This is a genomic window from Nocardia sp. NPDC005825 (genome assembly GCF_040630175.1).
Taxonomy (GTDB): Bacteria; Actinomycetota; Actinomycetes; order Mycobacteriales; family Mycobacteriaceae; genus Nocardia.
In genome coordinates this window covers 115,344-171,963 of sequence record NZ_JBEXXC010000013.1, presented here as the reverse complement: position 1 = coordinate 171,963, position 56,620 = coordinate 115,344, and the positions used below count along the sequence as shown (strand labels likewise).

Annotated in this window: 54 protein-coding genes (2 of these 54 only partly in view); 30 read left to right on the top strand and 24 right to left on the bottom strand. The window is 69.1% G+C overall.

Translation table 11 applies throughout. The features are described 5' to 3' along the window. Window positions 1-164: the final stretch of an excinuclease ABC subunit UvrA gene (locus tag ABZ382_RS29765; protein ID WP_357095671.1), read on the top strand. Its footprint begins 2,218 nt before the window's first position; only the last 164 of its 2,382 coding nucleotides appear in the window; its start codon lies off the left edge, out of view; its stop codon occupies window positions 162-164. Here ABZ382_RS29765 and trpS read toward each other — a convergent pair. Further along, on the bottom strand, window positions 161-1,213 hold the full coding sequence (gene trpS / locus ABZ382_RS29760; protein ID WP_357095668.1) for a tryptophan--tRNA ligase: 1,053 nt from the start codon (window positions 1,211-1,213) through the stop codon (window positions 161-163). The genes ABZ382_RS29765 and trpS overlap by 4 nt on opposite strands. 172 nt (window positions 1,214-1,385) lie before the next feature. Continuing rightward, the gene (locus tag ABZ382_RS29755) at window positions 1,386-2,297 is read right to left on the bottom strand and encodes an AraC family transcriptional regulator (RefSeq protein ID WP_357095666.1); all 912 of its coding nucleotides are present in this window, start codon (window positions 2,295-2,297) and stop codon (window positions 1,386-1,388) included. Between the two features lie 82 nt (window positions 2,298-2,379). Here ABZ382_RS29755 and ABZ382_RS29750 point away from each other — a divergent pair, with 82 nt between their 5' ends. From ABZ382_RS29750 to ABZ382_RS29740, 3 genes are all read left to right on the top strand, one after another. Then, entirely contained in the window at window positions 2,380-3,078 is a 699-nt protein-coding gene (locus ABZ382_RS29750) for an alpha/beta hydrolase (RefSeq protein ID WP_357095663.1), read from the top strand. A gap of 174 nt (window positions 3,079-3,252) precedes the next feature. Further along, complete coding sequence (car, locus tag ABZ382_RS29745) at window positions 3,253-6,789, top strand: carboxylic acid reductase (protein ID WP_357095660.1); 3,537 nt, start codon at window positions 3,253-3,255, stop codon at window positions 6,787-6,789. A 264-nt stretch (window positions 6,790-7,053) separates the two neighbouring features. Next, window positions 7,054-8,190, top strand: coding sequence for a lipase family protein (locus ABZ382_RS29740; RefSeq protein ID WP_357095657.1), 1,137 nt, complete (start codon window positions 7,054-7,056; stop codon window positions 8,188-8,190). A 64-nt stretch (window positions 8,191-8,254) separates the two neighbouring features. On the opposite strand, the gene ABZ382_RS29735 is transcribed toward ABZ382_RS29740, so the two are convergent. Next, the gene (locus tag ABZ382_RS29735; protein WP_357095654.1) at window positions 8,255-9,037 is read right to left on the bottom strand and encodes a VOC family protein; all 783 of its coding nucleotides are present in this window, start codon (window positions 9,035-9,037) and stop codon (window positions 8,255-8,257) included. 98 nt (window positions 9,038-9,135) lie between these two features. Continuing rightward, entirely contained in the window at window positions 9,136-10,923 is a 1,788-nt protein-coding gene (locus ABZ382_RS29730) for an ABC transporter ATP-binding protein (RefSeq protein WP_357095651.1), read from the bottom strand. An 84-nt stretch (window positions 10,924-11,007) separates the two neighbouring features. On the opposite strand from ABZ382_RS29730, the gene ABZ382_RS29725 reads away from it, so the two are divergent. From ABZ382_RS29725 to thpD, 11 genes are all read left to right on the top strand, one after another. After that, window positions 11,008-11,490 carry a MarR family transcriptional regulator gene (locus ABZ382_RS29725; RefSeq protein ID WP_357095648.1) on the top strand — a complete coding sequence of 161 codons (483 nt, stop codon included), beginning with the start codon at window positions 11,008-11,010 and terminating at the stop codon, window positions 11,488-11,490. 65 nt (window positions 11,491-11,555) lie between these two features. Then, on the top strand, window positions 11,556-12,200 hold the full coding sequence (locus ABZ382_RS29720; RefSeq protein WP_357095646.1) for a pentapeptide repeat-containing protein: 645 nt from the start codon (window positions 11,556-11,558) through the stop codon (window positions 12,198-12,200). A gap of 41 nt (window positions 12,201-12,241) precedes the next feature. Then, a complete protein-coding gene (locus tag ABZ382_RS29715; protein ID WP_357095644.1) occupies window positions 12,242-14,494 on the top strand; it encodes a molybdopterin-dependent oxidoreductase in 2,253 nt (750 codons plus the stop codon). Further along, the gene (locus tag ABZ382_RS29710; RefSeq protein ID WP_357095641.1) at window positions 14,491-14,994 is read left to right on the top strand and encodes a helix-turn-helix domain-containing protein; all 504 of its coding nucleotides are present in this window, start codon (window positions 14,491-14,493) and stop codon (window positions 14,992-14,994) included. The genes ABZ382_RS29715 and ABZ382_RS29710 overlap by 4 nt, the downstream gene beginning before the upstream one ends. 28 nt (window positions 14,995-15,022) lie before the next feature. Beyond that, window positions 15,023-15,565, top strand: a complete 543-nt coding sequence (locus ABZ382_RS29705) for a YaeQ family protein (RefSeq protein WP_357095638.1) — start codon at window positions 15,023-15,025, stop codon at window positions 15,563-15,565. Beyond that, window positions 15,565-16,251, top strand: a complete 687-nt coding sequence (locus ABZ382_RS29700) for a L,D-transpeptidase family protein (protein WP_357095636.1) — start codon at window positions 15,565-15,567, stop codon at window positions 16,249-16,251. The genes ABZ382_RS29705 and ABZ382_RS29700 overlap by 1 nt, the downstream gene beginning before the upstream one ends. Before the next feature lie 251 nt (window positions 16,252-16,502). Then, a complete protein-coding gene (locus tag ABZ382_RS29695) occupies window positions 16,503-17,228 on the top strand; it encodes a response regulator transcription factor (RefSeq protein WP_357095634.1) in 726 nt (241 codons plus the stop codon). A 94-nt stretch (window positions 17,229-17,322) separates the two neighbouring features. After that, on the top strand, window positions 17,323-17,859 hold the full coding sequence (gene ectA, locus ABZ382_RS29690; RefSeq protein ID WP_357095631.1) for a diaminobutyrate acetyltransferase: 537 nt from the start codon (window positions 17,323-17,325) through the stop codon (window positions 17,857-17,859). Further along, window positions 17,856-19,136 (top strand): diaminobutyrate--2-oxoglutarate transaminase, encoded by a 1,281-nt coding sequence (ectB, locus tag ABZ382_RS29685; RefSeq protein WP_357095628.1) that lies wholly within the window; start codon window positions 17,856-17,858, stop codon window positions 19,134-19,136. Before ectA ends, ectB begins: the two co-directional genes overlap by 4 nt. A 1-nt stretch (window position 19,137) precedes the next feature. Continuing rightward, window positions 19,138-19,527, top strand: coding sequence for an ectoine synthase (locus ABZ382_RS29680; protein WP_357095625.1), 390 nt, complete (start codon window positions 19,138-19,140; stop codon window positions 19,525-19,527). Between the two features lie 9 nt (window positions 19,528-19,536). Next, window positions 19,537-20,421, top strand: a complete 885-nt coding sequence (gene thpD / locus ABZ382_RS29675) for an ectoine hydroxylase (RefSeq protein ID WP_357095622.1) — start codon at window positions 19,537-19,539, stop codon at window positions 20,419-20,421. A gap of 6 nt (window positions 20,422-20,427) precedes the next feature. Here the strand turns inward: thpD and ABZ382_RS29670 are convergent, their stop codons facing one another. After that, window positions 20,428-21,372, bottom strand: coding sequence for an oxygenase MpaB family protein (locus ABZ382_RS29670; RefSeq protein ID WP_357095619.1), 945 nt, complete (start codon window positions 21,370-21,372; stop codon window positions 20,428-20,430). 136 nt (window positions 21,373-21,508) lie between these two features. Here ABZ382_RS29670 and ABZ382_RS29665 point away from each other — a divergent pair, with 136 nt between their 5' ends. From ABZ382_RS29665 to ABZ382_RS29640, 6 genes are all read left to right on the top strand, one after another. Then, the gene (locus ABZ382_RS29665; RefSeq protein WP_357095617.1) at window positions 21,509-22,168 is read left to right on the top strand and encodes a TetR/AcrR family transcriptional regulator; all 660 of its coding nucleotides are present in this window, start codon (window positions 21,509-21,511) and stop codon (window positions 22,166-22,168) included. A gap of 113 nt (window positions 22,169-22,281) precedes the next feature. Then, window positions 22,282-23,697: a cytochrome P450 gene (locus ABZ382_RS29660; RefSeq protein WP_357095614.1), complete on the top strand. Its 1,416-nt coding sequence runs from the start codon at window positions 22,282-22,284 to the stop codon at window positions 23,695-23,697. Further along, window positions 23,694-24,596 (top strand): alpha/beta hydrolase, encoded by a 903-nt coding sequence (locus ABZ382_RS29655; protein ID WP_357095612.1) that lies wholly within the window; start codon window positions 23,694-23,696, stop codon window positions 24,594-24,596. The genes ABZ382_RS29660 and ABZ382_RS29655 overlap by 4 nt, the downstream gene beginning before the upstream one ends. Next, on the top strand, window positions 24,580-25,437 hold the full coding sequence (locus tag ABZ382_RS29650) for an SDR family NAD(P)-dependent oxidoreductase (RefSeq protein WP_357095609.1): 858 nt from the start codon (window positions 24,580-24,582) through the stop codon (window positions 25,435-25,437). Before ABZ382_RS29655 ends, ABZ382_RS29650 begins: the two co-directional genes overlap by 17 nt. Further along, window positions 25,434-26,927 (top strand): NAD(P)/FAD-dependent oxidoreductase, encoded by a 1,494-nt coding sequence (locus tag ABZ382_RS29645; RefSeq protein WP_357095606.1) that lies wholly within the window; start codon window positions 25,434-25,436, stop codon window positions 26,925-26,927. The genes ABZ382_RS29650 and ABZ382_RS29645 overlap by 4 nt, the downstream gene beginning before the upstream one ends. A gap of 78 nt (window positions 26,928-27,005) precedes the next feature. After that, window positions 27,006-27,623: a TetR/AcrR family transcriptional regulator gene (locus ABZ382_RS29640; RefSeq protein WP_357095603.1), complete on the top strand. Its 618-nt coding sequence runs from the start codon at window positions 27,006-27,008 to the stop codon at window positions 27,621-27,623. Window positions 27,624-27,642: 19 nt separating this feature from the next. On the opposite strand, the gene ABZ382_RS29635 is transcribed toward ABZ382_RS29640, so the two are convergent. Then, window positions 27,643-28,227, bottom strand: a complete 585-nt coding sequence (locus ABZ382_RS29635; RefSeq protein WP_357095600.1) for an XRE family transcriptional regulator — start codon at window positions 28,225-28,227, stop codon at window positions 27,643-27,645. A gap of 82 nt (window positions 28,228-28,309) precedes the next feature. On the opposite strand from ABZ382_RS29635, the gene ABZ382_RS29630 reads away from it, so the two are divergent. Beyond that, entirely contained in the window at window positions 28,310-29,287 is a 978-nt protein-coding gene (locus tag ABZ382_RS29630; protein WP_357095597.1) for an NAD(P)/FAD-dependent oxidoreductase, read from the top strand. Between the two features lie 2 nt (window positions 29,288-29,289). On the opposite strand, the gene ABZ382_RS29625 is transcribed toward ABZ382_RS29630, so the two are convergent. The 3 genes from ABZ382_RS29625 to ABZ382_RS29615 all read right to left on the bottom strand — a co-directional run bounded on the left by ABZ382_RS29625 (window position 29,290) and on the right by ABZ382_RS29615 (window position 32,541). Then, window positions 29,290-30,138: a ParA family protein gene (locus ABZ382_RS29625; protein ID WP_357095595.1), complete on the bottom strand. Its 849-nt coding sequence runs from the start codon at window positions 30,136-30,138 to the stop codon at window positions 29,290-29,292. 146 nt (window positions 30,139-30,284) lie between these two features. After that, on the bottom strand, window positions 30,285-31,352 hold the full coding sequence (locus ABZ382_RS29620; protein ID WP_357095594.1) for an alcohol dehydrogenase catalytic domain-containing protein: 1,068 nt from the start codon (window positions 31,350-31,352) through the stop codon (window positions 30,285-30,287). A gap of 4 nt (window positions 31,353-31,356) precedes the next feature. Continuing rightward, window positions 31,357-32,541 (bottom strand): LLM class flavin-dependent oxidoreductase, encoded by a 1,185-nt coding sequence (locus ABZ382_RS29615; protein WP_357095591.1) that lies wholly within the window; start codon window positions 32,539-32,541, stop codon window positions 31,357-31,359. Between the two features lie 241 nt (window positions 32,542-32,782). Here ABZ382_RS29615 and ABZ382_RS29610 point away from each other — a divergent pair, with 241 nt between their 5' ends. From ABZ382_RS29610 to ABZ382_RS29600, 3 genes are all read left to right on the top strand, one after another. Beyond that, window positions 32,783-33,430: a TetR/AcrR family transcriptional regulator gene (locus tag ABZ382_RS29610; protein WP_357095589.1), complete on the top strand. Its 648-nt coding sequence runs from the start codon at window positions 32,783-32,785 to the stop codon at window positions 33,428-33,430. Between the two features lie 234 nt (window positions 33,431-33,664). After that, the gene (locus ABZ382_RS29605; RefSeq protein ID WP_357095774.1) at window positions 33,665-34,828 is read left to right on the top strand and encodes a lipase family protein; all 1,164 of its coding nucleotides are present in this window, start codon (window positions 33,665-33,667) and stop codon (window positions 34,826-34,828) included. Between the two features lie 192 nt (window positions 34,829-35,020). After that, entirely contained in the window at window positions 35,021-36,706 is a 1,686-nt protein-coding gene (locus tag ABZ382_RS29600) for an enoyl-CoA hydratase-related protein (RefSeq protein ID WP_357095586.1), read from the top strand. A 1-nt stretch (window position 36,707) separates the two neighbouring features. Here the strand turns inward: ABZ382_RS29600 and ABZ382_RS29595 are convergent, their stop codons facing one another. Together ABZ382_RS29595 and ABZ382_RS29590 are read right to left on the bottom strand one after the other, a co-directional pair. After that, window positions 36,708-37,022: a multidrug efflux SMR transporter gene (locus ABZ382_RS29595; protein WP_357095583.1), complete on the bottom strand. Its 315-nt coding sequence runs from the start codon at window positions 37,020-37,022 to the stop codon at window positions 36,708-36,710. A 47-nt stretch (window positions 37,023-37,069) separates the two neighbouring features. Continuing rightward, on the bottom strand, window positions 37,070-37,405 hold the full coding sequence (locus ABZ382_RS29590) for a multidrug efflux SMR transporter (protein ID WP_357095581.1): 336 nt from the start codon (window positions 37,403-37,405) through the stop codon (window positions 37,070-37,072). Window positions 37,406-37,546: 141 nt separating this feature from the next. Between ABZ382_RS29590 and ABZ382_RS29585 the strand changes: the two genes are divergently transcribed. Then, window positions 37,547-37,996, top strand: coding sequence for a MarR family transcriptional regulator (locus tag ABZ382_RS29585; RefSeq protein WP_357095578.1), 450 nt, complete (start codon window positions 37,547-37,549; stop codon window positions 37,994-37,996). Between the two features lie 31 nt (window positions 37,997-38,027). Here the strand turns inward: ABZ382_RS29585 and ABZ382_RS29580 are convergent, their stop codons facing one another. The 8 genes from ABZ382_RS29580 to ABZ382_RS29545 all read right to left on the bottom strand — a co-directional run bounded on the left by ABZ382_RS29580 (window position 38,028) and on the right by ABZ382_RS29545 (window position 47,658). Then, window positions 38,028-39,200, bottom strand: coding sequence for a thiolase family protein (locus ABZ382_RS29580; RefSeq protein ID WP_357095575.1), 1,173 nt, complete (start codon window positions 39,198-39,200; stop codon window positions 38,028-38,030). Further along, window positions 39,200-40,297 carry a chorismate-binding protein gene (locus ABZ382_RS29575; protein WP_357095573.1) on the bottom strand — a complete coding sequence of 366 codons (1,098 nt, stop codon included), beginning with the start codon at window positions 40,295-40,297 and terminating at the stop codon, window positions 39,200-39,202. The genes ABZ382_RS29580 and ABZ382_RS29575 overlap by 1 nt, the downstream gene beginning before the upstream one ends. Beyond that, a complete protein-coding gene (locus ABZ382_RS29570) occupies window positions 40,290-41,462 on the bottom strand; it encodes an AMP-binding protein (RefSeq protein ID WP_357095571.1) in 1,173 nt (390 codons plus the stop codon). The genes ABZ382_RS29575 and ABZ382_RS29570 overlap by 8 nt, the downstream gene beginning before the upstream one ends. Continuing rightward, window positions 41,462-43,153: a 2-succinyl-5-enolpyruvyl-6-hydroxy-3-cyclohexene-1-carboxylic-acid synthase gene (gene menD / locus ABZ382_RS29565; protein WP_357095568.1), complete on the bottom strand. Its 1,692-nt coding sequence runs from the start codon at window positions 43,151-43,153 to the stop codon at window positions 41,462-41,464. The genes ABZ382_RS29570 and menD overlap by 1 nt, the downstream gene beginning before the upstream one ends. A gap of 328 nt (window positions 43,154-43,481) precedes the next feature. Continuing rightward, window positions 43,482-44,684 (bottom strand): cytochrome P450, encoded by a 1,203-nt coding sequence (locus ABZ382_RS29560; protein ID WP_357095565.1) that lies wholly within the window; start codon window positions 44,682-44,684, stop codon window positions 43,482-43,484. Window positions 44,685-44,757: 73 nt separating this feature from the next. Continuing rightward, window positions 44,758-45,336, bottom strand: coding sequence for a helix-turn-helix domain-containing protein (locus ABZ382_RS29555; RefSeq protein WP_357095563.1), 579 nt, complete (start codon window positions 45,334-45,336; stop codon window positions 44,758-44,760). A 124-nt stretch (window positions 45,337-45,460) separates the two neighbouring features. Then, the gene (locus ABZ382_RS29550) at window positions 45,461-46,570 is read right to left on the bottom strand and encodes an acyl-CoA desaturase (RefSeq protein WP_357095560.1); all 1,110 of its coding nucleotides are present in this window, start codon (window positions 46,568-46,570) and stop codon (window positions 45,461-45,463) included. Window positions 46,571-46,581: 11 nt separating this feature from the next. Next, window positions 46,582-47,658: a ferredoxin reductase gene (locus ABZ382_RS29545; RefSeq protein WP_357095557.1), complete on the bottom strand. Its 1,077-nt coding sequence runs from the start codon at window positions 47,656-47,658 to the stop codon at window positions 46,582-46,584. A 141-nt stretch (window positions 47,659-47,799) separates the two neighbouring features. On the opposite strand from ABZ382_RS29545, the gene ABZ382_RS29540 reads away from it, so the two are divergent. Then, window positions 47,800-48,423: a TetR family transcriptional regulator gene (locus ABZ382_RS29540; protein ID WP_357095554.1), complete on the top strand. Its 624-nt coding sequence runs from the start codon at window positions 47,800-47,802 to the stop codon at window positions 48,421-48,423. Window positions 48,424-48,435: 12 nt separating this feature from the next. Here ABZ382_RS29540 and ABZ382_RS29535 read toward each other — a convergent pair whose 3' ends face one another. Continuing rightward, entirely contained in the window at window positions 48,436-49,629 is a 1,194-nt protein-coding gene (locus ABZ382_RS29535; protein ID WP_357095553.1) for a cytochrome P450, read from the bottom strand. A gap of 152 nt (window positions 49,630-49,781) precedes the next feature. Here ABZ382_RS29535 and ABZ382_RS29530 point away from each other — a divergent pair, with 152 nt between their 5' ends. The 3 genes from ABZ382_RS29530 (at window position 49,782) to ygiD (ending at window position 52,425) form a co-directional block, all read left to right on the top strand. Continuing rightward, window positions 49,782-50,447, top strand: coding sequence for a Pr6Pr family membrane protein (locus tag ABZ382_RS29530; RefSeq protein WP_357095550.1), 666 nt, complete (start codon window positions 49,782-49,784; stop codon window positions 50,445-50,447). A 65-nt stretch (window positions 50,448-50,512) separates the two neighbouring features. Continuing rightward, on the top strand, window positions 50,513-51,556 hold the full coding sequence (locus tag ABZ382_RS29525; protein ID WP_357095548.1) for a hypothetical protein: 1,044 nt from the start codon (window positions 50,513-50,515) through the stop codon (window positions 51,554-51,556). 23 nt (window positions 51,557-51,579) lie between these two features. Further along, a complete protein-coding gene (gene ygiD, locus ABZ382_RS29520) occupies window positions 51,580-52,425 on the top strand; it encodes a 4,5-DOPA dioxygenase extradiol (protein ID WP_357095771.1) in 846 nt (281 codons plus the stop codon). A 42-nt stretch (window positions 52,426-52,467) separates the two neighbouring features. Here the strand turns inward: ygiD and ABZ382_RS29515 are convergent, their stop codons facing one another. The 4 genes from ABZ382_RS29515 to ABZ382_RS29500 form a co-directional block, all read right to left on the bottom strand. Beyond that, window positions 52,468-53,301, bottom strand: a complete 834-nt coding sequence (locus ABZ382_RS29515; RefSeq protein WP_357095546.1) for an IclR family transcriptional regulator — start codon at window positions 53,299-53,301, stop codon at window positions 52,468-52,470. Between the two features lie 90 nt (window positions 53,302-53,391). Next, entirely contained in the window at window positions 53,392-54,585 is a 1,194-nt protein-coding gene (locus tag ABZ382_RS29510; RefSeq protein WP_357095543.1) for an AI-2E family transporter, read from the bottom strand. A gap of 86 nt (window positions 54,586-54,671) precedes the next feature. Then, window positions 54,672-55,538, bottom strand: coding sequence for an alpha/beta hydrolase (locus ABZ382_RS29505; RefSeq protein WP_357095541.1), 867 nt, complete (start codon window positions 55,536-55,538; stop codon window positions 54,672-54,674). 130 nt (window positions 55,539-55,668) lie between these two features. Continuing rightward, window positions 55,669-56,620 carry the end of a peptidase gene (locus ABZ382_RS29500; protein WP_357095539.1) on the bottom strand. Its footprint extends 977 nt past the window's final position, so 952 of the gene's 1,929 nt are visible here — the last part of the coding sequence; its start codon lies beyond the right edge, outside the window; the stop codon is at window positions 55,669-55,671.

The following is a 56,620-nucleotide window of genomic DNA, read 5'->3' as shown; positions in this document are numbered from 1 at the left end:
AGCATCACCAGGCCGTCATGGCGCACGCGGACTGGATCATCGACCTGGGCCCGGGCGCGGGCCACGACGGTGGCCGGATCGTCTTCGAGGGCACGCCCGCGGACCTGGTGGCCGCGCGGTCCACCCTGACCGGCGAGCACCTGGCCGCGTACATCGGCTCCTAGTACACCGTCCCCATCGCCGCGCGCACCTCGTCGAGGGTGCGTTCGGCGATCTCGTTCGCACGCCGATTGCCTTCGCGGACAAGGCCGATCGCGAAGTCCGGGTCGGCGGCCAGTTCCGCGCGGCGGGCGCGGTGGGCGGCGAAGAAGTCGTTGACCGCGTCGGTGGCCAGCTTCTTGAGCGCCGCGCCGCCGCCGTCGCCGAGCTTGTCGGCCAGGGTCACCTCGTCGCTGCCCAGGCACAAGGCCGCGGTGGTGAGCAGCGCGGACACGCCGGGGCGGGCGTCGGGATCGAAGGTGATGCGCCGGTCGGCGTCGGTGGGGGTGCGGCGGATGAGAGCCGCGGTCTCGTCGGCGGTCATGGACAGCGAGATGGCGTTGCCGTAGCTCTTGCTCATCTTGCGCCCGTCCAGGCCAGGGATCTCCGGGGTGGCGGTGAGCAGCGCCTGCGGTTCCGGGAACACCTGCCCGAAGCGTTCGTTGAAGCGCCGCGCGATGACCCGGGTCAGCTCCAGGTGCGGCAGCTGATCCTTGCCGACCGGTACCAGAGTGCCCTTGCAGAACAGGATGTCGGCGGCCTGATGCACCGGGTAGGTGAGCATCAGCCCGCCCAGCGCCCGTCCCGACGCGGCGAGTTCGGTCTTCACCGTCGGATTGCGGTGCAGCTCGGCCTCGGTGACCAGACTCAGGAACGGCAGCATCAGCTGGTTGAGAGCGGGCACCGCGGAATGGGTGAACACCGTGGCCCGGCTGGTGTCGATCCCGGCGGCCGCGTAGTCCAGCACCGCGTTCACCACGTTGTCGCGGACCTGGCCGAGGGTGTCGCGGTCGGTGATGACCTGGTAGTCGGCCAGGATCACCCACAGGTCCACGCCCAGTCCCTGCAAGCGCACCCGTTCCCGGATGGTGCCGAAGTAGTGGCCCAGATGCAGTCTGCCCGTGGGCCGTTCACCGGTGAGGACGCGGAAGCGGCCGGGCTGGGCGGCCACCTCGGCGGCCAGGTCGTCGCTGCGCTCGCGGGTGGCGGCGAAGGAATCCGAAAGGGTGGTCACCGTACAACTCCTGAAAGTTCATGGAGGGCTGCACGAGCAGGGTGTTCCGGTCGGGAAGCACGGGCCGCGTACAGCCCGTGGACATGGTTCAGCGGGCCGCTACTGCGACCAGCGCCATGCCTGCCGGATGTGAATCACCTGTCCACCATAACAAGCGGGCGCGCGGCGCAGGTCAGGGGCGGGGCGGGGTGTCGCCCTTGCGGTAGCGCAGCGGCGGGGTGTCGTAGCGGCGGCGGAACGCGCGGCTGAAGGCGGCCTCGGAGTCGTAGCCGACCTGGTGGGCGACCGCGGCGATGGGAATCGTGGTGGAGCGCAACAGGGTCGCGGCGCGCGCCAGGCGGCGGTCGGCCAGATAGGCGGCGGGCGCGCGGCCCAGCCTGCGGGTGAAGCGGTCGGTGAAGGTGGTGCGCGACATGGACGCCAGCGCCGCCAGATCCGACACCGTCCACGGGGCGGCGGGCGCGCGGTGCACGGCGGTGAGGACGGGGGCGAGTGCCGGGTCGAGGGCGGCGGTCAGCCAGCCGGGGGCGGCGGTGTCGGTGGACCAGGCGCGCAGCGCGTGGATGAACAGCAGGTCCAGGATGCGCGAGATCATGGCGGCCGCGCCCGGCCGCGGATCGGTGACCTCGACCATCAGCAGGTTCAGGCTCAACGGCAGCCAGTCGCGGGCGCGACCGGCGGCGTCGATGTGGATCGCGGAGGCGAGCACGGAAAGCAGTGGGGCGGCCTGGGGTTCGTCGACCAGGAACGAGCCGGTGACCCAGCGGGTGTCGGCCGTCAGCGGCGTCACGGTGTGGCCGTCGCCGCGGGCGAGTACCACCATGTCGCCGGAATGCGCTGTGGTGGGGCCGGATTCGCCGTCCACCCGGATCTCGACGGCGCCCTGCTCGACGATGTGGAGCACCCGCTTGCCGGCCGGAACCCGCACCGGGGCATCGGATTCGGCGGTGTGCCGGGCGACGGTCTCGCCGCGTAGCCGCACCGTCTCCAGAATCTCCGACAGGGCGTCAAGTCCCGCGAGCTCCGCCGGGTCCGGCAACACGGCATCCGGTGATTCGGCAAAGTTTTGCGGTGTTTCCGTCATGGTCTTTGCTCCATCATCCGAATAGCGTAGATCTCGCAACCCGGGAAGCACATGAGATCAGTACTTCGAGAGGAGATACGCCATGGCGGACAAACCTGCGATCGTTCTGGTACACGGATTCTGGGGTGGTGCGGCGCACTGGGCCAAGGTCATCGTGGAATTGCGACGGCGCGGCTACGAGTCGCTGTACGCGGTGGAGAACCCGCTCACCGGGCTGGCCGACGATGCCGCCCGGACCCAGCAGATGGTGCGCCAGATCGCGGGGCCGGTCCTGCTGGTGGGCCATTCGTACGGCGGGGCGGTCATCACCGAGGCCGGTGACCTGCCCAATGTCGAGGGTCTGGTCTATGTCGCGGCCTTCGCGCCGGACGCGGGGGAGAGTCCCGGTCAGATCACCGAGCAGCTGCCCCCGGCGGCGGTCGCGGCCATCGCGCCGGATTCGGACGGCTACCTGTGGATCGCGCAGGACAAGTTCCACGACAGCTTCTGTCAGGACCTGACCGAGGACGAGGCGCTGGTCATGGCCGTCACCCAGAAGGCGCCGGTGGGGTCGGCCTTCGGTGACGCGGTCACCGCCCCGGCCTGGAAGGCCAAGCCGACCTGGTATCAGGTGTCCACCGAGGACCGCATGATCAACCCGGACAACGAGCGGCGGATGGCCGAGCGCATGGGCCCGCGCGGCATCGTGGAGCTGCCCGCGAGCCACGCCTCGCTGGCCTCGCAGCCGGGCGCGATCGCGGATCTGATCGATGCCGCAGTCGCGGATCTGGGCTACCGCTAGCCCTCGACTGACGCGCGGTGCATTCTGTTGTTCGGGGATGCACCGCGGAGTCTTGACTTTCCTGTTCCGCGCCCGCATCGTAGGGATACTTAGCGAGGCTAAGCGATTGGGAGAAATCCCGGCGCCCGAACCGGATTCGGGGCGTGCGGTCACTGGAGATCCAGGGAGGCAGTGATGGTCGAGGACGCCGCGCGTGCGGAGCTGACCCAGCGATTGGCGGATCGGCTCGCCCGCGCCGAGGCCGCCCGGCGCTTCCAGGCGCTGCTGGTCGACGATCAGGTCCGCGCGCTGGCGCCCTCACCCGAGATCGCGGCCGCGGCCCAGCAGCCCGGACTGGCGCAGTCCGAGGTCGTGGCGATCCTCATGGACGGGTACGCGGACCGTCCGGCCATCGCCGAGCGGGCCGCCGAGATCGTCACCGGGCCGGACGGCCGACGCACCCGGCGGCTGCTGCCCGGGTATCGCGCCATCACCTATCGCGAATTGTGGTCGCGCGCGGGCGCACTCGCCGCCGACTGGCACGCGGACACGCGGAATCCCTTGCGCCCCGGCGATTTCCTGTGCTCGCTGGGCCTGGTCAGCGGCGACCTCACCGCGGTCGAGCTGGCGACCGTCCGGCTCGGCCTGGTGAGCGTGCCGTTGCAGGCGAGCGCCCCGGCCGCGCAATGGCATTCGATCATCGCCGAGACCGGCGCACGGGCGCTGGCGGTGAGCCTGGAACTGCTCACCCACGCCCTCGACTGCGTCCTCGACGACACCCCGGTGAAATCGCTGGTGGTCTTCGATTTCGATCCCGGCGACGACCGCCAGGCCGAGACCTACGCCGCCGCACAACGCCGCATCGCCGAGTCGGGCGCCGCGCTGACGCTGGAAACCCTTGCGGCCGTGACCGATCGGGGCCGCGACCTGCCGCCGGTCCCGCCGCACGTGCCCGCCGACCCCGACGAGCCCGCGCTGCTCATCTACACCTCCGGCAGCACCGGCACCCCCAAGGGCGCGATCTACACCCACCGCCTGGTGACCGGAATGTGGCAGGGCCCGGCCCAGATCCCGGTCCCGGTGCTGAACTTCTGCTACATGCCCCTGAGCCACGTCGCCGGACGCATGGTGGTGAACGGCACCTTCTCCCGCGGCGGCACCGTCTACTGCACCGCCTCGGGCGATATGTCGACCCTGTTCGAGGACTTCCGGCTGGCCCGGCCCACCGAGGCGTTCTTCGTGCCGCGCGTGTGCGAGATGGTGTTCCAGCGCTACCAGAGCGAGTCGCAGCGCCGCCGGGCCGCGGGCGCGTCCGCCGAGGAGGCCGCGGCGGCCGCGAAAACCGCGCTGCGACAGGACTTCCTGGGTGAGCGCCTGGCCCGCGTCATGGTCGGCAGCGCGCCCATCTCCGCGGAGATGAAGGAGTTCATGAACTCGGTGCTGGATCAGCCGCTCATCGACGGCTACGGCTCCACCGAGGCGGGCGGCGGCCTGCTCATCGACAACGAGATCCGCCGGCCGCCGGTGCTCGACTACAAGCTGGTCGACGTCCCCGAGCTCGGCTATTTCGCCACCGACAAGCCGTATCCGCGCGGCGAGTTCCTGGTGAAGTCGATCCTGCAGGTCCCCGGCTACTTCAAGCGGCCCGAGCTGACCGCGGAGATGTTCGACGAGGACGGCTTCTACCGCACCGGCGACATCGTCGCCGAGGTCCGCCCCGACCACCTGGTCTACGTCGACCGCCGCAACAATGTGCTCAAGCTGTCGCAGGGCGAGTTCGTGACGGTGGCCACGCTGGAGGCGGTCTACGCCACCAGCCCGCTCATCTCCCAGATCTTCGTGCACGGCTCCAGCGAACGCTCGCATCTGCTGGCCGTCATCGTGCCCACCGACGCGGCCCGCGCGCTCGAACCCGCCGAACGGACCGCCGCGATCGCCGAGTCGCTGCGGCAGCTGGCCAAGGACGCGGAGCTGGAGTCCTACGAGATTCCGCGCGAGTTCCTGCTCGAATCCGAGCCCTTCACCCAGGACAACGGGCTGCTGTCGGGGATCGGAAAACTGTTGCGGCCCAAGCTGCGGGAACGCTACGGCGACCGGCTCGAGGAGCTCTACCGGGCCCAGGCCCGGCGCCAGGAGGACGAGCTGGCCGCGCTGCGCGTCGGGGCCGCCGACCGGCCGGTGCTCGAGACGGTGCGCACGGCGGCGTGCGCGATCCTCGGCGGCGGTGAGCCCGCGGCGGACGAGCACTTCACCGATCTGGGCGGGGATTCGCTGTCGGCGCTGTCGTATTCGACGCTGCTGCGGGAGATCTTCGGCATCGAGGTGCCGGTCGGCGTCATCGTGAGTCCCGCCAACGACTTCACCGGGCTGGCCGCCTACATCGAGGCCGCGCGCGCCGGTGACATCCGCCCGACCGCGGCGACGGTGCACGGCGGCACCGAGATCCGGGCCGCCGACCTCACCCTCGACAAGTTCCTCGACGCGCCGACCCTCGACGCGGCCCCCGAGCTGCCGCTCGCCCCGCAGCCGCCGCGCACGGTGCTGCTCACCGGCGCCAACGGCTACCTGGGCCGGTTCCTGTGCCTGGAATGGCTGGAGCGCCTGGACGATTCGGGCGGCACCCTGATCTGCGTGATCCGCGGCCGCGACGCCGAGTCCGCGCGAGCGCGGCTCGACGAGGTCTTCGACAGCGGCGATCCGGCGCTGCTCGCGCGCTACCGCGAGCTCGCCGACCGCCGCCTGCGCGTGCTCGCCGGCGACATCGCCGACCCGTATTTCGGCCTGGACCACCAGGAATGGCAGGACCTGGCCGCCACCGTCGACCTGATCGTGCACCCCGCCGCCCTGGTCAACCACGTGCTGCCCTACGACCAGCTCTTCGCACCGAACGTGGTCGGCACCGCCGAGGTGATCCGGCTGGCCCTGACCACGGTCCGCAAGCCGGTGACCTATCTGTCCACGGTCGCCGTGGCCGCGCAGATCGATCCCGCGGTCTTCACCGAGGACGGCGACATCCGCGAGATCAGCCCCGTGCGTTCCCTCGACGACGGCTACGCCAACGGCTACGGCAACAGCAAGTGGGCCGGTGAGGTGCTGCTGCGCGAGGCCCACGATCTGTGCGGGCTGCCGGTGGCGGTGTTCCGCTCCGACATGATCCTGGCCCACACCACCTTCGCCGGTCAGCTGAACCTGCCCGACATGTTCACCCGCCTGCTGCTCAGCGTGCTCGCCACCGGTCTGGCCCCGAAGTCGTTCTACGCCTTGGACGCTCGCGGCGAACGGCAGCGCGCCCACTACGACGGCCTGCCCGCCGACTTCACCGCCGCCGCCATCACCGCTCTCGGCGCCCGCGTCACCGATGGTTTCGACAGCTTCGACGTGCTCAACCCGCACGACGACGGGATCTCCCTCGACGAGTTCGTGGACTGGCTCATCGAATCCGGCCACCCCATCGACCGCATCGACGCGCACCGCGACTGGTTCACCCGCTTCGAGACCGCCCTGCGCGCGCTCCCGGAGAAACAACGCTCCTACTCGGTGCTCCCGCTGCTGCACGCCTACCGCCACCCCGCACCCCCGATCCCCGGCGCGGCCCTCCCGGCCAAGCGCTTCCAGGCCGCGGTCCAGCACGCGAAACTCGGCCCGACCGGAGACATCCCGCACCTGACCAGAGGGCTCATCGACAAGTACGCCGCCGACCTGCGCCTGCGCGGCCTGCTCCCGCCGTCCTGACGCCGGCGTTTCGAGCCTTTCGGAGGTTGCGGGAGTGCTGAACTCGCCAAATCTCGGTGAAGCTGCCCACGCTCTCAGGGGCTTCCACCGAGTAGCTGAGCTGGTCCGGAGCCCGGGTCGCGTCGGCGGGCTGATGCGCGCACCGGAGGCGGCGCTGCGCTGACCCGCGGCACGCGAACGGCCGCGGCCCGGCGCCGATCACATAGTCTGACCGGAATGTCGCTCTGCGACACCCGAGCGAGACGAGTACGAGAGGACTCCTCGATGACGCGACGCACCGTGATGACCCTGGTCTCGGCGGCGATGCTGGCCACCGGCCCGCTCACCGCCGCCGCCCTGGCCGACCCGCCCGCGCGGGCCGAGGGCGCGACCCCGGGCGCGGTCGTCGGCGATGACGCGCTGCCGCAACACCTGTGGCTCGACGGGACCGGATCGGCCCGCAAACTCACCTACTGGACCCGCGATTCGTCCGATCAGCCCGCGTTGTCCACCGGGGTCGTGTTCACCCCGGCGGGCGCCCCGCCGCCCGGCGGCTGGCCGGTGCTGTCGTGGGAGCACGGCACGGTCGGCATCGGCGACGACTGCGCGCCGTCGGTGACCGGTCGCTCCGATCGCGACAACGGCTTCCTGGCCACCTGGCTGCGGCAGGGCTACGCCATCGTCGCCACCGACTACATCGGGCTGGGCACCCCCGGCGTGCACGCCTACCTCGACGGCCGCGCCGAGGCGCACGCCGCCATCGACATGGTGCGTGCCGCCCGCGCGGTGGACCGGTCGCTGGCCTCGAAGTGGGTCGCGATCGGTCAGTCGCAGGGCGGCGGGGCCGCGGTGTTCACCGCCTCGCTCGCGACTCGCTATGCGCCCGAACTGGATTACCGCGGCGCGGTCGCCACCGGCCCGGCCTCCAATATCGTCGACGCCGCCACGCTGATCGGTCCGGGCACCGCCGTCGGGTCCCCGCACATCACCGCGTACGCCACCTACGTCCTCGACGGCCTGAAGGCGGCCCGCCCGGACTTCGACCTGGACAGCTACCTCAGCCCGGAGGGCAAGGACCTGGTCGAGGACGCCAAGACGCTGTGCTTCACGCCGCTGGCCGAACGCGCCGACGGGCTGACGCTGGGGCAGCTGCTGTCGCGCCCGCTGGCCCAGGGCGATTTCGTGCCCACCGCGCGCTCGGTCATGGATGTGCCGCTGACCGGCTACGACCGGCCGCTGTTCATCGGCCAGGGCACCAACGACACCGACGTCCCCGCGCCCCTGACCGCCAAACTGGTCGCCGACATGGCGCTGGCGGGCACCTTCCCCGAGGTGCATGTCTACCCGGGCAAGGACCACAGCGGCGCGATGCTGGCCTCGCTGGCCGACAGTGTGCCCTTCGTGGCCCGACTGTTCGCCTGACCATCCGCGAGAAAGCGAAAGGCCGAGTGGCGCAGCGCCACTCGGCCTTCGTCGGCTCCGGATATCAGCCGCTGGTGACGGTGGTGTCGATGAGGCCGAACACCTCACCCTGCGGGCCCGCCACGATGCCCATGCGCCCGAAGGGGCTGTCCGAGGCGCCCATGAGCAGGGTCGCGCCGAGCGAGGTCGCCTTGTCCAGCGCGGCGTCCGCGCCCGCGACCTGGAACCAGGTCAGCCAGTAGTTGGGGCCGCCGCCCGGCTGCCCGGTGCTGTCGGCCATGCCGCCCATCGGCCGTCCGTCCGGACCGGCGAAGGTGGCGTAGGGCATCTGCTCGTTGCCGATCTCGTCGTACGACCAGCCGAACACCGCGTTGTAGAAGTCCTGGGACGGCTTGTAGCCGTTGGTGTGCAGGTCGTTCCAGCAGTACGCGCCCGGCTCGTTGAAGATCCCGGCGCCGGTGTGCGCCTTGGCTTCCCAGACGCCGAACACCGCGCCCGCGGTGTCGCCGGCGATGAACATGCGCCCGACGTCCATGACGTCGAAGGGCGGCATGAAGACCGCGCCGCCGGCCTTGGTCACCGCGCCCGCGATCGCGTCGGCGCTGTCGGCGGCGAAGTAGGTGGTCCACACCGAGGGCATGGGGTCGGGGCCCATCTTGGGTCCGATGCCCGCGGCGGGTTTGCCGTCGAGCATGGCCATCAGATAGCCGCCGGCCTCGGGCGGGCTGTCGAGGACTTCCCAGCCGAGCAGCTGGGAGTAGAAGTCCCGCGCGGCGGCGGGATCGTCGACCGAGCAGTCGACCCAACACGGAGTTCCTTGGGGCCAAACCTTGTCTGTCGTGGGCATCCGGATCCTCCCGGTAACGGTCGGTGGCGGCCGGCCGCTGCGGTCGGCCGGACCCAGAATACCGATTGGTCCGCCGTGATCGGTGCGATCCGTCCAGGTCAGACGTCCAACGCCCCGACCACGTCGTCGAAGGTGTCGCGGGCCAGCAGCTCCGCGTAGAACCCATTGCGTTCGACCAGTTCCCGATGCGTCCCGCGCTCCACCACCCGGCCGCGGTCGAGGACCACGATCTGATCGGCGTCGCGGATGGTCGACAATCGGTGCGCGATCGTGATGGTGGTCCGATTCGCCGACAGCGTGTCGATGGCGGCCTGCACCTCCCGCTCGGTGCGGGTGTCCAGCGCGCTGGTCGCCTCGTCGAGCACCATGATCGGCGGATTGCGCAGGATCGCCCGCGCCACCGCCAGCCGCTGCTTCTCGCCGCCGGAGAACCGGTAGCCGCGCTCGCCGACCAGGGTGCCGTAGCCGTCGGGCAGGCTCATGATGTGGTCGTGGATCTGCGCCGCGCGTGCCGCGGCGTGCAGTTCGGCCTCGGTGGCATCGGGTTTGGCGAAGCGCAGGTTGTCGGCGACCGAGGAGTGGAACAGGTAGGTCTCCTGCGACACCACGCCCACCGCCGCGGACAGCTCGGCGAACGACAGGTCCCGCACATCGACCCCGTCGACGGTGACCCGTCCGGAGCTCACGTCGTAGAGCCGCGCCACCAGATAGCCGAGAGTCGTCTTGCCCGAACCGGTTTCGCCGACGATGGCCAGGCTGGTCCCGGCGGGCACCTCGATGTCGATGTCGCTGAGCACGTCCCGGTCCGCGTCGTAGGCGAAGCCGACCCGGTCGAACCGCACCGCGCCGGTCACTCGCTCGGGCAGCGGGGTGGGGTGCTCGGGCTCCTCGATATCGGGTCGCAGATCCAGGTATTCGAAGATCCGCCCGAACAGCGCCAGCGAGCTCTGGATGTCCACGCCGGTCGACAGCAGCATCACCGACGGCCGCAGCAAACCGCTCTGCAGCGTGGTGAACGCGACCAGGGTGCCGATCGACACCAGCGGATGCCCCGAGGCCACGGTCATGCCCGCCGCCCAGTAGACTACCGCGGGCATGGCCGCCATCACGATGGAGATGGTGGACTGCCGCCACCGCCCGGCCATGCTGGCGCGGATCTCGAGATCCACCAGCCCGCGCGATTCCCGGGTGAAGTCCTCGACCAGGGCGGGGGAGCGGCCCATGGTGCGCGCCAACAGGATTCCGCTCACCGACAGCGATTCCTCCACGATCGCCGACATGCCCGCCAGCTTGCGCTGCTTCTCCCCGGTGATGCGCCGGCGCTCGGAGCCGACCCGGCGGCTGATCCACACGAACAGCGGCAGCATGGCCAGCGAGACCAGGGTGAGCCGCCAGTCGAGCGCGAACATGGCGATGACCGCCGCGACGACGGAGGTGAAGTTGGAGACCAGGGAGGTGAGGGTCGAGGTGACGGTGGACTGCATGCCGCCGATGTCGTTGGCGATGCGCGACTGCACCTCGCCGGTGCGGGTGGCGGTGAAGAACGACAGCGGCATGGATTGCAGCCGCGCGTAGACCGCCGAGCGCAGATCGTGCATGACGTCCTGGCCGACGCCGGTGGAGATGTAGGTCTGCAGCACGCCGAACACGCTGTTCAGCGCAGCCACGGCGATCATGCCCGCGGCCAGCAGGGTGAGCAGGCCGGTGCGGCCGCCGGGCAGGGCGTCGTCGATGATGCCGCGCAGCAGGAACGGGGAGGCCAGACCGGCCAGCGAGGCCAGGCCGACCAGGGCCGCGACCAGGGTCAGGCGTCCCCGATAGGGCTGGAAGAGCCGGACGATCCGGCGAAGTTCCGTTTCCGGAGTCTGTGTGTCTTTCGAAGCCATAGCGCCTCCTTTCGCAGGGAGTCACACGCTGTAACTGAGTCTGACTCATTATTGTTCCGAGGACAATGAGTTATGCTCTGAATCATGTCGAGCACGCCCGCGGACCAGCCGCGCGCCACCGGGGAACCCCGCGAGGACGACCTCGCCGAACTGTTCCTGCGCGCGACCAAACGCCTGCACCGCACCCAGTCGGCGCGACTGTCCCCGCTCGGCCTGACCCCCGCCCAGGCCCGCGCGCTGCGCATCATCGGCCGCGCCGCCGAGCACGCGGACGAACCACTGCGCATGTCCGCGCTCGCCGAGCACCTGGGCATCGTGCCGCGCTCGGCCACCACCGTGGTCGACGCGCTGGTCGCCGCGGGTCTGGTTGCCCGCGAAGCGGATCCGGCCAATCGCCGCGCCACCCTGGTCACCTTGACCGCGGCCGGTCACGACGCGCTCGCCCGCATGTTCGCGGCCCGGCGCGACGCCGCCGAGGAGATGTTCGCCGCCCTCACTCCGGAACAGCGCTATACCCTGCGCGATCTGCTCGCCGCACTGACCTCCGGCGAATCCGCGCCGCGCTGACGGGCATACAGTCGGGCGTGTTCGCCGATCCGAGCTCGTCATCGTCATCAGCAAGGAGCCCGATAATGCCGCGTGAGCTGGCCGACCTGCCCTTCGCCCGTTTCCTGGAGCCGCAGGACGCGCTGCGTGACGAAGGCGCGTACGACTGCGCGCATTTCGACGGCCTGTCCCTGGACGACCCGCAGCTGCGCGGGGTCACCTTCACCGAGTGCGCCATCTCGGCCACCACGGTGAACGGCGGCTTCTTCCGGTATTCGCGCTTCAACGACGTCTGGCTCAACAGCACCCGCTGGATCCGCACCGATCTGTCCGAAACCAATTGGATGGACGTGGAATTCGTGATGGCCGCGCTGTCGGGGGTGGAGGCGTTCGGTTCGGTGCTGCGCCGGGTGAGCTTTCACAACTGCAAGTTCGATTCGGTGAATCTGCGCGGCGCGACGCTCACCGACGTCTCGTTCGTGGACTGCGTGCTGCGCGATGTGGACATCAGCGAGGCCAAGGCGACCTCGGTGAGCTTTCCGGGCTCGGAGATCTCCGGGCTGTCGCTGCGCAACGCGAAGCTGAAGCAGGTGGATCTGCGCCAGGCCCGGTCGATCGGCGTCTCCAGTGGTGTCGAATCGTTGTCCGGCGCGCTGGTCACCAACCATCAGCTGCTCGAGCTGGCCCCGGTGTTCGCGCACGCGTTCGGGATCGTGGTCAAGGATCTCTGAGTTAGTAGCGCTAGTGAACTGACTCGAGTTACGCTGCTCACATGACGGAGTGGCGGCCCACGGCCTGCATCCTGTGCGAGTGCAACTGCGGCATCCAGGTGCTGCTCGGCCCGGACGGCCGGTCCTTCGAGAAGATCCGCGGCGACAAGCTGCATCCCGCCTCGGAGGGGTACACCTGCAACAAGGCCCTGCAGCTGGACCGCTACCAGAACGGGCGCACCGGCCGCCTGACCGCGCCGCTGCGCCGCCGCGCCGACGGCAGCTTCGAGGAAATCGATTGGGACACCGCGATTTCCGAGATCTCCGCGCGGCTGCTCGAGATCGGCCACCACTTCGGCGGGGAGTCGATCTTCTACTACGGCGGCGGCGGACAGGGCAATCACCTGGGCGGCGCGTACGCCCCGGCGACCATGGCCGCCTACGGCATGAAGTACCGCTCCAGCGCGCTGGCCCAGGAGAAGACCGGCGATTTCTGGGTGGGCGCGCGTATGACGGGCTACCCGATGCGCGCCGATGTCGAGCACGCCGAGGTGGCGTTCTTCATCGGCAAGAATCCCTATCAGTCGCACGGCTTCCCACGGGCGCGCACGGTGCTCAAGGAGATCGCCAAGGATCCCGCCCGATCCATGATCGTGCTGGATCCGGTCCGCACCGAGACCGCGGAACTGGCCGACTTCCATCTGCAGCTGAAGCCCGGCACCGACGTGTACCTGCTCACGGCCATGGCCGCGATCCTGGTGCGCGACAACCTCCTCGACGAGGAGTGGCTGGCAGCCCACACCACCGGCCTCGACGCCGTCCTCGCGGTGCTGCGGGCGGTGCCGATCGAGAAGTACTGCGCCATCGCCGATGTCGATCCGGACCTGGTGACCGCGGCGACGCACCGGCTGGCGGCGGCCGAGTCGGTGGCGGCGCTCGAGGATCTCGGCGTGCAGATGAACCGGTACTCGACCGTGGTCAGCTACGTCGAGAAGCTGGTGTGGCTGCTCACCGGCAATGTCGGAAAGCCCGGCACCCAATACGCTTTCACCGGCCTGAGCAATCTCGGCCACGACCGCGGACACCCCGCCGGGGAGGGCCCCAAGAGCCCGGTGGCGGGCGCGCAGATCGTGAGCGGGCTGGTGCCGTGCAATGTGATCAGTGAGGAGATCCTCACCGACCACCCCGCGCGCTATCGGGCCATGTTCGTCGAGAGCGCCAATCCCGCGCACTCCCTGGCCGATTCGGCCCGTATGCGCGAGGCGCTGCGGGCGCTGGAACTGGTGGTCGTCATCGACGTCGCCATGACCGAGACCGCCCGCGAGGCCGACTACGTGCTGCCCGCGCCCACCCAGTTCGAGAAGTTCGAGGCCACCTTCTTCAACTTCGACTTCCCGCGCAATATCTTCCATCTGCGCCACCCGGTGCTGCCCGCCCCCGAGGGCGTACTGCCCGAACCCGAGATCCACGCCCGCCTGGTCGAGGCCGCGGGTGTGCTGGGCGAGGCCGACTACGCGCCGCTGCGGGCCGCGCTGGCTCAGGGCCGGGAGGCGTTCGCCATGGCCTTCCTGGGCATTCTGGGCGATCCGGCCCGCTCGAAACTGGCTCCCGTGCTGCTGTACCGGACGCTGGGGGAGACCCTGCCCGACGGCGCGGCATCGGCGGCGCTGCTGTGGGCGGCCGCCTACAACATGGTCCGCAAGTTCCCGGCCAGTGTCGAACGCGCCGGGTACGGCAGCGGATTGGAAGCCGGGGAGCGGCTGTTCGAGGCCATCCTGACTGGCAAGCACGGCATCGTGATCTCCGAGGACGACTACGAGGAGACCTGGAACCGGGTGCGTGACAAGGTGATCCGGCTGGAGGTGCCCGAGCTGCTGGAGGTGGTCGCCACCCTGCCCGAGCCCGCCGCCGAGGACCGCGCGGCCTGGCCGTTCGTCCTGTCCGCCGGGGAGCGGCGGGCCTTCACCGCCAACACCATCTTCCGGGACCCGGCCTGGCGCAAGCGCGACGCGGCCGGAACCCTGCGCATCAGCACCGGCGACGCCGAACGGCTCGGGCTCACCGCCGGGGACCTGGTGCAGGTCACCACCCGCCGCGGCACCGCGCGCGTGCCCGTCGAACCCACCGACCGGATGCGCTCGGGCCACCTGTCGCTGCCCAACGGTTTCGGCCTCTCGGTCGCCGGCGCCGACGGCGCCCCGGTCACCACCGGAACCGCGCCCAACGAGCTGACCTCGGTCGAGGACCGTGACGAATGGGTCGGCACCCCCTGGCACAAGTACGTTCCCGCTCGCCTGGATACCGTGACCACATGAAACGTACGAGTTTCGCGAACTGGCCGTGCACCGTCGCCCGCACCGTCGACCTGCTGGGCGACTGGTGGACGCCGCTGATCCTGCGCGAAGCTTTCTACGGCGCCAAGCGTTTCGACGATTTCGAGTCCACCCTCGGGCTCAGCCGCAATGTCCTCACCCAGCGACTGACCCGGCTGGTGGAGGCGGGCCTGCTCGACAAGGTTCCCTACCAGGACCGCCCGGTGCGCCACGAATACCGGCTCACCACCCAGGGCCGCGACTTCTTCCCGGTGATCGCGGCCATGATGGCCTGGGGCGACCGCTATCTGGCCCCCGAATCCGGGGAGCCGGTGCTGCTCCACCACACCGCCTGCGACCACGACACCCACGCCGAGGTGGTGTGCGCGCACTGCCGGGAACCGCTGCGCCACGAGGACATCTCCGCCCGGCTCGGCCCGGGCTTCCCGGCGCGGCTGCGCGACGCGGCGCTGGCGACGGGCCGGTTCGCCGACGAGCCCTGAACCAGGGGTGTTCTAAGCTGCAAGCACTATGGCCCTGAACGCGACTCTCCACACCTTCGCCGTGCAACTGTCCGATATCGATCGGGGGGTGTACGAGGAGCTGGATCTGCGGGTCGCCCAGCATCCTTCGGAGACGGCCGAATACATGCTGACCCGGGTGCTGGCCTACTGCCTCGAGTACGAGGAGGGCATCGCGTTCAGCGTCGGCGGGGTCTCCTCGACCGATGAGCCGCCGGTGATGATCCGCGACCTCACCACCCGCATGACCGCCTGGATCGATGTGGGCGCGCCCGAGGCCGCCCGCATCCACCGGGGCAGCAAACTGGCCGACCGCGTGGTCATCTACACCCACCGGGATCCGGTCAAGGTGCTGGCGCAGCTCCCGGCGAAGCGGATTCACCACGCCTCGGAGATCCGCGTCTATTCGTTCGACCCCACTTTCATCGAGGACGCGACCCCGTTCCTGCAGCGCCGCAACGCGCTCACGCTCTCGATCACCGACCGGCACCTGTATCTGGAGTTGAACGGCAACACGCTCTCGACCGATATCGAAGAGCACCGCCTGTCCTGATGGCCGCCTCCCGTCGACGCCTGCTCAGCGCGGCCGCGGTCACCGCGGCCCTGCTGACCGTGACGGTGGGCTGCGGCAGGCGGCACTCCGAGACCGACGATCGACCCGATTACAGCGGCCCGGCCGGGCAGGTCATCACCGTGATCTCCGATTCGGCCGACGCGACCACCGCCACTCTCAGCGCATGGGATCGGGTTGGGGCGCAGTGGGTTCGGGCGATCGGACCGTTGCGCGCCGATGTCGGCGCGCAGGGCATCGGCCCCGCCAGCGAATCGGCGACCCGTTCGCCCGCCGGAGTCTGGTCGCTGACAGAGGCTTTCGGCATCGCCGCCGACAACGGCACCCGGCTGCCGTACCGGCGGGTGACGACCTCGGACTGGTGGGTGTCGGACACCGCGTCGCGCTACTACAACACGCATTACAGTTGCGCGCCCGGTCATTGCCCGTTCGACGAATCCGCCGGTGAGGATCTCGGCAGCGCGGGCCCGGCCTACGATCACGCCGTCGTCATCGACTACAACCGCGCTCCCGTCGTCGCGGGGGCCGGATCGGCCTATTTCCTGCACGTCGGCGACGGCCACCCGACCGCGGGCTGCGTCGCGGTTCCCGCCGCCGACCTGGACCGGCTCATGCGCTGGCTGGATCCGGCACGCGGGCCGGTCATCGATATCGCCGTCCGGGAATAGGCCCCGAAAACCGCGATTTCGCATTCGAAACACCTTGTGCCTGTTCTCACAATGTCGCACATGCGACCTGCGGGTTATCGGACCGGGTGAATAGCCGCGGCATCCTCCGGCGTCGCGCGAAAAGCACGTTTGACGTGTGGCAATTCCAACAATTCGCACTGGCTATCGCGTGCACACCGCAAAAGCCAGCATGTTTCGGGCAACTAAGGTTCGGGTATTCGACTTTGTCGAACGCGAAAAGGAATTGAAACATGGGTGCGAGCCTGATGATCGTGGGGGACGACTACGGGGTCCGCGGCTCCTTGCGGGCGGCGATGGAAGAGGAAGGATACGAGGTCGCCGAGGCCGGCGCGGGTGAGGCCGCGCTGGAACAACTGCGGGTGAACGGCGCGCCGGACGTGATGGTCGTGGACCTCTTGTCCGGCGAAATGGACGCCTTCACCTGTATCCGTGAGGTCCGCCGCGCGCACGAGGTGCCGATCATGGTGGTCAGCGCCAGCAACGACACCCATGACGTGGTCGCCGCCCTGGAAGCGGGTGCCGACGACTTCGTCACCAAGCCGTTCGAGATCAAGGAGATCAGCGCGCGCATGCGGGCGCTGCGACGGCGCCCGCACCTGGGCGGGCTGCCCGACGAATCGGTGACCGAACCGCTCACCGAGATCGTGCTCGACCCCGACGACGCTGCGCCGCTGGTGCTTTCGCCCGAGGGTGGCGCGGTGCGCCGGGGTGAGGAGCAGATTCCGTTGACCATCACCGAATTCCGGCTGCTGTGCGAGCTGGCCGCGAATCCGGGCCGCGTGCTCACCCGCACCCTGCTGCTCGAAAGAGCCTGGGACGAAGGCTTCTTCGGCGACGAACGACTCGTCGACGTCCATGTGCGCCGCTTGCGCACGAAGATCGAGGCCGACCCCTCCGACCCCCGCATCGTGGTGACGGTGCGCGGGCTCGGCTACCGCCTCGACATGCCCCGCTGAGGCTCGCGTCCCGGGCGGAGTCATCGGATCGTCATGAGATCGCAATGAGTTCGCATGGAAGACCTCAACGTTGCTTGGTCAGGCTGAGATGGTCATGCAGATCCCAATCAGCAAATTTGACGCGATATCCCAGCAAACCATCCAGATCCGGGAACCCGAGCTCGCCGACGGCGCGCACATGTGGCAGATCGCCGAGAACTCCCGGGTACTCGACACCAACTCCAGCTACGCCTATCTGCTGTGGTGCCGCGATTTCCCGGCCACGTCGATGGTCGCCGAGATCGACGGCGAGGTAGCCGGTTTCGTCATCGGTTACACCCGGCCGGCGTGGCCCACTGTCCTGTTCGTCTGGCAGGTGGCCGTGGACCAGCCGCACCGCGGGCACGGACTCGGTGTGGACATGCTCGACGCACTGCTGGAACGCACCACCGCGCACGGCATCACCCAGCTCGAAACCACCATCTCGCCGGACAATCCGGCGTCGGTGGCCATGTTCGCCGCCCTGGCCCGCCGCCGGGGCGCGGCGCTGACCCGCACGACCTTGTTCTCGGCGGATCAATTCCCCGGCGGGCATCAGCCGGAGGATCTCTACCGCATCGCACCGGTGACCACTCAGGAGGAACCGCGATGATCACCACCACCCCCGACCTGTCCGTGTTCGCGGATCTGGAATCGAATGTGCGCGGCTACTGCCGCTCCTGGCCGACGGTGTTCGACACCGCCTCGGGAGCCTGGCTGCGCGACGAGACCGGCCGCGAATACCTGGACTTCTTCGCCGGCGCGGGCGCGCTCAACTACGGCCACAACAATCCGGTGCTCAAGCAGTCGCTGCTCGACTACATCGCGGGCGACGGCCTGACCCACGGCCTGGACATGTCCACCGTCGCCAAACGCGAACTGCTGGAATCGCTGCGCGAGCGCATCCTGCGGCCGCGCGGGCTGGACTACAAGGTGCAGTTCCCCGGACCCACCGGCGCGAACGCGGTGGAGGCGGCGCTGAAGCTGGCCCGCAAGGTCACCGGCCGCACCGAGATCCTCAACTTCACCAACGCTTTCCACGGCATGACGCTGGGCGCGCTGTCGGTCACCGGCAATGCCGCCAAGCGGGCGGGCGCGGGCGTGCCGTTGCAGCACGCCACCTCGATGCCCTTCGACGGCTACCTGTCCGGCGCCGAGGGCGACTCCTTCGAGTGGATGGAGCGGGTCCTCGACGACGCCTCCTCCGGCCTGGACAGCCCGGCCGCGGTCATCGTCGAGACCGTGCAGGGCGAGGGCGGGGTCAATATCGCCAGCGTGGAATGGCTGCGCAAGCTGGCCGGATTGTGCTCCGCGCGCGAGATTCTGCTGATCGTGGACGATGTGCAGATGGGCTGTGGCCGCACCGGCCCGTTCTTCTCCTTCGAGAACGCCGGCATCACACCGGATATCGTCACCCTGTCCAAGTCGATCGGCGGCTACGGCCTGCCGATGGCGCTGGTGTTGTTCAAACCCGAACTGGACCAGTGGAAGCCGGGCGAGCACAACGGCACCTTCCGCGGCAACAACCCGGCCTTCGTGACCGCCCGCACCGCCATCGAGCACTACTGGTCCGACGACGGCCTGGAGTCGGCCACCCGGGCCAAGGGCGCGCGCATCGATCGCGCCCTGACCGGCATGGCCGCCGCCTTCGACGGCGTGAGCGCCCGCGGGCGCGGGCTGGTGCACGGCCTGGTCTTCGACGACGCCTCCCAGGCGGAGAAGGTGTGCGCCGCCGCCTTCCAGCGCGGACTGCTGGTCGAGACCTCCGGTCCCGAGGACGAGGTGGTGAAACTGCTTCCGCCGCTGACCATTTCCGAGTACGAGCTCGATCACGGTCTGGAACTGCTGGCTTCCTCGCTGGACGTCGTCGGCAGCGGGCGGGGGCGCTGACATGATCGTGCGCAGCACCGCCGAGATCACCGGCACCGACCGCGATGTCGCGGGACCGGGCTGGCGCAGCAAGCGCATCGTGCTGGGCGGCGACCGGGTCGGGTTCTCGTTCCACGAGACCACCATCGACGCCGAGTCCGTCCACGAGTTCCACTACCAGAATCACGTCGAGGCCGTCTGGCTGGTCGAGGGCGACGGCACCCTGGTCGATCTCGACCACGGCGTCACCTACGAGCTGGGCCCCGGCTCGATGTATCTGCTCGACGGCCACGAACGCCACCGCCTGTTCGCCCGCACCCGGATGCGCATGCTGTGCGTGTTCAATCCGCCGGTGACCGGGCAGGAGGTCCACGACGAGAACGGTGTCTACCCGCTGGTCGCCGTCGACTAGGAGATTCGCATGACCCTGTCCGACTACGGATTGATCGACCGCTACCGCACCCGCACGGTCGCCGGGACGCCGCCGATCGAGCGCGACGACCCGACGGTCTGGGGCCCGATCGACTCCCACGGCCTGGCCGAGTTCGACGACAACGGCTACGCGGTGCTGGACATGCTGCTCGACCCGGACGAGGTGCGGGCGGTGGCGACCGAGATGCAGCACCTGACCAGCGATCCCGAGTTGCTGCTCGACGAGCGCGTGATCATCGAGCGGGCCTCGCATCGAGTGCGCTCGGTCTTCGACGTGCACCGGTTCAGCCCGATGATCGGGGAGCTGGTGCGCCAGGACCGGATCGGGGGTCTGGCCCGCCAGATCCTCGGCTCGGATGTCTACCTGCACCAGGCCCGGGTGAACTACATGCCCGGATTCACCGGCGCCGGGTTCTACTGGCATTCGGACTTCGAGACCTGGCACGCCGAGGACGGCATGCCCGCCCCGCGCGCGGTGAGCCTGTCGATCGCCCTGACCGACAACTACCCGTTCAACGGCAGCCTGATGGTCATGCCCGGCTCACACCGCACGTTCGTGCCGTGTCAGGGCGAGACGCCCACCGACCACCACCGGGTGTCGTTGCGGGAGCAGCAGATCGGCGTGCCCTCCCAGGAGGCGCTCACCGATCTGGCAGGCAAGCACGGCATCACCCAGTTCACCGGTCCGGCGGGCTCGGCGCTGCTGTTCGACTCGAACCTGATGCACGGGTCCTCGGGCAACATCACGCCGTTCCCGCGCTCGAATCTGTTCCTGGTGTTCAACAGCGTCGACAACACCCTGCGCGACCCGTACTCCGCGCCGGGTCCGCGGCCGGAGTACCTGGCCAGCCGCGACTTCACACCGCTGATCTGACTCGGATCAGCTTGCGGCGGTGACGGTCCGATGCCCGCGAGTCCCGTAGCGGCGGCGGGCATCGGCCGGGGTCACCGTCTCCAGCCGCGCGGGCAGGTCACTCTTGATGTGCTGTTCGAGGATCTGCCCGGCCATCGGCGCGATGATCGGCGCGGCCATGATCAGGCCCTTCTTGTCGAAAAGGGTGAACAGCCACACCAGGATCCGGCCCGCCGGGCGCACCAGGAGATCCACGAAGCCGGGCCGGTCGAACTGGCCCAGCTTGCGCTGCCACTTCGGCAGGGTCGCGATCGACGCGAACGACAGCAGCCGCGCGCCCAGCGCGTAGGTCCAGCCCGCGCCGTTCTTGGGCGAGGTGAACAGCAGCTGCCGCATCCCGTCCTGGGCGGCCTCCGAAGTGCACAGGCGCGCACGGACATCGGCGTAGTACTGGCGCACGCCCTCGCGGGTGATCGGCACGTCCTCGGGCTTACAGGTCTGCAGCTCGGCGGCGATGCGGCATTCCCGCCAGTACTGGGCTTCCTCCTCGGGAGTCAGTCCGGGCCCGAACATCTCGTAGGCCTTGAGCACCGACTGCCAGCCGGTGATGTGGATCCACAGCTGGGTCTCGGGGGAGTTGGCGCTGTAGCGCTGGCCGCTGATCGGCTCGATGCCGGTGTTCTTCGCGTGCACCGTCATCAGATGCTCCGAGGCCTGGATGGCGGTGCGGGAATCGCCGATGGCCACGATCAGGAAGTACGCGAAGGTGGCGTCGAGGCGGTCGCGCGGCTCGGAGTAGATCTTGCCCGTGTCGGCGACGGCCGCGGTCAGGAACGGATCGAAGTGCTCGAGGGTGACCGCGCGCTGGAATCCGATGACGGCGGTGGGGGAGGTCCACACCTTCCAGCTCGGGGAATCCGGGCCGAAGAAGCCGTAGTCGTCGCGGCGGAGAGTGGTCGGATCGAAGGTCACTGGGGGCTCCTCTACAGGTTCGATCCCATGGAATACAACGCCACCGTAGCAATTGCCCGGAATGAATACAACGGTGGCGTAGCTTTACCCTGGACGGGCGTGTGACCTCGCGATCCGGAATGACAGAATGGGGCCGATGAAGGTGGAGGCAGGGGATGAGGGCATGACGGCGGACCGCCCGCGCCGGCGCTACGCGCCCCGGCTGCCACCCGAGGAACGCCGCGCGCAATTGCTCGACGCCGCCTTCGCGGTCCTGGAGAAGGCCGAACTCCACGAACTCGGCATGGAGGCCGTCGCCGTCGAGGCCGGCGTGGGAAAACCCGTGCTGTACACCGTCTTCAAGACCCGAGCCGAACTGGTCGCCGCTCTGCTGGAACGCGAACGCGAACGCGCCCTGGACCAGGTCGCCGACACCCTGCCCACCGATCTGCTCGGCGCGGATCCGGTGGTCGCCGCCTCCGCCTCGGTCCGGGCGTTCGTCGATGTGGCCCTGGACAATCCGACCCGGTGGCGACTGCTGCTCTCGGGCCCCGGCAATGCCCCCGACGAATACCGCGAGGCCATCCGCAGCTCCCGCGCGGGCATCTTCGACCAGGCCGAGGCCCTGGTCCGCATGGGCCTGATCACCGATTCCCGCTGGGCCGGAATCGATTCCGGCCTGCTCACCGATTCCCTGCTCACCATCGCCGAGATGCTGGGCCGGATGGCGGTCAGCGAACCGGATGTATACCCCCGTGAACGCATCGAGGGATTCGTCCAGGCCATCGTCGCGCTGCTCGTCGGCACCGGCCAGTAAGCGGAAAAGCCACCCCCTCGCCTCCGGCGTCGCGAAAGTGACCCTTGCCACACCGTGGTACACGGGCGTACCGTCGCGCTGGTACGCAGAGGTACCACGCTGGGAGATGGCGCATGACCACAGTGACACTGCCCGACGGACCGACGACGCCGGGCTTCGTGCAGGGCATCGAGATTCTGGCCGGGCGCACCCGCGCCTGGCGGCGGCTGCATCAGCGCTACGGGTCGGCGTTCGTGGTGTCGATGCCGCGTTTCGGGCCCACCGTCGTGCTGTCCGACCCCGCCGAGGTGAAGGCGCTGTTCACCACCCACACCGATCTGGTCGACAATCTCGACATCAACCTCGGCCAATTCCTGGGCCCCGGTTCGCTGTTCGCGCGGCGCGGCGAGGAACACCGCAAGGAGCGCAAACTGCTCACCCCGCCCTTCCACGGGCGGCGGCTGGCGGTCTACGAATCGCTGATCGAGGAGGAGGCCGTCCGCGAGATGGCTACCTGGCCGTCGGGGCGCGAATTCGCGACCATGGATTCGATGATGCGCATCACGCTCAATGTGATCCTGCGCGCCGTATTCGGTGCGGAGGGAGCGGAATTCGAGCAATTGCGCGAGGTGATCCCGAAACTGGTGCTGGTCGCCTCCGCGCTCGCGGCGCTGCCGGTGCCGCAGGGGCTGTTCGGGCGCTTCGGGCCGTGGGCGCGGTTCCAGGCCCACCGCGCGAGCTACGACGAGATCGTCGGACGGCTCATCCGCCGCGCGGCCGCCGACCCGAACCTGGCCGACCGCGACGATGTCCTGGCCATGCTGCTGCAGGCCCGCTACGACGACGGCTCGGCCATGACACAGAGCGAGATCGCCGACGAGCTGCTCACCCTGCTCACCGCGGGCCACGAGACCACCGCCACCTCGCTGGCCTGGACCGTCGAACGGCTGCGCCGGCACCCGCACATCCTGGCGCGCCTGGTCGAGGAGACCGACGCGGGCGGCTCCGCGCTGCGTGAGGCGACGCTGCTCGAGGTCCAGCGGGTGCGCCCGGTCATCGACGCCACCGCGCGCAAGGTGCGGGTGGACGATTTCCGGCTGGGCCGCTGGACGCTGCCGCGCGGCCAGCACGTGCTGGTCAGTATCCGGCTCATGCACGACAATCCGGAATTGTTCACCAACCCACGCGATTTCGACCCGGACCGGTTCCTCGAGGCGCGGCCGGGGACGTTCAACTGGATTCCGTTCGGCGGCGGCGCGCGCCGGTGCATCGGGGCGGCGTTCGCGACCATGGAGATGAACGTGGTGCTGCGGGTGCTGCTGCGCGATTTCACCCTCGCGCCCACCGACGCGCCCGACGAGCGCACCCATTTCCGCGGGGTCGCGCTGGCTCCCGCGAAGAAGGGGCGTGCGGTCGTGTACCGCAGGACGCCGCGGTCGACCGCCGCCGGCGAATCCGTCGAGACCGGCGCGGTGCCGGTCGAATCCAGCGCTGTCACAAACGAATCCGCCGACTCCCGGAACGCGCGCGGCGAGCAGGTGACCGCATGAGCGAGCGGGTCGCCGAGGTGGGGCGGGGCATCACCCTCACCTACGAGCGGCAGGGCTCGGGTGTGCCGCTGCTGCTCATCGCCGGGCTCGGGCAGCAGAAGCACGAATGGCACGACGGTCTGGTCGCACAGCTGGTGGTCCGCGGCTACGACGTGGTGCGGTTCGACAATCGCGACGTCGGCACCTCCACCCACGCCGGATTCCGGCCGCCGGGCGGTCTCGCCATGGCCCGGAAGCGCTGGGACGCACAGCAATACGATCTCGGGGACATGGCCGCCGACACCGCCGGACTGCTCGACATCCTCGGCTGGCGGTCGGCGCATCTGGTCGGCATGTCGATGGGCGGAATGATCGCCCAGACCGTCGCCGCCCGCTATCCCGATCGGGTGTCCTCGCTGACGTCGATCTTCTCCACCACGGGCGCGCCGCGCGTCGGGCGGCCCGCGCCGTCCACCTGGATGCGCATGTTCGCCAAACCCGCTCGCACACGAGAGGAGCACATCGAGGGCTCGGTGCGCATGTACCGGCACATCGGGTCGGCCGGATATCCCCTCGACGAACCGCGGATCCGGGCGACGGCGGGCCTGACCTGGGATCGCGATCCGCGCCCGGCGGCGGGCGTGGGGCGACAGCTCGCCGGAATCCTCAAGTCCGGGGACCGGACTCGCGAGGTGCGGACCATCACCGCGCCCACCCTGGTGGTGCACGGCGACCGCGACCGGATGGTGAACCCCACCGGCGGCGCGGTGACCGCCACCGCGATCGCGGGCGCGCGCCTGCACACCGTGCCGGGCATGGGCCACGATCTGCCGGTCGCGCTCTGGCCCACCTTCGCCGACCTCATCGACACCCACATCCGCACCGCCGAATCCAGGAGTTCCGATGCCCCGAACCTCTAGGCCGCTGTCCGGCCACCCGGTCATGATCACCGGCGCGGCCTCGGGAATCGGGCGGGGGCTGGCCCAATTGCTGTCCCACCGTGGATCGCCGGTGGCCATCGCCGACATCGACGCCGACGGATTGAAGCAGACCGCGGCCGGACTGAACGGGCCGGTGCTGACCCGGGTGCTGGACGTGCGCGACGCCGCCGACCAGCTGGCCTTCGCCGAAGAGGTGAAGGCGTGGCTGACCGCACCCCTGGCCGCGGTCTTCAACAATGCCGGTGTGGCCGTGTCCTCCTCGGTGCTCGACACCGTGCCCGAGGACGACGAATGGCTGCGGCAGATCAACTTCGACGGCGTCGTGAACGGGACGCGGGCCTTCCTGCCGATCCTGGTCGACCAGGGCAGCGGCGCGATCGTCAACACCTCCAGCGTGTTCGGGCTGGCGGGCATGCCGTACCAGAGCGCCTACTGCGCGGCGAAATTCGCGGTGCGCGGATTCACCGACGCGCTGCGGCAGGAACTGCGGGGGACCGGCGTCTCGGCGGTGACCGTGCACCCCGGCGGCATCCGCACCAATATCGCCCGCAACGGCCGCGTCCGGCAGGACCCGGAGGGCCGGGGTCGCAGCCACGAGCAGATGGCCGCCGAATTCGAGGCCATGACCATGACCAGCCCGGAGAAAGCGGCCGAGATCATCTGCCGCGGAGTCGAACGCGGCAAGGCGCGCATCCTCGTCGGACCCGACGCGTATCTGTTCGACACCCTCACCCGGGTGACCCCGACGCACTACTTCGACGTGCTGTCGGCCGTGATGGGCCTGGTGCGGAGCCGGGCCGCGAAGGGAGCGGGACGATGACCGAACACGTGGACGTGCTGATCGTCGGGGCCGGACTGTCGGGCATCGGGGCGGCGCATCATCTGCAGGACGCGTTTCCGGACCGCGGCTACGCCATCCTCGAGGCCCGCGAGGCCATGGGCGGGACCTGGGATCTGTTCCGGTATCCGGGCGTGCGGTCGGACTCCGACATGCACACCCTCGGGTACCGGTTCCGGCCGTGGGTGGCGGCCGAGGCCATCGCCGACGGGCCCGCCATCCTGTCCTACATTCGCGAGACCGCCGCCGACGCGGGCATCGACCGGCGAATCCGCTACGGGCACAGCGTGACCGGAGCCTCGTGGGACTCGGAGGAAGCGCGCTGGACCGTCGGATACGAGCACGACGGCAGGGCCTCGACCATCACCTGCGACTTCCTCTACCTGTGCAGCGGCTACTACCGCTACGACGAGGGGTACGTCCCGGAGTTCGCCGGGCTCGACGAGTTCCGCGGGCAGGTCGTGCATCCGCAGCACTGGCCCGCCGCACTCGACTTCGCCGGAAAGCGGGTCGTGGTGATCGGCAGCGGCGCGACCGCGGTGACGCTGGTGCCCGCCATGGCCGAGACCGCCGCGCACGTCACCATGCTGCAGCGCTCACCCACCTACATCATGTCCGCGCCGAGCGTCGACGCCGTCGCCACCAAGCTGCGGCAATGGCTGGGCGAGCGGCGCGCCTACGCCGTCACCCGCTGGAAGAACGTGGCCATCGGCACCGTCATCTACCAGCTCAGCCAGCGGCGACCCGCCATGATGCGCAAGTTCTTTCGTAACCTCACCATCAAGCAGCTGCCCGACGGCTACGACGTCGACACGCATTTCAATCCCAGCTACAACCCGTGGGATCAGCGGCTGTGCCTGGTGCCCGACGGGGATCTGTTCCGCGCCATCAGCGCCGGACGCGCCTCGGTGGCCACCGACCGCATCGAACGGTTCACCGCGGACGGCATCCGGCTCGAATCCGGCACCGAACTGCCCGCCGACATCGTGGTGACCGCGACCGGACTGGACCTGCTGGCGCTGGGCGGCATCGCGCTCACCGTCGACGGCCGCGAGATCGCCGCCTCCGACACCATGGCCTACAAGGGCATGATGCTCAGTGGCGTCCCGAATCTCGCCTTCACCATCGGCTACACCAACGCCTCCTGGACGCTCAAGGCCGACCTGGTCGCGGAATTCGTCTGCCGGCTGCTGCGGCACCTCGACGAGCACGGGTACAGCCAGGCCACGCCGTGGCCGGACCCGGCGGTGACCAGCACGCCGCTGCTCGACTTCCAGGCGGGCTACGTGCTGCGGTCGATGGACCGCTTCCCCAAGGCCGGATCGCGCCCGCCGTGGCGGCTGGGCATGAACTACGCGCAGGACGTGATCACCTTGCGGCACGGGCGAATCGAGGACGGCACCATCCGCTTCGGCCGCCGCTCGGTGCGTGCCGCCAGCGTCGATCGCGGACCCGAATCGGTGACCGCCTGACCTCGGTGACCAGCGCCGCGGCGAACACACCGGCCGTCGCGGCGCCCACCGAGATCCGGGCAAACTACGCTGATGCTCGTGACCCGCGCCGACCCCGCCACCAGCGCCGACACCGCCGCCGAGTCCGGCTTCCGGCGTCGGCTGCTCGATGCCATGGCCGACGCGATCCGCGAACGCGGCTATCGCGACACCACGGTCGCCGATATCGTGCGCCTGGCCAAGACCTCGCGCCGCACCTTCTACGAGCATTTCGACGACAAGCAGGACTGCTTCGTCGCGCTGCTGACCGAACGCAACAACGACACCATCGCGCAGATCTACGCCGCCGTGGACGTGTCCGCGCCGTGGGACACCCAGATCCATCAGGCGATCGAGGCGTGGATCGGGGCCTCGCGTGAGGACACCCCCGTCACGCTGGCCTGGATCCGCGATATCCCGGCGCTGGGGGAGCGGGCCCGGGAACTGCAGCACGACGCCGCGGACGCGTTCATCACCCTGATCCAAAACCTGACCGGCACAATGGAATTCCAGGGCGCGGGGCTGCATCCGCCGACGCGTCAGATGGCGACCATCCTCTACGGCGGCTTCCGCGAACTCATCGCCTCCACGGTGGAGGACGGGCGCGATGTCACCGAGATCATCGATGTGGCGGTGGAAACCGCCCTGGCGCTGATCGGACCGCGCTACCCGGCCTGATCAGTCCTTCGGGGTGCGGTCAGTCCTTGCGGGGCCGGGCGCGAAAGTGGGCGCGCTCGCCCTGTTTGCCGAACAGGCTGAGGAATTCGACCGGCCGATCGTCGGCCGCACCGAACCAGTGCGGTTCGCGGGTGTCGAATTCGGCGGCCTCGCCCGGCTCCAACACCAGGTCGTGCGCGCCGAGGATCATCCGCAATCGGCCGTTGAGGACGTAGAGCCACTCGTAGCCCTCGTGGGTCTGCGGATTCGGTTCGGTGCGACCGGATCTCGGATCCATGATGATCTTGAACGCTTGAATGCCGCCCGCCCGCCGGGTCAACGGCAGCATCTGCATCCCGCCGCGCGTGATCGGGCGCATGTGGACCCGCGGATCCCCGGTGTCGGGCGCGTTCACCAGTTCGTCGAGGGTGACGCCGTGGGCGCGCGCCAACGGCAGCAGCTGCTCGAGGGTGGGCCGCCGCGCACCGGATTCCAGCCGCGACAGCGTGCTCACCGAGATTCCCGTCTCCGTGGACAGCTCGGCCAATGTGGTTTCCCGTTGTTTACGCAGCTCACGGAGTCGTAGGCCCACCCCTTCCAGGGCTGCGTCGATATCCTCGGTCATGACTCCAGTTTGCCACATCGGCAAAGAAGGTTGCCGATATGCCCGCGCGGTCCGCATGGTCGTAGGCAGGAGGTGGTCATCAATGACCGATCAGCTGAACGACAGCTACGACGTGGTGGTGGTGGGCGGCGGACCCGCGGGCCTGAACGGAGCCCTCATGCTCGCCCGGGCCCGCCGTACGGTGGCGGTGATCGACGCGGGCGCCCCGCGCAACGCCCCCGCCGACCGGGTGCACGGCCTGTTCGCCCGCGAGGGCGTCCCGCCCGCCGAACTGCTGACCCGCGGCCGCGAGGAGGTCCGCGATTACGGCGGCCACATCGTCTCCGGTGAGGTGACCGGAATCCGCAGGGACGGTGACGATTTCGTCGTCACTCTCGCCGACGCCCGCACCGTCCGGGCCCGCCGCCTGCTCGTCACCACCGGCCTGGTCGACGAACTTCCCGCCATTCCGGGTCTGCGCGACCGCTGGGGCCACGACGTCATCCACTGCCCGTACTGCCACGGCTGGGAGGTCCGCGACCGCCCGATCGGCGTGCTGGGCCTGGGCCCCATGGCCATCCACCTGTCCCTGCTCTTCCGTCAGTGGAGCGACGACATCGTCTATTTCGCCCACACCAACACCCCGCCCACCGAGGAGGAATCGGAACAACTGGCCGCCAGGGGAATCCGAGTCGTCCCCGGCGAGATCGCCTCGGTCGAGGTCACCGCCGACCACCTGTCCGGCGTCCGCCTCACCGACGGCACCGTCATCCCCCGGGAAATCCTCGCCGCCCCCACCCACATGAAGGCCCGAGCGTCTTTCCTCACCGACCTGGGTCTCACCCCCACACCCCACCCCTCGGGCACAGGCGACTACATCCCCGCCGACCCCACCGGCCGTACCGAAGCCCCCGGCGTCTGGGCCGCCGGAAACGTCGCCGACCTCTCCGCCCAGGTCGGCAATTCCGCCGCCGCCGGCGCCATGGCAGGCGCCCACATCAACGCCGACCTGGTCACCGAGGAAACCCGCCAGGCCGTCGAAACCCACCGCGCCGCACTGGCGTCGGAGGTCGCGCGGTAGATCTACTGCGTGAAGGACAGGGAGCCCTGGGCCTCGTCTCGGCCGGAGCGCTTGAGGAATTCGCGGGCCAGTTCCCGGTATTGTTCGGCGCCTTTGGATTTGGGGTCCAGGGTGGTGAGGGGTTCGCCGGCGATGGTGGAGTCGGGGAAGCGGACGGTGCGCGAGATCATGGTGTCGTAGAGGCGTTCGCCGAAGGTGTCGGCGACGCGGTCGAGGACCTGGCGCGAGTGCAGCAGCCGGGAGTCGAACATGGTGACCACGATTCCCGACAGTTCGAGGCGCGGGTTGAGGCGTTCGCGCACCTTTTCCATGGTGTCGTTGAGCAGGGCCAGGCCGCGCAGCGAGAAGAACTCGCACTCCATGGGGATGATGACGCCGTCGGCGCAGGCCAGGGCGTTCACGGTGAGCAGGCTCAGCGACGGCTGGCAGTCGATGAGGATGTAGTCGTAGCGGTCGCGGATGGGGTCCAGCACCCGGCTGACGGAGTGTTCGCGGCCGACTTCGTTGACGAGCTGGATCTCCGCGGCGGAGAGGTCGATATTGCTGGGCAGCAGATGCAGATTGGTGACGGCGGTCTTGATCACGACATCGTCGATGGGCGGAGCGTTGGGGCTCAGTAGGTCGTAGACGGTCAATTCCAGGTTGTGGTGGGCCACGCCGAGCGCCGCCGAGAGCGCGCCCTGCGGGTCGAGATCGACCAGCAGCACCCGCAGTCCGCACTCGGCAAGCGCGGCACCTAAATTGACCGTCGAGGTGGTTTTTCCGACGCCGCCCTTCTGATTGCACAGGGCAATCACCTGGGCCTCGCCCGTGGTCGCCACGTCCTCCCCAACAGCATTGTTTGCCGACATTTCGCCAGAATAACCTGTCACGTGGAGGAACTGGCGGACCCGCTCCGGGGCGCTTTGTCTCGAAATCGCTAGACGTTAGCCAAACCCGGTGTGGAGGGCCCCAACCCATGTCGCCCTCCACCCCCGGATCGGGCGGAACCGGCAGCTCAGCGCCCCGGCAGCACCAGGATCTTCACGTGCTCCTCCGGGTCCCGCAGCGCGGTGAACGCCTCGGCCACGCCGTCGAGCCCGACCCGGCCGGTGATGATCGCCTCGGCGTCGATCTGCCCCGACGCCAATCGCTCCAGGGTGATCTCGTAGGCGTTCTCGTAGGGCCCGTGCCCGAAATTGATGGCGATCCGCCGGAACTGGCCCACCACCGGAATGATCGGCTCGTCCGCGAACGGCGCGGCCACCACCTGGATGCGCGAATTGAACGGCATGGTCCGCATGAGCGTGCCGAGGATTCCGGCGCGCCCGCTGCATTCGAAGGCGATGAGAATGCCGGCGCCGGACTGGCCCACGACCGAATCCTGCTGTGCGACCGCGGCCATCCAAGCCGCGATCGGATCCTGTTCGTTCGGATCGACCACGATGTCCGCGCCGACCGCCCGCGCCAGCTCGCGGCGCTTGGGGGAAGGTTCGGAGGCGACCACCAGCCGCGCCCCGCGCGCCTTGGCCGCGATGATGGCCCCGAGTCCGATTGTCCCGCAGCCGATCACCAGCGCCGAGTCCTCGGGCGTCAGCCCCGACTGCTGTACGTGCATCTCGCCCACGTGCAGCGGCTCGGCCAGGGTGGCGTGTTCGAGCGACAACCCGTCGGGCACGTGCCGCACCCACCACGAGTCCACCACGATGCTCTCGCCGAACGCCCCGTGATAGTCGTTGGAGTAGCCGATGATCGTCGGAATCCCGGTGGCGGTCTCGGTGGCCAGCCCGATCCCGGCGACCCGGTCCCCGACCGCGAAATCGGTGACCCCGGAACCGATCTCGCTGACCGTGCCCGCGTATTCGTGCCCGAGCACCACCGGCCGCTCGGTGTCGAAGGTCGCGAGCGGATACCCGCTGTCGGTGGCCACCTGCACGAATCGGCAGGGGTCCTTGGACATCGACAGATCGCTGCCGCAGATGCCGCACGCGGCGACCGCGATGCGCAGCTGGCCGGGTCCGAGGGCGGGCGGCTCGGCCACCTCGGTGGCGGTGAACTCGCCGTTCAGAAACTGTGTGGCGCGCATGATGTCAGGCTCCCGTCGCGGCGGTTTCGCCGTAGTAGTCGGTGTGGGCCTTGGTGATCGCGGTGACCAGCTGCCCGATCAGCAGTTCCCGGTTGTCGGCGGCGTACTGCAGGCTGTCCTCGCGGCGGCGGTTGCGATTCTTGAAGTGCGGGATCACCTCCGAGGCGAACAGCTCATAGCTGCGCTTGGTGTCCTCCCAGCTGGCCATGTCCACGTGCAGCACGAGCATGGTGCCGAAGCCGCCGGTCTTCTCGATCAGCTTCTCGATTCGCTCGATGGCCTCGGCGGGCGTGCCGATGATGGCCTGCCCGAATTCGCCGAGGTTGTCATTGCGCCACTGGTCGATGATCCCCTTGGGCGTGTCGGCCCAGGCCGGGTTCTCGCCGGTCTGCCGGTTCACGTACGCGGCCATGGATCCGATGCGCCGGCTCACCGCGCGCTCGGCCTCCTCGCGGGTCTCGGCCAGGAAGATCGGGTTGACCAGCCGCCACCGCGACCGGTCGGCGACGTGCCCGTGCTCGGCGCACGCCTTCTCGTAGACGCCCCAATTGCGGTCCAGCACTTCGAATCCCATGGGCGAGCTGGCGGCCAGCGACAGCAGCGACAGCCCGTGCGTGCCGGCCAGCACCGACCCGTTGGGGGAGATGGTGGAGGCGGTGGCGACCTCGATCCCGGCCGGATCGTAGGTGGGCAGCTGCGCGCGCGCGTCGCGCAGGGTGAACCAGTCGGTGGTCATATTGACGACTTCGCCGCGCAGCAGCGCCAGGATCGCGTCCAGGGCCTCGCCCTGGCGGCGGCGCTGGTCGGAGGGGTTGATGCCCATCATGTGCGCGTCGAGCGGGATCTTGCCGGGCCCGGTGCCGAAGATGAGCCGCCCGCGGGTCTGCAGGTCGAGCTGGGTGATGCGGTCCACGGTGACCAGCGGGTGGTGGTAGGGCAGCGACATGACGCCGGTGCCGAAGCGCAGGCGTTCGGTGCGTTCGGCGGCCGCGGCGATGAAAACGTCGGGCGCGGGCACGATCTCGGCGCCGGTGGAGTGGTGCTCGCCCATCCAGGCCTCGTCGAAGCCGAGGTGGTCGAGGTGTTCCATGAGATCGATGTCGCGCCGCAGCTGGAGGGCCGGGTCGGCGTCGAGGGGGTGGTACGGGGCCAGGAACGCCCCGAACTTCATCGATTCAGCGGTCCACATGCGGGATCTCCTTACCCAGTGCGCCGGGCTTCGTCGTCCGGAGCGGTTCCCCGAGTAAACCTGGATCAAGTGATCCAGAAATGTCGCGGTCCCGGTGAGTGGGCATGATTTGAAAACTGAGGTGGAAGCCTTGTTACTGCCTCGATAATGGGCGGTTTCGGCGTCCCTAAATCGGTCGGTCGATCCAATCGAGCACCCCGCGTTGCGGGATCCGCGTCGCCGGTGTGCGAAGCTCGTGGGCGTGACCGTCCCGATGCAGAACCGCCAGGGCAATGCGACCCGCACCCGGCTGGTGAAGACCGCCGAGCGCCTGTTCGCCGCCCAGGGCGTGGACGCGGTGTCGGTGCGCGCGGTCAATGCCGCGGCGGGGCTGGGTCCGTCGTCGGTCAACTACCACTTCGGCACCAAGGACGATCTGATCGCCGCGGTGCTGCTGGATCTGGGCGCCACGGTGCGTGATCGCATCCGCGCCAATGCCGACGTGCTGGCGGCACGCCCGGAGCCGCCGACCGCGGAGACGCTGGTGCGCGCGGTCACCGAGCCCTATCGAGACCTGCTGCTGGCGCACCGGACTCGCGGCATGCGGTGGATCAAGATCGTCACCCAGCTCTCGCTGGTCTCGCATCCGGCGCTGACGACCGCCGAGCAGGACCTGCCCGATCAGTTGCACGTCCAGTTGCGCCGCGCCTTCCCGGCCTCGGATCCCGATCGTCTGGAAGCCCGCTGGGCCATTGCCCTCATGGGTTTCCTGCAGGCGCTCAGTCGTGCCGACGACTGGCACCCGGCCACGACTCCTCCACCCGCGCAGGAATTATCGGACTTGTACGAGGACCAGGTAGTTTTCCTGATCGGTGGGCTCGATCGTCTGCTCAGTGGGACTTCCCGCTGACAGTTCGTGCCGGGTTTGTCGGTATGCCTGGACGTTAGCCCAGGTTAGCTGTAGCGTCACTGGACGATTCGCGAGAGGCTTGCTGTCTGTCCTCTTCCGGTTCATGGGCGCGGCTGTGCCGCATGCCAATCCGTTGCTTGTTGGTCGACCGTTCGTTCGCCGTGCAGTCGGGGCGCGAGACTCGAACGGCTGAAGTGTGAGGGAACGTCGTTGTTCGCAAGATCCGCCAGGGCGGTGGTCCTGGCTTTGAGCATCCTGACCGCGGGGTCGGTGTGCGCCCCCGTATCGGCTCAACCCCTTTATCCCACACAGGATCCCGATCCTTTCTACAGCCCGCCCGCCGACCTGGGCGGTTTCGCGCCCGGTGACGTGGTCCGCACCCGGCGCATCGACCCGGGCCTGTACGTGGGCACCGACGGCTGGCAGGTCGCCTTCCGTTCCACCAATTCCCAGGGTCGGCCGATCCTGGGCATGACCACGGTGCTGATGCCCAAGGGCGTCAAGAACCCGCCGCTGGTCTCCTACCAGGCCCTGATCAATTCCCTGGGCTCGCAGTGCAACCCGTCGCGCTCGCTGTTCAACGGCGAACTGCAGGACGGCGCCGGCGCCATGCTGCCGATCGGCCGCGGCTGGGCCATCTCCATGCCGGACTACCTGGGCCCGAACGTGGCCTACGGCGCGGCGAAGCTGAGCGGCATGGTCACCTTGGACAGCGTGAAGGCGGTCCGCAAGGTCGCCGAGCTGGGTCTGGGCAATTCGCCGGTGGCGCTGGCGGGGTACTCCGGCGGCGGCATGGCGACCGCGTGGGCCGGGGCCATGCAGCCCGAGTACGCCCCCGACCTGAAGCTGGACGCCGTGGTGGCGGGCGGCATTCCGGCCGACCTGGAGCAGATGGCGCTGTCGCTGGGCTTCGCCCCGCACCCGGGCTTCGGCCTGGCCTTCGCCGCGGCCATGGGCCTGGAGCGCGAATACCCGGACCGCCTGCCGATCTCGGATCAACTCAATGAGAACGGCCTGTGGTTCCGCGAGTTCACCCACGACGCCTGCCGTCGCTTCCTGCTGTTCCACGGCATCTTCCGCAATGCCGAGCAGATGGCCGCCTCCAAGAGCCTGATGGACAGCCCGGTGGCGCACGAGGTACTGCGTGAGAACAGCCTGCGCTACGACACCGCCGTCCCTGGCGCCCCGACCTACTTCTGGCAGGGCCGGTTCGACGAGCTGACGTCGTTCGATCCGGTGGCCGAGGTGGCCGACCGCTACTGCAAGGCCGGCGCGCCGGTGATGTTCCGGCCCTTCGAGATCGCCGAGCACATGACCACGGCGGTGGCGGGTTTCCCGGATGCCTGGAACTACGTGGAGTCGCGTTTCCGCGGGGATCCGGTTCCGACCAGCTGTTGATGTATTAACCAATTATGTGCTGCTCCACCCTGATTGCGTCGACCCGCCTGCAGAGACACAGTGCTTCCTCTCTGAGTTTCTGTTGGTAACAGCTTGATCCCGAAACTTGTCAAGCGCTGTTCCGTCAGTTACTTCTAGATGGAAATAGTTAGCTGGCTCAACGCTGAGCCGTGTTTCAAGGGGAGAAGTCCGATGCGAATCCTGCTCGTGGCCGACGCTTTCGACAGCCTGACGCAGCGTGTCCGGATCGAGCTGGCCGAGCGGGGCCATCGCATCGGGGTGGAATTGGCGCTCGGTGACGACGCGATCAGGGCCGGGGCGGCGGCCTTCGGGCCCGACCTCATGGTCGGTCTCATGCTCGCCGAACCGGTCCCGGCGGATCTGCGCGCCCGGCACGTGGTGCTGGTCGTGCAGCCGGGACCGGAAGGCGATCACGGTCCGTCGTCACTGGATTGGGCGATCGGCACCAATGCCGCGTCGTGGAGCGTCACCGTGCAGCGGGCCGGTGACGCGCCCGGCCTGGGTCCGGTCTGGGCGTCGGAATCGTTCCCGATGCGCATGTGCTCCAAGAGCGAGCTGTACCGGATCGAGGTCGCCGACGCCGCGGTGGCCGCCCTGCTGCGCGCGCTGGACCGGTTCGAACAGCACGGCGCCGCACCGATCGACCCGCGCACCGAGGTCAGCGCGCCGCCGCATCCGCGCTACGCCCAGTACTTCCGCCGCATCGACTGGGCCCACGACAGCACCACCACGGTGCTGCGCAAACTCCGTGCCGCCGACTCGAATCCGGGCGTGCTCGACGAGCTGTACGGCGGCGAGTACTTCCTCCACGGCGGTCATCTCGAGGACCGGCTGCGTGGTGTCCCCGGCCGGGTGATCGCCACCCGCGACGGCGCGATCTGCCGGGCCACGGTGGACGGCGCGGTGTGGATCCCGCAGTTGCGGGCCTGCCCGAATCCGGACGGCCCGCCCACGTTCAAACTGCCCGCCACCGACGTCCTCGGTCCCGACGTGCTGGCCGATATCCCCGATGCGCCGGTGAGTCCCAGTGAGGCGGCCGTGCGCGTCACCTGGTCGGAACTGCGCTACTACGAATACGACGAGGTCGGCTACCTCGGATTCACCTATGCCGGTGGCGCTCTGAGCGCTCGCCAGTGCGAACGCCTGCTCGACGCCTACCGCATGGCCTGCGCCCGTGCGGTGAAAGTGCTGGTGCTCGGCCCGGCCCGCGACTTCTTCTGTAATGGCATCCAGCTCAATGTGATCGAGGCGGCCGCCGATCCGGCCGCCGAAGCCTGGCGCAATATCAACGCCTTCAACGATCTGGTCGAGGCCGTCCTGACCACCACCGACAAGCTCGTCATCTCCGCGCTGCCCGGTAATGCCGCCGCGGGCGGGGTGATGCTGGCGCTGGCCGCCGACGAGGTCTGGTGCCGCGAATCGGTGGTCCTGAACCCGCACTACCGCCTGTCGGGCCTGCGCGGTTCGAAGTACTGGACCTACACCCTGCCGCGGCGGGTGGGCGCGGAGTGCGCGGATCGCCTGACGGGAGAGGCGCTTCCGGTCGGCGCCCGCGCCGCCGCCGCGCTGGGCCTGGTGGATCACGCGGTGCCCGGCGATCCCGCCGAGTTCCGCACCTGGGTCCGGCACGCGGCCGCGGCGCTGGCGTCCGGCCCCGACCTGGCCGCCCGCATCCGGGAGAAGCAGCGCCGCCGCGCGGCCGACGAGGCGGTGAAACCGTTGGCGGCGTACCGCTCCGAGGAGCTCGAACACCTCACCGAGGAGGTGTTCGATCCCGCCTCGCCGTTCCACCGCCTGCGCCACGAGTTCGTGACCAAGTCCGGCCCGCCGAGCACCCCGGCCTACCTGCTCGGGTAGGTCAGGCGGCCAGTCGCAGGACCAGCGCCCCGGCGATGATCGACCCGAAGGCGATCACCTTGGGCGCGTTGATCTTCTCCTGGTAGATCAGCGCACCCAGGACGACGGTGCCGATCGAGCCGAGGCCCGTCCAGATCGTGTACCCCACCCCGACATCGAGGGTGCGCAGGGCGAGGCTGAGCGTGTAGATCCCCGCCGCCGCGGCGGCCAGGGTGAACACCGACGGCCACAGGCGGGTGAACCCCTTGGTGGCATTGGTGCCGAGGGCGAAGGCGACCTCGAAGACGGCGGCGATGAGCAGATATACCCAGGACATGACGGTTCTCCTCGAAAAGGGTGGAACGGGAACGTGAGTCGTCGGAATCAGGCGGGAGCGCCGGCGAGCTTGTCGGCGATCTTCAACCCCAGGACGCCGCCGATGATGAGCACGAAGGCCAGGACCTTGGCCGGGGTGAACTCCTCGCCGAACACCACCGCCCCGAACAGCACGGTGCCGACCGACCCGATGCCGGTCCACACCGTGTAGCCGACGCCGACGTCGAGGGACTTCAGGGCCAGGCTGAGGAAGAAGATCCCGCCCGCGGCGGCCGCGGCGGTGAGCAGGGACGGGCCCAGGACGGTGAACCCGTGGGTGGCGTTGGTCGCCAGCGCGAAGACGATCTCGAATACGGACGCGATCAGCAGATAGACCCAGGCCATGGGAGCTGCACCCCTTCATGTGATTGTATGTACGTGCAAGTAAATGCTCGCGAAGAAGAGCATGCATGTACATGTAAACTTGTGTCAAGCCCCGGTGGCCGACGTCTCGTCCGGCCGCCGTCAGATCGAGGGAGTGAGTCGATGCCGTCGCAGGCCGAGAGCGTGAAAACCGGTGCGGACGCCCAACTCTGGAACCGCATGCTGATCCTGCACGCGCAGGTGGAGAGCCGCCTCGCGACGGCCCTGCAACGCCGCCACGGGCTCGGATTGTCGGAATACCGGGCGCTGAGCTTCCTCGATCAGGCCCCCGACAGCGAACTGCGCATGCAGGAACTCGCCGACAAGCTGGGCCTGAACCAGAGCTCGGTGACCCGGCTGGTCGGCCGCCTGAACGCGGCCGACTTCACCTATCGCGACCTGTGTCCCGACGACAAGCGCGGGGTGTACACCGTGCTCGCCGACGCCGGGCGTGACCGCTACCGCGAGGCTCGCACCACCTACGAGGACACTCTCGCATCGGCGTTCGCCGAGGTCGCGGCGGGCGACCCGGCGATCGCCGCGATCCTGGCCGCCGCCCGCGCCGCGCACTGAGCCGGGCGCGGCGCGTGATGCGCGGGCCGCGTCAGAGTGCTTCCAGGATCATGGCATTGGCCTGACCGCCGGATTCGCACATGGTCTGCAACCCGTAGCGGCCGCCGCGTTCGTGCAGCGCGTGGACCAAGGTGGCGGTGAGCCGCACCCCGCTGGCCCCGAGCGGATGCCCGAGCGAGATCGCGCCGCCGTGGACGTTGACCCGGTCGAGGTCGGCCCCAGTTTCGCGGGCCCACGCCAGCACGACGCTGGCGTACGCCTCGTTGATCTCGATGAGATCGATGTCGTCCAGCGTCAATCCCGTTTGCTTGAGCACCTTCTCGGTGGCGGGCACCACGGCGGTCAGCATGAGGAACGGGTCGTCGCCGACCGCGATGTGGCTGCGGATCCGGGCCAGCGGGGTGAGCCCGAGCCGCTTGGCGTGCTCGCTGGTGGTGACCAGCACCGCCGCGCTGCCGTCGCCGAGCTGGCTGGCATTGCCCGCGGTGATGTGCCAGGCGATCTCCGGAAAGCGTTGGGCGATGGCGTCGTTGTAGAACGACGGCGACAGCGCGCCGAGCCCGGCCGCGGAGGCGTCGAACCGGATGGTCTCGTCGCGGGCCAGACCGTTGATCGGCGGGGTCAGTTCGGCGTCGAACCCGCCCCGCTGCGTGGCCTCGGCGGCGCGGCGGTGGCTCTCGAGCGCGTAGTCGTCGAGCTGGCCGCGGCCGAATCCCCACCGCGCGGTGATGAGTTCGGCGCTGATGCCCTGCCACGGCACGCCCTGCGGATAGCGTTCCAGGAACGCCGATCCGGTGAGGTTGTCCACGTCGAGCAGACTGGTGCCCATCGGGATCCGGCTCACCGACTCCACGCCGGTGGCCACCACCAGGTCGCAGTCCCCGGCGATGACCGCGTGCGCGGCGAAGCGCAGCGCCTGCTGGCTGGCGCTGCACTGCCGGTCGATGGTGCTGGCGGGCACCGATTCCGGGAACCCGGCCGCCAGTGAGGCGCGCCGGGTGACATTGGTGGCCTGTTCGCCGACCTGGCTGACCACGCCGCCGATGACCTCGTCGATCAGCGCCGGATCGATGCCGGCCTGTTCGACCACGGCGCGCAGACTGTGCGCCATCAGGTCCACCGGGTGCACGCCGTCGAGCGCGCCGCCTTGTTTTCCCCGTCCGATCGGCGTCCGTACCGCCGCGACGATGACCGCGTCACGCATCACGGGATCCCCAGCACCCGGCGCATGGTCGCCAGCTTTGCCGAGGTCTCGGCGAACTCGGTGTCGATCCGGCTGCGCGACACCACGCCGCCGCCGGTGCGCAGCGTGAGATCGCTGCGGTGCGAATCCAATTCGAGCCCGCGCAGCGCCATGTGGAACTCGCAGTCGCCGGCGCTGTCGATCCAGCCGACCAGGCCGCCGTAGTAGGCGCGGGCCGGTTCGTAGTCGGCGATCATGCGCCGCGCCCCGGCCTGCGGCACCCCGCACACCGCGGGGGAGGGGTGCAACGCGGCGACCAGCTCGGTCACCGGGACCTCGGGGTCGAGCAGGCGGGCGGTGATGGGAGTTCCCAAGTGCCACAGGCCCGGAGCGGTGACCAGTTCGGGATCGTCGGGATAGTCGAGGTCGGGGCAGAACGCGGACAGGCCCTTCACCATGAAGTCGACCAGGTGCCGGTGCTCGGTCAGGTACTTGTCGTCGAAGAGCAGGGCGCGGGCGCGTTCGCGGTCCGCGGATTCGGGCAGCCGGGTGTCGCGCACCACGGTTCCGGCCAGCGGCGTCATGGTGATGGTGGCCCCGGACTTCGCCAGGAACAGCTCCGGGCTCGCGCCCATCGTGAACACGCCCGGGTGGTCGAGGTGCTCGACGAAGTAGCTGCGCGCGCTCGGGTACAGCTCGGTGATCCGGTCGAACAGGGCGAGGGGATCCACGACGCCGTCGTAGAAGTAGCGCTCGCAGCGCGAGATGACGATCTTCTCCAGCTCGGGCTCGGTGGCCCGCAGCAGGGTCAGCGCGTCGTCGATGTGGCGCAGGTAGTTCGCGATGGCGGTGTCGTTGAACTCGACGTCGGCGCGGAACTCCGGACGCGGGCCGGGACGTCGCGGTGCGCGCGTGTGCTCGGCGGTCCGCCAGCCCAGGTACAGCGAGGACTCGGCGAGCTCGGTGTCGAAGGGGATCGCGCCCGCCACCACATTGCCGTACGCGCCCGCCCGTACCGCGGCCTCCGCCTCGGCGAGATTGTGATAGCAGATCAGCGGGCCTTCCAGGCCTACCGGGCCGTTCGCGCCGGCCAGGCGGAATCGCACGGGATCATGCATGGGAGTGCTCCGATTCGGTGGTGGTCAGTCGGTCGCGCACGGCGCGGCGGTCGATCTTCTGGTTCGGCAGCAACGGCAGCTCGGCGCCGAGGACGAAGCGCTTGGGCACCGCGGCCCGGCCCAGCCGCTGCCGCACGCGTTCGCGCAGCGGCTCCAGCTCGTGGTCCGGAATCGATTGGCGGGTCACGAGATACGCGCCGACGAGTTCGCCCCACTCGCGGTCGGGCACGCCCATGACCACCGCGGACTCGATCCACGGCACGCCGGTCAGGGCCTGTTCGATCGCGACCGCGGACACCTTCACGCCGCCGGTGTTGATCAGGTCGTCGACGCGGCCGGTGGGGACCAGCAGCTCCTGCGACCAGTGCCCGCGGTCCGAGGTGCGGTACCAGCGGGTGTCGCCCTCACGGTAGAAGGGCTGCTCGCCGGTGGCATCGAGATAGCCGTCGGCGACCACGCTGCCGCCGAGATGGATTATGCCGTCGATGATCTCGACCCGCACACCGCGCAACGGCGTGCCGTCGTAGACACAGCCGCCGCAGGTCTCGGTCATGCCGTAGGTGACCACGGCGTCGGTCAGCTCGCGCAGGGCGCGGCCGGTCTCGTCGTCGAGGCGGGCGCCGCCGATCAGGATCTTGTCGAAAACCGCGAGGGCGGTTCGGGATTCGGTGTCGGCGAGCAGCCGGGTGACCTGGGTGGGCACCAGCGAGGTGTAGCGGCGTCCGGCGGGCAGCCGCCGGGCCGCCGCCGCGAACCCGGCCGGATCGAAGTGACCGCCGGGCAGCGTCGTGACCCGGGTGCCGCCGAGCGCGGCCCGCGAGATGACCTGAAAGCCCGCCACGAATCCCGCGGGCAGGCACAGCAGCCAGTCGCCCGCGCCGCCGAGCCGCTCCGAACTCGCCTGCGCCGAGGCGGCGAGGGCGCTGCGGGACAACAGGGTTCGCTTGGGGACGCCGCTGGATCCGGAGGTGGACAGCACCACCGCGGTGCCGGCGGGCACGGTCGGCGGAAGTCCCTGGGCCTGAACGGGATCGGTGATCGGGGCGATGGCCTCGTCGCCGCGGTACGCGAGGTCGATCGCGCGGCGGATCGTGTCGACCGCGACGTCGGGATCCTCGGGAACCAGCAGGGGAGTCAGCGGTATGGCGTCGGACGGGTGTGCCATCAGGAGTGCAGCTCCAGCTCGAGATCCAGCGCCGAGACGGCGGTCGCGTCGAACGCCGCCTCCACCGCCTCGCGGGTGCGGGCGTGTACATCGCGCAGATCGGTTCGGGTGACGGGGATTTCGAGCACCGACAGCCGACCGGATCGGCGGGCGCGACCCAAGGAGGCGGGCAGGTCGTCGATCTCGACCGCGCTGTGCGCGACGTCGTAGGCGCGGCACAGGTGGGCGATGTCGACGTTCTGCGGTGTCCCGTAGATCCGTTCGAAGGTGTCGCCGTAGGGTTCACGCTTGTAGCGGGCGTCGCCCTGCTCGAGCAGCTCGAAGATGCCGCCGCCGGCGTCGTTGGACACCACGATGGTCAGGTTCGCGGGCACATGTTCCAGCCGCCCGGTCTGCAACCCGGACGCGTCGTAGGCGAAGGTCAGGTCGCCCAGCAGCGCGACGACCCGCCGATCGGGGTGCGCCAGCGCGACTCCGGTTGCGGCACTGACGTTTCCGTCGATGCCCGCGACGCCGCGATTGGACAGCACGTCCACGCCGGGCGGGATCAGGCCGGTCAGCGAGACATCGCGGATCGGGTTGGACGCGCCGAGCCACAGCAGGTCACCGGGCCGCAGGGCGCCGAGCACCGCGTGCGCCACGCCGACGCCGGTGCGGCGGTTGGCGGGCTCGGCCATGGTCCGCGACCAGGCCTCGCGCACGGTCTGGTCGGCGTGGTCGAGTTCCTCGATCCAGTCCGTCGCCGGGTCGCCGATCCAGTGCGGAGCCCGGGACAGCAGTTCGATATCCGGTGCGGCGTAGAGCCAGTCGCCGCCGCCGGCGACGAGCACGGTGCGCACGCCGGGCCGGGCCAGCAGGCGACCCACATTGCGGTGCAGGGTCGGACGGCCGTAGACCACGACCTGCTCGGGCCGGACCTGGTCGAGGACCCAGGGGTGCAGGCGTGTCCGGTCACCGACCGCGACGGTCGGCTCGGCCATCACCGGCAGCCGCGGCGGCAGCGCGGCCGGGTCCGCACCGTCACCGGCGACGACCAGGGTGGGCCGGCGCAGGTCGAGCTCGACCGAATCCGGGTGCGCCGGACGCGGGATCTCGGGCATGGCGATCCACGGGGCGCCGCCGGGACGTCCAGCGGGAGAAGAGGTTTCGGGCTGCGGCGGCAGGCCCGAGGACAGCGGCACATCGATCTGCACCGGGCCGGGCCGGCCGACCAGCTTGCCGGTCCCGATGCCCAGGGTGCGGCACACCTGCGACCGCAGTACGCCATTGGCGGTCGCGTCGACCGCGCCGCCGGACCAGGTCTGCTGCACGTGACGGGTCTGCGAGGCGAGCAGCGCGGTCTGGTCCACGGTCTGCGACGCGCCGGTGCCCAGCACGTCGGGCGGGCGATTCGCGGTCACCAGCACCAGCGGAAGATCCGAGTAGTTGGCCTCGGTGACCGCGGGCAGCAGGTTCGACACCGCGGTGCCGGAGGTGGTCACCACGACCGCCGGTCGCCCGGTCGCCTTCGTGATCCCCAGTGCCACAAAGGCTGCCGAGCGTTCGTCCAGCCGGACCTGGAGTTCGATCTCCCCGGCCCGGGCGCGTCGCGCCAATTCGAAGCCGATCGGGCCGTTGCGGGAGCCGGGGCAATACACGAACCAATGCACGCCATTGCGAATGAGTTCATCGACGACAACGGCCGATATCACCGCTGGCATGGTGTATTTCCAAACTGAAATGATGTCGTCCCGCGCGAATGCGAAACCCATTGAAAAATAGTCACAAAACAATCCCGACAGCGCGACCCCGACAATTATCCGCTGTTGGTCAGCTGACCCGCAACGCCATGGCAACACGCTATCGGGACGTGGCAGATGCTGTCAATGTGAGCCCTCGCTCTCAACAGCCTTGCAGCTCAGAGCGATTCGATCACGGTTCGGGGGTGTGATCTGGGCGGTGGACAGACTTGTCTGTCAATGCCGCTCTCGCGCTGCCGTAAGTCAGAGTTGTCTGTATCGGCAGCGCGTATTCACTTGGCTACCAAGCCACCGGAAGCGCCTTCGGGCCGCGCAGCAGCATGCCCGTCTTCCATTCGACAGCCGTGGCCGGAATTGCCAATCGCAAATTCGGATATCGGCGCAGCATCGCGGTGAGCGTGACGTCCAATTCGAGGCGGGCCAGCTGCGCGCCGACGCAGTGGTGGAATCCGTGCCCGAAGGTCAAGTGCGAGTTGTGATGCCGGGTCAGATCCAGGGTGTCGGGCTCGGCGAAGACGGTCTCGTCGCGATTGGCGGCCTGCAGATCGACGAAGACCGATTCCCCGGCGCGGATCAGGGTGCCCGAGAGCTCGAGGTCCTCGGTCGCGATGCGCGGGAACGCGCCGCCGTTGCCGACCTGGATGTAGCGCAGCAGCTCCTCGATGGCGGTCGGGACCAGCCCGGGATCGGCACACAGCCGGTCCCATTCGCCCGGCTCGGTGAGCAGCACGTAGGTGAAGTTGGCGATCTGGTTGGCCGTGGTCTCGTGCCCGGCGACCAGCAGGGTGATGCCGAGGGTGATCAGCTCCTCCTCGCTGAGCCGGTCCTCGTTGTCGCGGGCCGCCACCAGCGCGCCGAGCAGGTCGTCGGCCGGTCGTTCGCGGCGCACCGCGATCTGCTCGGTCAGATACCCCGCGACGGCGGCGTACGCCATCGCGCGCTCCATATCGCTGACGGCGGTGGTGGACATGATGGCGTCGGAGAAATCGCGGAAGCGGTGCTGGTCCTCCGGTGGGACGCCGAGCATTTCGCAGATCACGGTGACGGGCAGCGGCAGGGCCAGCGCCTGCACCAGATCGGCGGGCGAGCCCGCGGCTTCCATGGCGGTGAGCAGGTCGTCGACGAGGCGTTCGGCGCGCGGGCGCAACTGCTGCACGCGGCGGGAAGTGAACGCGGTCATGGTGAGTTTGCGCAGCCGGGTCAGCTCCGGCGGGTCCATGCTGGTCGGAATGTTGGGCAGCGCAGGGGTTTCCCGCACCCGCGGCACATCCAGCCGGCCCACGGTGGCGGCGCGGCTGAAGCGGGGATCGCTGAGCACCGAGCGCACGTCCGCGTAGCGGGTGACGAGCCAGGCCTCGCCGCCGTACGGCAGCAGGATGCGCGAAATCGGTTCCTCGCGTTGCAGTTTCGCCGCGAGCGGCGGCGGATCGAGCCGGACCGGCTCCCCGAACGGGTAGGGGCGGGCTTCGGTGTGTGTGGTCACGCGGTACTCCCTGTTTTTGGGACGTGACCCTAGTTGTCCGCGCGCACTTCCGCCCGGGGACGCCGCGCTCGGCTCAGCCGGTCAGCGCCGCGAGATACGGCGCGACCAGTTCCCGCGACCGCGCCTCGACCGCCGCCGCGTCGTGCCCGGCCTCGACCAGACGGGTGGCGGCGTGCACGACGGCATTGATCAGTTCGGCCGTCAGCTCCGGATCGGGGGCGCCCAGCTCGGCCAGCGCGGCGGTCAACGGCGTGGTGAGACCGTCGTGCAATTGCCTTGCGCGCCCGGCCATATCGTTGTTCGGCAGCGCGGCGGCCAGCGCCCGGGCCACCGCGTGCTCACCCTCGACCACGAGATCGATATTGGCGGTGATGTATTCGAGCACCTGGTCGGCGGGATTCGCGACCCGCCCCATCTGCTCGCCGATCCGCGCGCTCCACCGCGGGAAGGCATCCTCCATCACCGCGATCAGCAGATCGTCGCGGGAGGAGAAGTACTGGTAGACGCTGGGCCGCGCCAGCCCGGTCCGGTTGGCGATCTCGGTGAGAGTCGGCACCTGCCCGGCGGCCAGCACCTCCCGCGCGGCGTCGAGGAGGGCGCGGCGCTGGGTCGCGTGGTGTTCGGCGACGGTCGCCGCCCGGATCTTCGGCACAGCGCGGGCTCCTCCTCGACGGGTGGGACGAATGATGACGACAGTCTCCCATCCACCCTCTCGTGCGAATGCGCGGCAGCCGCTTCCGGATGGGAAGCGGCTGCCGGGAGCAGGGGAGCGGTCGTCAGGCCGCGGCCGGGAGGGTGATGGTGTCGCCGCCGGCCGGGGTCGGCCCGCGGCGCGGGGGCACCGAGAGGCGGACGATCTTCGTGGCGACGGAGAAGAGCTGCTTGTAGAGGGGGCCGGTGTTGTAGCGCAGGCCGTAGCGCTCGCAGATCTCGCGGACCTCCGGAGCGATCAGGGGGTAGCGGCGCGCGGGGATGTCGGGGAAGAGGTGGTGCTCGATCTGGTGGGACAGATTGCCGGTCATCACGTGCAGCAGGCGGCCGCCGGAGATGTTGGCCGAGCCCAGCAGCTGGCGGTAGTACCACTGGCCGCGGGTCTCGTTCTCGGTCTCCTCGATCGAGAACGAGGCGACGCCGGCCGGGAAGTGGCCGCAGAAGATGATGCTGAAGGCCCACACATTGCGGATCAGGTTGGCGACCGCGTTGCCGAGCAGGGTGGTGAGGAACAACGGTCCGGTGAGCAGCGGGCACAGCAGGTAGTCCTTGGTGAGCTGGCGGCGCACCTTCTTCAGGATCCGGGCGCGGATCTCCTTGTTCTGCGAACGCTTTCGCCGCCCGGCCACGATCTCGTCGATCTCGAGGTCGTGCAGCGCCACCCCGGTCTGGAAGAAGATCATCAGCAGGAACGCCGAGATCGGGTTGGCCAGGTGCTTGGGCTCCCACTCCTGGTCGTCGTCCATGCGCAGCACGCCGTACCCGAGGTCGCGGTCCTTGCCGATGATGTTGGTGTAGGTGTGGTGGACGTAGTTGTGGCCGTACTTCCAGTTCTCGCTGGGAGCGTGGCTGTCCCACTCGAAGATTCGCGAGTTCAGGCCCTGATCGCCCATCCAGTCGTACTGGCCGTGCATGACATTGTGGCCGATTTCCATATTGTCGAGGATCTTCGCGAGCGCGAGCGAGCCGACCGCGGCGGGCCACAGCGGCGGGATGTAGAACATCACCCGGCCCGCGACCTCCAGTCCGCGTTGGTATTTGACGATCTTGCGGATGTAGGCGGCGTCGGCCTCGCCCAGATCGGCGATGGTCCGCTGCCGGATGGCGTCGAGCTCGGCGCCGAACGCCTCGAGCTCGGCGGCGGTGAGGGGGTGCTTTTCGCGGGTGACGGTCATGTCGGGTCCTTTCAGATCTCGATGGCGCAGTCGCCCTCGGGGGCGCTGACACACAGGCGGATCTGTTCGTCGGGGAGGGAGGAGGTTTCGCCGGTGAGCACATTGCGGACGGTGCCCGCGGTCTTGGTGCCGACGCAGGAGAAGCAGATGCCCATGCGGCAGCCGAACTTCGGGGTCAGGCCCGCGGCCTCGGCCTGTTCGAGCACGCTCGCGCCGCTGTTGGGCACGGTCAGCCGGGAATCGGTGAAGGTGATATCGCCCTCTGCCGAGCCATTGCTGACCGTGGGCGCCTTGAAGTACTCCACCCGCAGCTTGTCCGAACCGGTATAGGCCGCCTGGATCTTCTCGATCAACCCGGCGGGTCCGCAGGCCCAGGTGTCGACGTCGCCGAAGCCTGGCACGATCCGCTCCAGCTCCATCGGCGTGAAGAACCGGCCGCCCGCTTCGGGGTAGATCAGGTGCAGGTCGACGCCGTAACCGGTGCGGGCGATCTCGGCGAGCTCGGCCGCGAAGATCTGGTGCGCGGGCGTTTGCGCGTAGTGCAGGAAGGTGATTCGGCCGCGATGCGTCCGGCGCTGCAGGCTGCGCAGCATCGACATGGCCGGGGTGATGCCGGATCCGCCGGTGATGAAGACGACGTGGTCGGGGACGTGGTCGGGCAGCGTGAACTCACCGGCGGCCTGCGAGAGGTGCACGATCTGACCGATGGACGCCTCCTCGGCCAGATACTTCGACACGATCCCGTCGGGGTTGGCGCGCAAGGTGATGGTGAAGCGGTCGCCGGGTTTGGAATCGGAGCTCGAGACGGTGAAGCAACGGGTGGCGCGCCGCGCGCCGCCGATCTCCACACCGAGCTGGACGTACTGGCCCGCGCGGTGGCCGGCCCAGCTGCTGGTCGGCTGGAAGGTGAGCGTGGCGACCGGCGGCACGCCGGGGATGTCCACCTCCCGGCGGACCTCGACCAGCCGGGCTCGCACCTCGTGGGCCGCCCACAGGGGGTTCACCTGCTCGAGGAAGCGATCGACACCGTGTGGCGAGGCAAGCGCTGCGACGACTCGGGAGCGAAGGATTGCTCCGGTGACAGTCATCGGGGCCTCCTGACAATTTGAGCGAACAGTTGATAGCTGAAAATATGGCCGCATAGCCGCCTATTGGTCAATCCATGCAGCCAGTGACACCTGTCACTCAGCATGCAAGTGTTCGCTGAAATCCGCGCTAGAGTGTCTCTCGTGTCCAAGTCACGTAGCCGCGCCGAGCAGAAGGAGAGCACCCGGCGTGCGATCCTCGACCAGACCCTGGCGCTGAGCGGCAAGACGCCGCTGGCGGCCATCTCGGTCCGCCATGTCGCGAAGGTCGTCGGCATCGCGCCCGCGTCGTTCTATCGCCATTTCGATTCGATCGACGAACTCGGCCTCGCCCTCGTCGACGAGTCCTTCGCGTCCCTGCGCGCGGTGCTGCGCGAGGTGCGCCGGGGCAAGCCCACGCCGCGCGAGATCGTCAGCACGTCGGTCGAGGCGCTGGTGGCCCACGCCGGTCAGCGCCGTGACCATTTCGCGTTCATCGCGCGCGAACGCTTCGCCGGGCCGCCCGTCGTCCGCGAGGCGGTCCGACTTCAGTTGGCGCTCTTCGAAAGTGAGCTCGCCATCGACCTGGCCCGCCTCGCGCCCGCCTGGTCCAGCGATGACGTGCGCGCGGTCGCGAAACTGATCGTCGCCACCATGGTGGAGACCATCGCCGACGTCATCGTCGGTGACCTGCCCGCCGACACCGAAGTCCGGGCGCAGGCGGAGACCCTGATCAAAATGGTTCTGGTGGGTGCGATCCACTGGCGTTCGGACCACGAGGCCGGGTGACCGCGGGCTGGTTCAGCGGCAGGTGACCGGCAGTTCGGTGAGGCCGTGGATGACCAGACTCGGCCGCCAGCGCAATCGTTCCCGATCCGCGACGGCGAGTGCGGGGAACCGGGTGAGCAGGCGGGCCAGGGCGATGTCGGCCTCGAGCCGGGCCAGGGGAGCACCCAGGCAGAAGTGGGCTCCGTAGCCGAAGGCGATGTGGTGGTTGTCGATTCGGTCGGCGTGGAAGGTGTGGGGGTCGTCGAAACGGGTGTGGTCCCGATTGCCCGCGCCGAGGGCCACCATGATCAGTTCACCGGGGTCGATCCGGACCTCGCCGAGGGTCAGCGGGGCCGTCGTGTAGCGGAAGGTCGCGATATTCACCGGGCTGTGGAACCGCAGGACCTCCTCCCGGAAAGCCTTGGTGGCCACCGGATCCGTGGCGATCAGGGCCCGGGCTTCGGGATCGTCGGGCAGTTCGAGGACGCTGCTGCCGATGAGATTCACCGTCGTCTCGTGTCCGGCGACGAGCAGCAGCATGGCATTGGACCGGAGCTCGTCGGAGGTGAGCCGATCGCCCTCCTCGGAGGCGCGGATCAGTGCCGACAGCACATCGGTCCCGCGGTCGGCCCGGTGCCCGGCGATCAGATCGTCGAAGTACTTCGCCAATTGTGCGTTGGCATCGGCCTTCGACTCGTGACTCCGCGCACTGACCAGTTCGCTCGACCAGCGCTGGAAGTCGGAGCGGTCGGCGGCGGGGACGCCGAGCAGTTCGCAGATGACGGTGATCGGCAGCGGGAAGGCGAACTCCCGCAGTAGATCCACCGTCGTGCCGGGCGTGATGGCGTCGAGCAGCTCGTCCGCGATCGCGGTGATCCGCGGCGCGAGCGCGGCGACCGCGGCGGGGGTGAAGGCCCGATCGACCAGTTTGCGCATCCGGGTGTGGTGCGGCGGGTCGGCATTGAGCATGTGCTGACGGTTGCCTGGATCGGCGACGGTCGCACCCGCCAGCAGCCGGTCGTCGCCGGCCACCGCTTGCAGGTTCTTGCTGACCGTCGGATCGCTCAGGACCTGCCGCGCGGCGGCGTAATCCGTAACGAGCCAACCGATCACACCGTGCGGGAACCGCACGTGATGGACCGGCCCGAGCTCCCGGAGCCGTCCATAGACGGCGTGCGGGTCCTGGAAGAACTCGTCGGTCAACACGATCGGCTGCTCGTCGATCAAGGCAACCCCCGGAGGTGAACGTGTCCGCAGCGGAGAACGGCCCGAGACGGGGACGGGCCTGACAACAGGATAGGCGTTGGCGGCCCGGACGCCGCGGGATTCACCGGGCGTCGGTGCGCGTCCGTCGGGGAAACGCCGTTTACGCTGCGGGTATGATCGCTCGCGCGCGGCTCTGGCACCTGCTGACCTTCCTGGTGACGGCGTTCGCGCTGATCCTGCAACTGGTGCTGGTCGTTCAGGGCGGTCAGCACCTGAACAGTGAGACGACGACCGAGATCGCCGCCGCACCCGGGCTCGGCGCGCGCCTGGGCAACTTCTTCAGCTACCTCACGATCTGGAGCAATGCGCTGATCTGCGGGATCGCCGCGACGCTGGCCGTGAATCCCGCTGCGGACGGCCGAATCTGGCGGGCGTTGCGGCTGAGCGGTCTGATCGTCATCGTCGGCGGCGGCCTCGTGCATTTCTTCTTCCTGCGACCGTTGCTGGACCTGCACGGCGCGGACCTGCTCGCGGACAAGCTGCTACACATGGTGGTTCCGCTGCTGGCCGCGATCGGCTGGCTCCTGTTCGGCCCGCGCGGCCGCATCGACGCGCGGGATCTGGTCGGCTTCACCGTGATTCCGGTGGTCTGGCTGATCTACACCTTCATTCGCGGCGCGATCATCCACTGGTACCCCTACCCGTTTCTCGATGCCGACGCGCTCGGCTATCCGCGCAGCATCCTCAACTGTGTGGCAGTGGCCGCGCTGATGATCGTGATGGCTTTCGGGGCGCGGTGGCTCGACCCCCGGTTGCCGGGTGTCGCGGCGGATTCGTGAGTGGGCCGGGCTATCGTCACACGAGTATTGCTGGAAGTTAGCCAATCCATGTAGGGGAAGGCGGGTTGAGCGTGATCAGTGCGGCCTCGGAGGCGGTTTCGGGGAACCCGGCTCCCTTCACCTGGGTGACCGCGGTGTCCATGCTCGTGTTCTGCGCGATCCTCTGGGTGATCGTCGACTACATGCGGGTGCACCCGCGTCCGGCGACCTGGGTGTGGGGGCTGTCGCTGCTGACGTTCCCGCTGTGGATCTGGGGACCCGGGCGCGATATCGGGCTGGTGAACTGGTTCTCGTGGGCCAAGATCCTGTCGGTGCTGATTCCGCTGACCATCGTCGGATTGATGCGCGTCGCGGTGGCCGAGCAACGGGTGGGGCGGTTCTGGGACATCCTGCGCAATCCGCGGTTCCTCTGGTTCCCGTACGCGATCCTGTTCCTCAATATCGCCGAGGCCACGCTGCGGGATGCGGAGATCGGGAACTACTGGAACGCCGCGGTTGGACTCGGTCTGTGCCTGACGATCCCGTACTCGCCGCGGTTCTGGGAGATCCTGCCGGGCCGCAATGCCGAGCTCGTCGCCTACACCACCATGGCGTGGAACTTCCTCTACACCACCTGGAATCTGTGCTTCACCTTCGGCGGATACCCGCCCGAGGAGGAGCATTTCGCGGCCAGCGTCTGCATTCTCGCGGTCGCGGAGATCTATCCGCTGGTGAAGCGGCGGCCCGAGCTCTACATCATGGCGCGCATCTACACGTTGCCGGTGCTGATGCTGGTGATCGCCATCTACAACGTCTTCCCGAAGGTGATGCCCTCGGATGGCTGGTTCGACAACGATGTCTGGATCGTCTGGGGCATAGTCAATTTCGTGCTCACCGTGCCGTACCTGTTCTGGTACACCTGGCAGCTCGAATCCGACCGGTCGTTCATATCGTTCCGGCGGGGCAAGGCTCGTGCGGAGTTCGTCCGGCTGCACGGCGACACCATCGACCAGCTGATGGACATCAACCTCTCGCTCGACGCCGCCGTCGACAACCACGGCCGGACCCGGACCCGCGGGCCGCAACCCGCGCGGCCCGCCCCGGTGTCCGAGGTCGGTGATCCGCGTTGACCACCGCCGACCCGGCCGCCCGGATGCCCGCCGCGTTCCTCGGTCACGGCAGCCCGATGAACGCGCTGGAGAGCAACCGGTACACGCAGGCGTGGGAGGCGTTCGGCCGCAGCGTGCCCCGCCCGCGCGCCATCCTCATCGTGTCCGCGCACTGGTACATCAACGCGACCGCGGTCACCGTGATGCCGCGCCCGCGCACCATCCACGACTTCTACGGTTTTCCGCCCGAACTGTTCGCCGTCCAGTACCCCGCGCCCGGGCTGCCCGCGCTGTTCGAGGAGGTCAGCGAGGCGGTCAAACCCAACTGGGTCGGCGCGGACACCGACAGCTGGGGCATCGACCACGGTTCCTGGTCGGTGCTGCGGCACGCCTTCCCCGACGCCGACATCCCGGTCGTGCAGCTCAGCATCAATGCCGACAAGCCCCTCGAATACCATCTCGAGCTCGGCATCCGGCTGAACACGCTGCGCGAGAACGGGATTCTCATCGTCGGCAGCGGCAATGTGGTGCACAATCTGCGCGGCATGGACCCCCGCCACCCCGATTCCGGCTTCGACTGGGCCCGCCGCTTCGACGAGGCCGCGCAGCACATCATGCTGAACCGTCCCGCCGACGCGCTCGCGCTGACCGACCAGCCCGAGTACGACCTCGCGGTGCCGACCCCGGACCACTTCATCCCGCTGCTGTACCTGGCCGGACTGGCCGCCGCCTCCTCGGAGTCCACCGGCACCCTGATCGACGGCTACAGCTACGGCTCACTGTCGATGACCGCTTACACGCTCGGAATCTCGTGTCCCGGAGCGGATTCCGGCACCGGCGGTGCCGCCGATCTCCCCGAGGGCGTGCCGGCGGACGGCGCCAACATCTGAATTCGGTTCGCGCACCCGAGATTCGGGTGTTGCGCGCCGAGATCAGGCGAGCCGGGCCCGGGCCCCCGGCGACGCCGCGCCGGAGATGAGCGAGCCGTCGGCGAACATCTCGGCGGCGGTCCGGCGGGCCGCGGTGAAGACCAGCGGGGCGACACGGCGCACCTCGAGCTCGCCGCGCATGGCCACCGAGATCGCCGCGATCGGCCCGTCCGGTCCCAGGACCGGGACCGCGAGCGCGCTGATGCCCATCTCGCACGCCGTCCCCGGCGATACCGCCAGCCCGTTGCGCTGACGCACCCGGTACAGGTCGGCCAGCACCGCGCGCCGCCGCGCGATGGGTCGAACGGCGGTGCTGCGCAGGGGCATCCGCAGCACCCGGTCCGCGTCCTCGGGAGCCAGTGAGGCCAGCAGCGCCAGCCCGCACACCGTCTGGGTGGCGTCGATTCGCGACCCGACCCGGGAAGGAATCGTCGCGGCCGCCGGGCCGCCGACCTTGTCCAGGTAGTGGACCATATTGCCCTCGAGCACCCCGAGATGGACGACCGCGCCGGTGGCCACGTGCAGGTCCGACAGCGCGGCGGAGGCCGCGGCGCGAATGTCCTCGCAGTCGGTGATGCGGGCCAGCCGCCGGGTGCGCGCGCCCAGCCGATAGCCCTGCTCGTCGTGGATCAGCCATTCCAGTTCGGTCAGCTGGCAGGCCAGGCGGAAAGTGGTGGAGCGCGGCAGTCCGGTGCGGTCGGTGATGTCCTCGAGCCGCAGCGTTTCGCGGCCGCTGCCGAACGCGTCGAGGATGGCCGACATGCGCTCGACGACCCCGGAGCGCGATTCCCGAATGGCGGTTTCGCCGCTCACGCGCGGCTCGTCCGTCACGGTCATGCGTATCCTTCCGCCGAGCTTCACTGCATCCGCAGCGTACGTCGCGGTGGGTCGAGGCGGAATACGTGGTGACCGATTGGTTCGGTCCGGCTATTTGTGCGCGGGCGCGGCCGGCTCCTGCACGTCGTAGCGGCGAACGTACGCGGACAGGAACGCCTGCGCGGTGGCCGTCACCGGAATCGCCAGCAGCGCGCCGGTCGCGCCGAACAGCGCCGCGCCCGCCAGCACCGCGCCGAAGGCGACGGCGGGATGCATGTCCAGGGTGGTCGCGGTGATGCGCGGCTGCAGTACGTAGTTCTCGAATTGCTGATACACGACGATGAATCCGAGAATCCACAATGCCGTCTTCGGATTGTGCGCGAGCGCCACCATGACCGGCAGCGCCCCGGCGAGATAGGTGCCGACGGTCGGGATGAACTGGGAGACGACGCCCACCCACAGTGCCAGCGCGAAGGCGGACGGAATGCCGAGGACTCGCATGGCGGCGTAATGGGCCAGCGCGGAGCAGGCCGCGAGCAGCGCCCGCGAATACAGGTAGCCGCCGGTCTTCTCGACGGCGATATCCCAGGCGCGCAGCACGTGCCGCTGACGCTGCGGCGGCAGCAGCGAGCAGACCGCGTTGCGGAAGCGCGGGCCGTCCGCGGCGAAATAGAACGTGAACAGCAGCACGCCCAAGCCCTGGAAGAGGACGCCGAGCGCGGTGGTGCCGATGCCCCACACGTCGTCGGCGAGGTCCAGCGCCCAGGTCTGGAGCTTGGCGCTGATCTCCGAGGTGCGGTCGGTGATATCGGCGACCGAGAGATCGGTGTGGAAGGTGTCGTTGATCCAGGTGACGACGCTCTGGATATCGTGCGGCAGGTTCTTGATCAGCGACGACACCTGCCCGACCACCAATTCGCCCATGGTCCAGACGAATCCGACCAGCATCACGGTCACGATCGCGAACACCGCCCCGGTCGCCGCCCCGCGCTTCCAGCCGCGCGCGGCCAGCCAGTTCACCGCGGGCTCGATGGCGAAGGCCAGGAACAACGAGACCACCAGCACGGTCAGCAGCCCTTGCAGCCGGGTCAGCGCCCAGAAGGTCACCACGATGCCCGCGACCGTGGCCGCCGCCAGCAGGTAGGCCCGCGGCAGCCAGGCGGGAATCACCGAGGCCACCAGGGCGTCGGGCCGGATGCCCGCGTCGCCGGTGTCCTCGACCTTCGCGGCGGCGTCCTCGGACTTCGCGTCGGCGTCCCGGGTGTTGGTCTCGCCGTCTCCGGCGGGGGATTTCTCAGCGGCCACACCGCCAACCTAGCGGCGACCCGCCTCGTGGGGCCGGCCGCGCCGCCGCGTGTTGCTGGGAAAAGCGGGCAGCGCGGCCGGGGCGGTCAGGACACCGTGCGGGTGAGGAATTCGCGGATCAGCGCGGCGATCTCGGGTCCGTGGGTTTCCAGGGCGAAATGGCCCGCGTCGAGCAGGTGCAGTTCGGCGTCGGGCAGGTCGCGCAGGTAGGCGCGGGCGCCGTCGGCTCCGAAGATCTCGTCGTGTTCGCCCCAGGTGATCAGCACCGGCGGACGGTGTTCGGCGAAGTACTTCTGGAACGCCGGGTAGCCGTCCAGGTTGAACTGGTAGTCCCAGAACAGCTGGAGCTGAATCTCCTTGTTGCCCGGGCGATCCAGATACGCCTGATCGATGGTCCAGCTGTCCGGGCTGACCAGGTCCTGCCGGTCGGCCGGGACGCCGTGCAGGTACTGCCACCGCGTCGCGTCGGCCTCGAGCAGCTTCCGCACGCCCGGCTCGTTGGCGGCGCGGTCCTTGGCGTGCGCGAAGAGGATGTCCCAGAACGGGGTGAAGCCCTCGAGGTAGGCGTTGCCGCTCTGCGTGATGATCGCGGTGACGCGCTCGGGATGGGCGGAGGCGATGCGCAGGCCGATCGGCGCGCCGTAGTCGTGGATGTAGAGGGCGAATCGGTCGAGGCCGAGCGCGTCGAGCAGGCCCTCGGTGATCTCGGTGAGTTTGTCGAAGCTGTAGTCGAATTCGTGCACCTGCGGCATGGCCGAGCGGCCGAAGCCGATGTGGTCGGGCGCGATCAGGTGGAAGTCGTCGCCCAGCTCGCGCATCAGGGTGCGGAACATGGCCGAGCTGCTGGGGAATCCGTGCAGCAGCACGAGGGTGGGCTTGGCGGGGTCGCCCGCCTCGCGGTAGAAGACGGGCAGGCCCTGGATCTCGATGGTGTGGTGGCGCACGGCGGTCATGGTCTCGGCCTTCCAGTTTCGTACCGATCAGTCTTTCTAACCGGTTATCGATTGATAGAAGGTTAGAGAGTTCGGGTATGTTCCGCCGCACGCCGAATTCGCCGTGTGATCGCCGTCATGCTCCGGCGATTTACCCCCTGACCTGCGACCACAGTCGCAGATAGACCTCCGCGCCGTGGAAGACGTCGGTCATGATCTCCGGTCCGCCGAGCACCCGGACCGCCTCGAGCCAATCCGCGTAGTTGCCGTAGGTGGCGGTGCCGTCGGTATTGATGTCGAAAGTCCGCTCGCCCCAGCGTTCCCGGTCGAAGGTCACCGCGCCGTCGTGGGAGGTGAACGGGTACTGGATCACGCCCGCGCCGAGCGGTCCGCCTTGGCCGCCGAGTCCGTTCATGTCCGAGCCGAAGCCGAATCCGAAATCGCCGGGACGCTGCATCGCCCGGGCCTCCCTCCAGGCCTTGACGAATCCCGCGGGCCCGCCCGCGTACGGGGTGGCGAATCCGCCCACGGCGTAGACGCGTCGGGTGGTGCGCTCGGAATCCCAGCCGTGCGAGGACAACACGCCCGGATAGTGCCGGGCCTCGATGATGGACATGACCTCGTCCGCGGTGGCCTCGCTCAGGTGATCGATCTCGATCAGGAAGCCCTGGTCGATCATCTTGTTGATCAGGTATCTGCCCAGCCCGGTCAGTCCGCGTGCGTTGCACTGCGTTCCGGCCGGGTACAGGGGGAGCGGAGCGCCGCCGAGCAGGGGGCCGGTGAGCTTGGCGAGCAGCTGGTTGATGTCACCGGCGATCGGCACCGACGGTTGCGGACTGTCGTGACCGGGGCCGGTGCAGGGCTGCACATTCCAGAAGGTGCCGGTCTGCAGGAAGTTGCCGGCATTGACCAGCAGGCCGGTGGTGTTGCTGTCCATCTTGGTGCCGCCGAAGGCATTGTCGAACTTGTGGACCGGGAAGAAACTGCTGACCCCGAGCGCGCGTAGTTCGCCCAGCCAGCGGTCGACATCGGCGGTGCCGCACTTGGGTTGGCCGAGGAAGACGCCGCAGCCCATCGGGTCGGACAGTTCCATGCCGAGGATC

Coding starts and splice junctions, on each gene's coding strand:
- ABZ382_RS29755 (WP_357095666.1), bottom strand. CDS start 2,297: ATGACGGAAACACCGCAAAACTTTGCCGAATCACCGGATGCCGTGTTG.
- ABZ382_RS29750 (WP_357095663.1), top strand. CDS start 2,380: ATGGCGGACAAACCTGCGATCGTTCTGGTACACGGATTCTGGGGTGGT.
- car (WP_357095660.1), top strand. CDS start 3,253: ATGGTCGAGGACGCCGCGCGTGCGGAGCTGACCCAGCGATTGGCGGAT.
- ABZ382_RS29740 (WP_357095657.1), top strand. CDS start 7,054: ATGACGCGACGCACCGTGATGACCCTGGTCTCGGCGGCGATGCTGGCC.
- ABZ382_RS29735 (WP_357095654.1), bottom strand. CDS start 9,037: ATGCCCACGACAGACAAGGTTTGGCCCCAAGGAACTCCGTGTTGGGTC.
- ABZ382_RS29730 (WP_357095651.1), bottom strand. CDS start 10,923: ATGGCTTCGAAAGACACACAGACTCCGGAAACGGAACTTCGCCGGATC.
- ABZ382_RS29725 (WP_357095648.1), top strand. CDS start 11,008: ATGTCGAGCACGCCCGCGGACCAGCCGCGCGCCACCGGGGAACCCCGC.
- ABZ382_RS29720 (WP_357095646.1), top strand. CDS start 11,556: ATGCCGCGTGAGCTGGCCGACCTGCCCTTCGCCCGTTTCCTGGAGCCG.
- ABZ382_RS29715 (WP_357095644.1), top strand. CDS start 12,242: ATGACGGAGTGGCGGCCCACGGCCTGCATCCTGTGCGAGTGCAACTGC.
- ABZ382_RS29710 (WP_357095641.1), top strand. CDS start 14,491: ATGAAACGTACGAGTTTCGCGAACTGGCCGTGCACCGTCGCCCGCACC.
- ABZ382_RS29705 (WP_357095638.1), top strand. CDS start 15,023: ATGGCCCTGAACGCGACTCTCCACACCTTCGCCGTGCAACTGTCCGAT.
- ABZ382_RS29700 (WP_357095636.1), top strand. CDS start 15,565: ATGGCCGCCTCCCGTCGACGCCTGCTCAGCGCGGCCGCGGTCACCGCG.
- ABZ382_RS29695 (WP_357095634.1), top strand. CDS start 16,503: ATGGGTGCGAGCCTGATGATCGTGGGGGACGACTACGGGGTCCGCGGC.
- ectA (WP_357095631.1), top strand. CDS start 17,323: ATGCAGATCCCAATCAGCAAATTTGACGCGATATCCCAGCAAACCATC.
- ectB (WP_357095628.1), top strand. CDS start 17,856: ATGATCACCACCACCCCCGACCTGTCCGTGTTCGCGGATCTGGAATCG.
- ABZ382_RS29680 (WP_357095625.1), top strand. CDS start 19,138: ATGATCGTGCGCAGCACCGCCGAGATCACCGGCACCGACCGCGATGTC.
- thpD (WP_357095622.1), top strand. CDS start 19,537: ATGACCCTGTCCGACTACGGATTGATCGACCGCTACCGCACCCGCACG.
- ABZ382_RS29665 (WP_357095617.1), top strand. CDS start 21,509: ATGAAGGTGGAGGCAGGGGATGAGGGCATGACGGCGGACCGCCCGCGC.
- ABZ382_RS29660 (WP_357095614.1), top strand. CDS start 22,282: ATGACCACAGTGACACTGCCCGACGGACCGACGACGCCGGGCTTCGTG.
- ABZ382_RS29655 (WP_357095612.1), top strand. CDS start 23,694: ATGAGCGAGCGGGTCGCCGAGGTGGGGCGGGGCATCACCCTCACCTAC.
- ABZ382_RS29650 (WP_357095609.1), top strand. CDS start 24,580: ATGCCCCGAACCTCTAGGCCGCTGTCCGGCCACCCGGTCATGATCACC.
- ABZ382_RS29645 (WP_357095606.1), top strand. CDS start 25,434: ATGACCGAACACGTGGACGTGCTGATCGTCGGGGCCGGACTGTCGGGC.
- ABZ382_RS29635 (WP_357095600.1), bottom strand. CDS start 28,227: ATGACCGAGGATATCGACGCAGCCCTGGAAGGGGTGGGCCTACGACTC.
- ABZ382_RS29630 (WP_357095597.1), top strand. CDS start 28,310: ATGACCGATCAGCTGAACGACAGCTACGACGTGGTGGTGGTGGGCGGC.
- ABZ382_RS29625 (WP_357095595.1), bottom strand. CDS start 30,138: ATGTCGGCAAACAATGCTGTTGGGGAGGACGTGGCGACCACGGGCGAG.
- ABZ382_RS29620 (WP_357095594.1), bottom strand. CDS start 31,352: ATGCGCGCCACACAGTTTCTGAACGGCGAGTTCACCGCCACCGAGGTG.
- ABZ382_RS29615 (WP_357095591.1), bottom strand. CDS start 32,541: ATGTGGACCGCTGAATCGATGAAGTTCGGGGCGTTCCTGGCCCCGTAC.
- ABZ382_RS29600 (WP_357095586.1), top strand. CDS start 35,021: ATGCGAATCCTGCTCGTGGCCGACGCTTTCGACAGCCTGACGCAGCGT.
- ABZ382_RS29595 (WP_357095583.1), bottom strand. CDS start 37,022: ATGTCCTGGGTATATCTGCTCATCGCCGCCGTCTTCGAGGTCGCCTTC.
- ABZ382_RS29590 (WP_357095581.1), bottom strand. CDS start 37,405: ATGGCCTGGGTCTATCTGCTGATCGCGTCCGTATTCGAGATCGTCTTC.
- ABZ382_RS29585 (WP_357095578.1), top strand. CDS start 37,547: ATGCCGTCGCAGGCCGAGAGCGTGAAAACCGGTGCGGACGCCCAACTC.
- ABZ382_RS29580 (WP_357095575.1), bottom strand. CDS start 39,200: ATGCGTGACGCGGTCATCGTCGCGGCGGTACGGACGCCGATCGGACGG.
- ABZ382_RS29575 (WP_357095573.1), bottom strand. CDS start 40,297: ATGCATGATCCCGTGCGATTCCGCCTGGCCGGCGCGAACGGCCCGGTA.
- ABZ382_RS29570 (WP_357095571.1), bottom strand. CDS start 41,462: ATGGCACACCCGTCCGACGCCATACCGCTGACTCCCCTGCTGGTTCCC.
- ABZ382_RS29550 (WP_357095560.1), bottom strand. CDS start 46,570: ATGACCGTCACCCGCGAAAAGCACCCCCTCACCGCCGCCGAGCTCGAG.
- ABZ382_RS29545 (WP_357095557.1), bottom strand. CDS start 47,658: ATGACTGTCACCGGAGCAATCCTTCGCTCCCGAGTCGTCGCAGCGCTT.
- ABZ382_RS29530 (WP_357095550.1), top strand. CDS start 49,782: ATGATCGCTCGCGCGCGGCTCTGGCACCTGCTGACCTTCCTGGTGACG.
- ygiD (WP_357095771.1), top strand. CDS start 51,580: ATGCCCGCCGCGTTCCTCGGTCACGGCAGCCCGATGAACGCGCTGGAG.
- ABZ382_RS29515 (WP_357095546.1), bottom strand. CDS start 53,301: ATGACCGTGACGGACGAGCCGCGCGTGAGCGGCGAAACCGCCATTCGG.
- ABZ382_RS29505 (WP_357095541.1), bottom strand. CDS start 55,538: ATGACCGCCGTGCGCCACCACACCATCGAGATCCAGGGCCTGCCCGTC.